The organism is Corynebacterium sp. USCH3 (assembly GCF_037619475.1).
Classification (GTDB): domain Bacteria; phylum Actinomycetota; class Actinomycetes; order Mycobacteriales; family Mycobacteriaceae; genus Corynebacterium.
Genome location: NZ_JAQPZT010000002.1, coordinates 344,324 through 401,360, shown reverse-complemented (window position 1 = coordinate 401,360; position 57,037 = coordinate 344,324). Strand labels below are relative to the sequence as shown.

The following is a 57,037-nucleotide window of genomic DNA, read 5'->3' as shown; positions in this document are numbered from 1 at the left end:
CGCCCTGGACACCACAGGGGCAGACACCACCGGCTCACTGCTGACCGGGCGCACGGTGCTGGACGACGGCACCACCGCCGCGCTCGTCGCCGTCGTTCCGGATCCGGACAGCAGATTCCCACGTGCCCGAAACGGTGAGGTCGGACTGCGGGAGTCTCTGGAGCTCGCAGAATGGGTGAGCGGTCTCGACGACCCCGACATGCCTCTCGTGATCGTGGTGGACGTCCCCAGCCAGGCCTACGGATTCATCGAGGAGAAGTTCGGGCTGAACACCACGATGGCCACCGCGGTCAATGCGCTGGCGCGTATCCGGCTCGCCGGGCGCCCGATCGTCAGCCTGGTCGTCGGCAAGGCCATTTCCGGAGCCTTCCTGTCCACCGGGATGCAGGCGAACCGGATCATCATGCTTGAGCACGACGACGTCCAGGTCCAGGTGATGGGAAAACAGGCGGCTGCACGGATCACCCGACGATCGGTGGAGGAGATGGAGGCGGCAGCCGAATCCGTTCCGGCCATGGCCTTCGACGGAGCGTCCTTCACCTCGCTCGGAGGAGTGTTCGCGTCACTTGCCCCGGGGAACCCCGCAGCACCGGACGCCGCCGACGTCGCCAGTGCCCGGGAGGTCCTCGGTCGGGCGCTGGCCGACATCCGGGACAGCGGGACGACGGACCTGAGGTGTCGTCTCACCTCCGACCAGGCGCTCCAGTCCCGGGCATTGTCGAGGAAAGTCCGCCAGGTGGTGAATGACCAGTGGTGACCGCGGTCGTCCACGACATCGTGGAACTCTCCTCCGACGCCGTCAACGAACTCTGCCGGCGTGCCTCGGGTCAGGGGCAACCGTGGGTCGTGGACAGTCTCGCCGCATCACCGTGGGCAGTGGTCCGTCGTACCAGGGCGGCGGAGGACGCACACCTGGCGGTCGGTGTGCGGGGAAGGTACCGCCATCGGCGGTGGGGTACCGAGGTTCCGGCCTCGGCCTGCCTCAGGGTGCTACGTCCGTCTGACCTTGTCGACCGGATCCCCTCCCGGGACCTGCCCGTCTTCCGGGCACTGGCGTTGGTGCGCTCGGCACCGATACCCGGAGACTGGGGGCCCGGGGGGAGCGTCGGCGCCGAACTCGCGTCCGGACACCCGGAAGCTACCCCGACGAGTGACCTCGACCTGGTGATCCGGGTCGACAGCATCCCTGACCCGTCCACGGCGCGGACGATGCAGGGCACGCTGGACCGGGTGAGGGAGCAGACCGGGGTCGAGATCGATGTGCTGGTCGAGACACCTGGAGGCGGAGTGAACCTGCAGGAACTGGCCACGGGATCCGACACGGCAGTTGCGCGGACCGCGGACGGCCCGGTCCCACTCGCTGATCTGCGGAGCCGGCGATGACGACGGTGATGCTGTTCGGTGGGCAGGGGAGCCAGCGCGCCGGGATGCTGCATCGATGGGCAGGTCTGTCCGAGGTCGTGGATCACGTGGCGGAGGCGTCGGACACACTCGGCGAGGACGTGTGGGAACTTGATTCGGAGGTGTCCCTCCGTGGGACCCGCGCCGTGCAGTTGTCCTTGCTGGTCCTGCACAGTGGGATCAGCGGCGCATTGCGGAACAGGGGGTTTCGGCCGGACATCGGAGCAGGGCATTCTCTGGGGGCCTGGAGCGCCGCAGTTGCCGCAGGCGTCCTGAGTTTCGGTGACGCGCTGCGGCTCGTCGATGTCCGAGCTTCGCGGATGGCGGCTGCGGCTTCTACCGGGTACGGCATGTCGGCGGTTGTCGGTCTGTCTGAGATGGCAGTCCGACGGCTGGTGGCGGAGATCGGTGAGGAGGCCTGGGTGTCGAATCTGAATACGCCGCTGCAGTGCACGGTGTCCGGGTCTGACACTGCATTGGACCAGTTGCAGCGGAGGGCAGCTGACGCAGGTGCGCAGCGGGTCATACGGCTCGACGTGGCGGTACCTGCGCACAGTCCGTTGATGACACCTGCAAGGAGAGCACTGGACGATGCGACGGGAGAGACTCCCGTTGACCGAGCGGATTTTCCACTGGTGGCGAACTGTTCGGGGCGTCTGTTGCGCCGCGGTCCAGCGATTCTGTCCGACCTTGTCGCGTCGACGGATCAACCGGTGCAGTGGTCCAGCGGGATGGCGGCTGTCGCAGAGCGAGGAGTGACCAGCTGGGTGCAGTGTGCTCCCGGGGAGTCTCTGCTGGGAATGCTCCGCGACATCGACGGTCAGTTCCGGTGTTGGTCAGTCGATAGTGTCGGGATCGACGAGGCCGTCGCCCGTTGGAGGGTGACGGAGGGTCATTGAGGGTGGCCGGTACTTTCTTACTCGCGATTCATGTCCACCCACACCAGTGGGGGACATGTCTCGTGGTGGTCAATTCAGTTTCACGCAGCGCCGGCTCACCTCGGTCAACAGTGCTGGCCCCGATGTCGAATCATCGCCCTCCCAGGTAGGAAATTCGGCTGAACCCCTACCTGGGAGGGCGATGATTCGACATCGGGACGGTCCACACTCGATCAGTGATCTCGCCCGCCCGTGAACCTGCGACCAACGTCCCAACAATTGGCACGTCCACCACCCACCATCTGTCACGTCCGGTCTCCATCATTTGCGTCGCGCGCCCGCCCGTCCACTCGTAGTTTCGAGGGCAGAAGGGGTGCGCACCGCGCCCCGGGAAGGACGGAGAACCACGATGACAGACACCGTCGATCCACCGCTGGCAGGCGTCCGGGTCCTCGACCTCGCTGACGGCGAGTTCCAGATGGTCGGCCGGTACCTCGCCGACCTCGGGGCAGACGTCCTGCGGGTCGAACCGCCCGGAGGCTCCGTGGACCGCAACGAGGGCGTGCTGTCCGGCGACACCAGCCTGAGCTTCGAGATCGCCAACGCGACCAAACGCTTCATCACCGTCGATCCTGCCAGCACCCGGGCGCAGGCCGACCTCGACGCCCTCATCGCCGGCGCAGATATCGTCCTGGTCAACCGGCTGTCGGAGTACGTCACCGGCCACCTCGTCGACCCTGCAGCCCTCGCCGACAACCATCCGGAGAAGGTCGTCACCGTCCTCAGTGACTTCGGTGAACAGAGCTCCAAGAAGAACTGGACGTCCACCCCGGACGTGCAGTTCGCGCTGTCGACGATCCTGTCCCGCTCCGGGCTGCCGGACCGGGAGGAGCCGTTGCTGCCGCCGTCCTTCCTCGTCGCCGGGGCCGTCGCGCCGCAGGCGGCGTGGATGACCATCACCGCCTACTACACCGCGCGGCGCACCGGCGCCGGTGACCTCATCGACTTCTCCACCCTGGACGCACTGGCCCACATCTTCGACCCACCGATGGGAATGCAGGGGTCGGGGCGCACGGGCATCGACCCCTTCGATGTCCCGCACGGGCGCCCCGACGCCCGTGCCCTGTACCCGATCTTTCCCACCGCCGACGGGACGGTGCGCATCTGTGTCCTGTCCCCACGCCAGTGGCAGGCGATGCTGACCTGGCTCGGCCACCCGGACGAGTTCAACGCACCCGAGTACAACAGCCCGGCCTACCGTGTGAAGGAGAAGGACAGGATCTTCGCCCACTACCGCGCCCTCTTCGCCGGCATGACCACCGAGGAGGCCGTCCGGCAGGGCGAGGAGCTCCGCGTGCCGGTGACATCCATCGACGAGCTCTCGGACGTCGTCGATGAACCCGCCTTCCGCGCCAACGGCAGTTTCAGTGACCTCGCCCTCGCCGACGGCCGTGTCGCCACCGTGCCGACCGGGGTGTACACCATCGACGGGGTACGGACGGGGATCACCGACACCGCAGGAGACCGCATCGGCACCGATCCGCAGGACGACCCCTGGCTCGCCGCCCCGGTCACCGGCCCGATCCAGGACGGGCACGCTCCTGCAGTGGACAAGCAGGACCGGCACCTCCCGTTCGCCGGCCTGCGCGTCCTGGACTTCGGGGTGATTGTCATGGGTGCGGAAACCGGACGCCTGCTCGCCGACTACGGCGCCGACGTCATCAAGATTGAATCCACCAGCTTCCCCGACGGATGCCGACAGATGTCGCCCGGCGTGGAGATGACCAAGAGTTTCGCCTGGGGCCACCGCAACAAGCGCAGCCTCGGGCTCGACCTCACCACCGAGGACGGTAAGAACCTCCTCCGTAGCCTCGTCGCGGAGGCGGACGTGGTGCTCACCAACTTCAAACCCGGCACACTCGAGCGCCTCGGGTTCGGCCACGACACCCTGCAGGAGATCAACCCGGGGATCGTCCTGTCGGAGTCCTCCGCCTACGGCGACACCGGCCCCTGGTCGACGAAGATGGGTTACGGGCCGCTGGTCCGCGCAGCGTCCGGGCTGTCGGCGCTGTGGTGTTACCCGGGCGACGCCGACGGCTACAGCGACACCATCACGATATACCCGGACCATGTGGTCGGACGGCTCAACGCCATCGCCGTGGTCGCGTTGCTGCTGCGTCGTGCGCGCACCGGGCGGGGTGGGGTGGTCACCACCGCGCAGGTCGACGCGATCTTCGCCGCGATGGGCGGCCACCTCGCCGCGGAGTCCCTGGAACCGGGGTCCGGTCTCGCCGCGCTGAGTGCCCCGCAGGACGCCCCGCGCGGGCTCTTCCCCGCGGCAGGGGACGACGAGTGGATCGTCGTCGACGGCCACGGTGACCAGCGCTTTGCCGCGCTGGCCGGCGCCATCGGCCACCCGGAATGGATCAGTGATGATCGTTTCGCCACGCTAACTGGACGACTCGCCCATAATGAGGAACTGGAGGGCGCACTCCGAGAATGGACGTCCTCGCGCACAGCGATCACCGCGGAACGCCAACTGCAGGACGCCGGCGTCCCTGCCGGGCACATGATGCGCTTCGCCGACATCGGGCACGACCACGACTTCTCGGAGAGGGGGCTGCTGACCACCATGACCCAGCCCCAGTTCACCGAGCCGTTCCCCACACTCGCCTCCGAAGGACGCAGCCTCCGACTCGGGGACGCCCGGCTGCAGCCGGCACCCCTGCAGGGCGAGCACACCCGCGAGGTCATCCGGGACGTCCTGGGCCTCGACGAGGGCACGATCGACGCCCTCGTCACCCGCGGTGTCCTCGAACTGCACCCGTCAGACACACCCACCACCACAGGAGCACCACAGTGACTGAATCCTCTGACCCTGTCCTCGTCGAACAACGCGGACACACCCTGCTCGTCACCCTCAACCGTCCCAAAGCACGCAATGCGGTGAACCGGGATCTCGCCCTCGCCCTCGGCGCAGCACTGGAACAGGCCGAACACAGCGACAGCGTGCGCACCGTCGTGGTCACCGGTGCCGGTGGCAAGGCGTTCTGCGCCGGCGCCGACCTCAAGGCCGCAGCCGCCGGAGAACTCGGCATGACTGAGGAACCGTTGAAGAGCTGGGGTTTCGCCGGCTTCGTGAAGCACTGGATCTCCAAGCCCGTCATCGCCGCGGTCAACGGCTTCGCGCTCGGCGGCGGCACCGAGATCACCCTGGCCAGCGACCTTGCCGTCGCCGCCGACACCGCCACCTTCGGTCTGCCGGAAGTCACCCGCGGCATCATGGCCGCCGCAGGCGGGGCCTTCCGCCTGCCCCGTCAGATCCCGCTGAAGGTGGCGATGGAGACCATGCTCACCGCTGAGCCGATTCCCGCCGCGCGTGCCTATGAACTGGGCATGGTCAACCGTGTCGTCCCGCAGGACCAGGTCGTCGACGCCGCCCTGGAGCTGGCGGAGAAGATCAACCGCAATGCACCGCTGTCGGTCCAGGCCACCAAACGCGTCGCCCACGGCATCACCGACGGCGCCGTCGACGCGGAAGCCGACGACTGGTCACGCAACAACACCGAAAGTGCTGCCCTGATCAGCAGCGACGACGCACGGGAAGGCATGACCGCCTTCGCGCAGAAGCGCGCCCCGGAATGGAAGGCGAAGTAAATGACAGACGCACGTGACCCCCGTACCCCCGTCCTCGTGGGTGTCGGACAGTCCGCTGACCCGGTCACCGCCGACGACTATCACCGTTGGTCGGCCGCCGACCTCGCCGGGGAAGCGTCCCGCAGGGCGGTGCAGGACGCCGGCCTCGACCCTGCCGTCGCCGCCGTCATCGACACCATCGCCGTCATCCGGCAGTTCGAGATCTCCACGCCCGGGGCGGTCGCGCCGCTGGGGAAGTCGGACAACATCGCCCGGTCCATCGCCGCACGGATCGGCGCGGACCCACGTCGTGCCGTCCTCGAGGCCGTCGGTGGTCAGGGGCCGCAGCACCTGGTCACCGAGTTCAGCCGGTCCATCGCTGAGGGAGACGCCGATGTGGTGCTCCTGGCCGGTTCCGAGGCGATCTCCACCGCGCGTGCGTTGGCAGGACGCGACGATGCCCTGGATTTCACCGAGACCGTCGGCGGGCAGCTGGAGGACCGGGGCATGCAGGTCGATGACCTCCACGTGCCCTACGAGGTCCGGCACGGTCTGCTCGGCGCTCCGCCGGAGTACGCGGTCTTCGAGAATGCCCGACGCCGGCGTCTCGGGATGAACCGCGAGGACTACGCGACGGCGATGGGGGAGTTGTTCGCACCCTTCACCCAGGTCGCCGCGTCCAACCCGTACGCCGCCGCCCCGACGGAGCGGACGGCGGAGGAGCTCGCGACCGTCACCGAGCGCAACCGTCTCATCGCCGACCCCTACCCGCGGTTCATGGTGGCCCGTGACCAGGTCAACCAGGGTGCGGCAGTCCTGCTGACCTCGGTCGGAAAAGCACGGGAGCTCGGGATCCCCGAGGACCGGTGGGTCTTCCTGCACGGCTACAGCGACCTGACCGAACGCACCGTGACCGAACGTGCGGACCTGTCGGTGTCCCCGGCGTCGGTGCTCTCGGCGCGGACCGCGATCGAGCGCGCCGGGATCGGTGCCGACGACCTGGCGTTCCTGGACCTGTACAGCTGCTTCCCGATCCCGGTGTTCAACATCTGCGATGCTCTGGGGGTCGCGCCGGACGACCCGCGGGGGCTCACCCTCACCGGCGGGCTGCCGTTCTTCGGCGGAGCCGGCAACAACTACTCGATGCACGCCATCGCCGAGATGGTCGACCGGCTGCGGAAAAATCCGGGCACCTTCGGCTTCGTCGGAGCCAACGGCGGGTGGATGACGAAGTACTCCTCCGGGGTGTACTCCACCACACCGGTCGAGTTCACCGACTGGGACGACCGTCCGTTGCAGCAGGAGTTGGACGCCGTGCCAGCCCCGGACATCGTGGAGCACTACTCCGGCCCGGCGACGGTCGAGTCCTACACCGTCACCACGGACCTCAACCGCGACTGGATCGGCATCGTCGTGGGCCGCACCCCCGACAACGCCCGGGTCCTCGCGGTCAGCGAGCCCCGAAGCCCCGGAGGTCCCGGCGACGCAGCATCCGACGAGGTCATCGAACTGCTGAGTTCGGACGCGGTCTTCGGCGCGACGCTGGAGATCGAGCAGGACGGCGAGCGCAACATTATCCGCGGCATCGCACGCGACACGACCGCCACCACAGAGGAGTCACAGGCATGAGCGGTATCTACGACGAGACAGCGTCCTGGATCAGGGACAACTGGACCGGTACCGACGGCCCCACCTGGCGTAATGCGATCGTCGACGCCGGTTACGGGGTGCCGTCCTGGGCGCCGGAGAACTTCGGACGCGACTACACCCGTGACCAGGCCCGCGAAGTGCTCCGGGCCTTCGACGACGCAGGTGCCCCCGGTGGAGCGAGGGACGTGGCGCCGTTCTCCGAGGTCTCCTGGCTGCTGCTGCCCGGAGCAGCGCTGACCGACTACGGCACGGCTGAACAGAAGGAACGGTTGCTGCGTCCGATGATCACCCGCGAGTGGGACCTGGGCTGTCTGCTCTACTCCGAGCCCGGTGCCGGTTCGGACCTCGCCAGCATCCAGACGAAGGCGGAGCTGTCCGACGACGGCGAGAACTACATCATCAACGGCCAGAAGGTGTGGACCACCAACGGCCACCGCGCCACCTTCGCCATCCTCATCGCCCGGACGGACTGGGACGTGCCGAAACATGCCGGGATCAGCCTGTTCATCTTCCCCATGCAGCAGGACGGGGTCGAGGTCGTGCCCATCCGGCAGATGACCGGCGACTCCGAGTTCAACGAGGTCTTCCTCACCGACGCCGTCGTCCCGGCGGCGAACCTCATCGGTGGTGAGGGAAACGGCTGGAAGGTCTTGCAGTCCGCGCTCGGCGCCGAGCGCAGGGGTATGGGCGAGATGGCCCAGGTCGGGCGGGACACCGCGGAGTCCGGTGCACGTTCCTCGCTGTTCACCCGCAGCGACGACCTCGTTGATGCGGCCCGCACCGCCGACAGGTTGGACGATCCGGTGATCATCGACGAACTGATGAAGATCCACACCTGGCGGCTGACCAACGACTGGACCCAGGCCCGGGCGAAGATGGAGAACCGGTCACGAGGCGGGTCGCCGTTGGCGTCCCTCGGCAAGCTGGCGAACTCCCGGATCCTCCACGGGGCATCCGACCTGGAGTTTCGGCTGCTCGGAACCCGGGGCCTGCAGTACGACAAGGATGCGACGGCCGGTGACCCCGTCGCCTACCGGACGTCCTACGACCTCATGATGGGCTTCTTCAACTCCGTCGGTGGCGGCACCGACCAGATCCAACGCAACATCATCAGCGAGCGGGTCCTCGGCCTGCCTCGAGGCGCACAACCGGACAAGGGGGTGCCGTTCCGCGACGTCCGCAAGGCCGTGAACCGCAGTCTCAGTGGAGACAAGACCGGCGACCAGTCCGGCGAGAAGTAGAACGGGAGATCAACGACATGTTTGCACCACGTACTGAGGAGCAGGACGAGTTCCAGACAGTGGTCCGGGACTTCTTCGTCACCGTCTCGTCGGAATCCCAGGTCCGCCAGGCCATGGAGACCGACACCGGATACGACCCGCAGGTCTGGGACCGGATGGCCAGGGAACTGCAGTTGCAGGGCATCGCCGTTCCCGAGGAGTTCGGCGGGCAGGGCTTCGGGTGGACCGAACTCGGCATCGTGCTGGAGGAGGCCGGCGCGGCGCTGTTGTGCGCACCGTACCTCGCCACGGTCGTCCTTGCCGGTATGAGCGTCCTGGAATGCGGGGACGCTGCGGCACAGCAGGAGTTCCTGCCGGGCATCGCGGACGGCTCGCTGGTCGGGACGCTCGCTTTCCCCGGCGAGAACCGACGGTGGGACGAATCCGGTGTCACGGTTACCGCACAGAAGTCCGGCGACGACTGGACCGTGTCGGGCACCTGCCCGGAGGTCGTCGACGGACAGAACGCCGGAGTCTTCATCGTCCCGGCCCGCACCGGTCAGGAGCCCGGGGACGGCATCTCGCTGTTCACCGTGCGCGTCGGTGACGGTGTCACGACGCAGGGGCTCGCCACCCTCGACCCCACCCGGCGCATCGCCCACGTGAGCTTCGAGCAGGCACAGGCCACTCCCTTGGGAGACGACGAGGGGTGGGACCAGGTGTCCCGGATACTGGACCTCGCGTCGGTGGGACTGGCGGCCGAACAGGTCGGCGTCGCCCGCCGGGCACTGGAGGACGCCGTGGCGTACATGAAGGAAAGGGTGCAGTTCGGGCAGGCGATCGGGGAGTTCCAGGCGCTGAAGCACATGGCGGCGGACGTGTTGGTGGATGTCGAATCCGCGGCGTCGGCGTCCCGCTACGCGCTGTGGGCCGCGCAGGACGCGCCGGAGGAACTGGCGGCGTCCGCTTCCCTCGCCGCCGGTATCTGCACTGATGTAGCGGTGACGGCGACCCACCAGAACATCCAGTTCCACGGCGGGATGGGGTTCACCTGGGAGGCGAGCCCGCACCTGTATCTCAAGCGGGCACGGGCCGACCAGGTGTTGTTCGGCGACGCCCAGTTCCACCGGGCGAACCTCGCCCGGCGCATCGGCGCGGGCTCACCTCCGGAAGCGGTCCGTTAGCGCGGCCACCACGCGGTCGATCTCCTCGCGTCGGGCGGTCGCCCCGGAGCGCCAGACGACACCGATCTCGAAGCACGGTTGCTCGTCCGCGACCGGCAGCATCACCACTTTGCCGTCGGCGCCGCGCACGTGACCCAGTGAGTGTCCCCGCGCTCCGATACTGACTTCGTGGGTCCGGGGGAGGCGGGACGTGAGCACGGCGTAGTCGCTGAAACCGACTTCGGTGATGTCGGTGACTCCGGCCCGGGTGAACCAGTCGCGTACGTTGTCGCCTGAGGTCGGCTGCATCTGGGAGAAGGGGAGTGTCACGATCTTCCGGTCGCGGAGCGCCGTCAGCGGGACCGGACCGGTTTCTGCCACGGCGACGAGGGGGTCGTCGGTGGCGACCATGAGGTCGAAGGCGTAGCGGCCGAGAACCAGTGAGCTGATGTCGGGCAGGTTGACGGGTAGATGGACCAGGGCCATGTCGATCTCCCCGAACTGAAGTTTGTCCAGGAGCTCCAGGGAGACCTCGGACGCAGTGTCCTCCGGTGTGATGCCGGAGAGGCCGACAGCGGTGCGGAAGGCATCGGCGTAGGAGTCAGGGACCCAGGGGGTCGCCCCGTAGCGCAACGTGCGTTCGATGCCGCTGGCCTTGTCCTCGAAAACCTGGGAGAGCTGCAGGATACTCACCGCGGTGCCCAACAGTGTGCGTCCGTGCTCGGTGAGCTGCATGTCATGGTGTGCGCGATGGAACAACGGGCCGGTGCGGTGTTCGAGCGTGCGCAGCGTGCGGCTCACGGGGGAGGAGGTCAACCCCAGGTTGTCCGCCGCTCGGGCGATGTTGCGGGTGCGGGAGACTTCCACGAACACCTCGAGCTGGTGAAGGTCGATGTTCATCCGTGGGGTGTCCTCCTCGCGTCTGGCCGTGGCGGGTCTGCCGCTCCGGCTACTGTCGCAGAGTGTACAACCTACTTAAACGCTTCTCCTGTTTATTTCGACAGGGAGTGGTTACCCTGCGTTGATCCGAATACTCTCCTTTGTATGGCCGAGGACGAAACTGTGAATAGCTCCGGGTGCGGGTATCACGGAGCCCTGCCCGCGACGCTGAAGGACGGCATTGAACCGGTGCTGGACGAGGGCGGTGTGGAGCAGGGGGACCTGCTTGGGTTCTGGCGTTGGGCCTACTCACAGACGCTCGACAACACATTGCGCGGGGTCTTGGCTGAGTACATCGTGGGCCTGGCGCTCGGGATCGTCGACGATGGGGTCCGGACCGAGTGGGATGCGTTCGACCTGGTCTCCCTGGAAGGGGTCAGGGTAGAAGTGAAGTCGTCGGCTCATTTGCAGAGCTGGGCGCAGTCGAGACCCAGTCCGTTGACTTTCAGTGTTCCGCAGACGAACGCATGGAGTCATGATGCCGGTGGTTGGGGCACTGACAGGCTTCGGCAGTCCCAGGTGTATGTGTTCTGTGCGTTCACTGCTCTGGACCCGGCCGTCGCGGATCCTCTGGACACCCGTCAGTGGGAGTTCTACGTGGCGTCCACGGCGAGGATCGATGTGGCGTTGGGGAAGCAGAAGAGTATCTCGTTGTCCGAACTGAAGCGCAGGGTTCAGCCAGTCCACACAGTTTTTACGGAGCTTGCGCAGGTCGTGCGAGAGGAGGCTGCATGGATCCCGGACATATGAGCCCGCACTGAGGTGTCTGCCGGTACTCCGGCGGGCGGGTGTTTGGGGGAGTCCTCGGTCCGAATCACCAGGCTGGCCGTTGCGTGCCCGTCGGCACGGGGTCGAAACCCGTCCCGCATATGGTACTGCAGTGTACTAATTTTACGGGCAGTTTTCGCCGTGTGCCTGGGGTAAATGCACGTCACGACGCATATCTCGCTGAAGAATATAGTATCGTGATTGACTATATCGTGTGATGTGCATTACGTTTAGAGGGTGAAATACCAGCAGTGGAGGTGTCGGACCTCCCACGGACCCGCAGGAGGGCTTCACCTATGACTACGACCAACATGACAACGACTCCCCGGTGCCCTTACCATTCGGGCTCTGCGTCGAAGGACTTCGACCCCTTCGAGATGGACTACCAGCTGAACCCCGGCGAAGCGTGCGCGTGGGCCAGAGAGAACGAACCGATCTTCTACTCGGAGAAGCTCGGGTACTGGGTAGTCACACGGTTCGACGATGTTCAGGAGGTTTTCCGCGACCAATCCACCTACTCAGCGTCCGTCGCACTGGAGAAGCTGACCCCGGCCACTCCCGAGGCGCAGGCGATCCTGGAAGCAAAAGGCTACGGGATGCGTCGGACACTGGTGAACGAGGACGAACCAGCGCACACTGCACGACGTCGGGCCTTGGCTGGGCCCTTCGACGTCGCCCATCTCAAGGGCGAGGAGGCGATGGTCCGCGAACTTGTCAGTGACTACATCGACAGGTTCGCCGACGAGGGACGCGCCGACCTGGTCAACAATCTTCTGTGGGAGGTCCCGCTGACCGTGGCCTTCCACTTCCTCGGGGTGCCGGAACATGACATGGACATGTTGCGTCGGTACTCGGTGGCACACACGGTGAATACCTGGGGACGGCCGAGTCCCGAACAGCAGAAGGACATCGCCGAGAATGTCGGAAACTTCTGGAATCTTGCCGGTGACATCCTGGCTGAACTACGGGAGACCCCCGAAGCACCAGGGTGGATGCCGTACAGTATCCGCGCTCAGAAGGAACAACCCGAGGTCGTGACGGACTCCTATCTTCACTCCATCATGATGGCGGGAATCGTCGCGGCCCACGAGACCACCGCTCACTCGGCGTCCAACGCCATCAAGCTCCTGCTGGAGAACCGTCCGGTGTGGGACGAGCTCGTCCAGAAACCAGAGTTGATTCCCAATGCGATTGAGGAATGCCTCCGACTCAGCGGCGGTGTTGCTGCCTGGAGAAGAATCACCACGAAACCAACAGTGTTGGGCGGGCAGAGTTTGGATGAGGGGGAGCGGTTGCTCATCGTCTCAGCGGCGGCGAATCGTGACCCCCGGCATTTCAGCGATCCGGATACCATCGACCTCTACCGGGACAACTCCACTGATCATCTCACCTTCGGGTTCGGCAGCCATCAGTGTCTCGGGAAGAACCTGGCCCGCCTGGAGCTTCAGGTGATTCTCCAGGAACTTACCAGGAGATTCCCCTCCATGAGATTGGTGGATCAGGAGTTTGAGTTTGTGCCGAATACCTCCTTCCGCGGGCCTGAGCACCTGTGGGTCGAATGGGAAGCGGACACCGGGAAGGAGGACACGACCGGGGCACCTTCGGAGTTTCCGGACATTGTCTTCAACGGGCCCAGCAAGGAGCTGCGGACCCGGACCATGTTCGTCAAGGAGGTACGGCAGCTCACCGCGCACATCGTCGGCCTCAGCCTGGTCCCAGACGGCGGCGTGCTTCCCAGCTGGCAACCCGGGGCCCATGTCGAGATCGACGCCGGGGATGTCAGCCGGCGTTATTCACTGTGTGGGAGTTCCTCCGAAGCCTGGGAGATAGCGGTCGCCCTTGAACCGGACGGGCGCGGTGGTTCGCGGTGGATCCACGAGAATGTCGCTGAAGGGGCGACCGTTCGCATCCGTGGCCCCCGGCAGAACTTTTCGGTCGACGTTGACGTGAACCGCCGGATTCTGATTGCCGGTGGTATCGGTATCACCCCGATTCTTGCGCTTGCCGATGATGCGAAGTCCCGGGGGATCGACTACACCATCCACTATTGTGGACCGACCAGGGAGAAGCTTGCTTACCTCGATCGACTCCGCGCCGACCACGGGGAGCATCTTGTTCTCCACGTTTCCGATGAAGGAACCAGACTGCACCTTCCGGGGATCGTCGAGGAGTTCCGTGAGGGAACGCAGGTGTGCACCTGCGGCCCGGACCGCCTGACGGCCGCGGTGCTGGATGTCTTCTCCTCATGGCCGGAGGGAACTGTCACCCGGGAATCATTCCAGTCAACCTCCTCGGTGGACGTCTCTTTGAACGAACCGTTCGAGGTGACGATCAACTCCTCCGCCAAGGTGCTGACAGTGCCGAAGGAACAAACACTTCTTGAGGTACTCGAGACGACCGGTTTTGATGTCGACGCAGACTGTCGTGAAGGACTCTGTGGGACATGCGTCCTGGGGGTGGTGGGTGCAGATCCGGACGACATCGACCACCGTGATGACGTTCTCTCCGCGCGGGAGAAGCAGTCGGGTGCGGTCATCATGCCGTGTGTGTCACGGTCATGTGCGGGGAAGCCGCTGACTCTCGACCTGTGACGACCGGGGCGTCGCGTCACCGCTGTCCGGACAGGAGTTTCTCCAGGAGCAGGACGAGGATCTGTTGTTCGGTGGTTGTCAGCGGTGCCGCCCACTGCGCCAGTTTGTCCTGCTGTTCCCGGAGCATGTTCTCGATGAGTTCAGCGCCCTCCCCCGTCATAGCAAGTATCACCGAACGTCCGTCAGACTCTGACGGACGTTTTGTGATGAGAGACCTCTCCTCCAACGCATTCGCCAACGACGATACCGTTGCGCGGCGCAGGTAGGTCAGTTCCGCAGTACGGTGTGGTTCGAGCTCCCCGGCTACCCAGAGTACGAAGAGAAGCTTGAACCCCTGCCACGTCAAACCGTACTTCTTGTGGACCTGAGACTCCAGGGTGTTCTTGACGACCTCGGAAGACCTGTTGAGAGCCAGGAGCATTCTGGTCGAGGGCATGTCGCGCTCGTCGAGCTTCTGCCGTGCCCGGTCCATGAAGGACCAGTACTCGGGGCCGGTCGTGAAACTCTCTCGGGGCATAGGGGTGATTCTAGCGGCGGAAACGACGAGAAACCCACGCGGGTGAACCGGGCGGGTCTGACGTCGCAGTGGGAGGATCTCGCTGACGGGAGTCGGGGTCAGATGGTGGGGAACACTGCACCGAGCCCCATCACCACGAGAACGCCGATCAGCGGGGGAACGATAGTGACCATGCCGACATCCTTGTAGGACTGGCGGTGAGTGAGCCCGCAGACCAGGAGTAGCGTCACGATGGCACCGTTGTGGGGGAGAGAGTCGAAACTGACCGAGGCCATGGCGATTACCCGGTGGAGGAGCTCCAGGCTGATGCCTTGGTCGGTTGCCATTTGTGCCAGCTGGTCGCCGAATGTCTCGAGAGTGATGGTGAGTCCGCCGGACGAGGAACCGGTCAGCCCGGAGATCACGGCAGTGGCGACAGCGCCGATCACGACCGGGTTGTTGCTGACGTCGAAGATGCTGTTCTGCAGCGCCGCGAAGACCGCCAGTGAGGCGATGACCGCACCGAAGCCTACCTCCGATGCCGTGGTGAAGGCAGGAACGACGGCATTCTTCGCACCGTCGGAGAGCCCCTTGACGTAGGTCGAGAACATGCCGGGTTTCATCAGGAAGATCACCAGGATGGCAGTAGCCATCGCAATGACGACCGACCACGTGCCCATCACGGCACCGATGTCGGTGTTTCCGAACTTGTCCTCCGCCAGGTAGTCGAAGTCCATCCTCTTCGACAGCACATATACGAACAGAAGATTCATCCCGACGACGATGAGGATCGGGAGGAGTCCGCGGAGACCAAGCAACGTCGTCTTCCGGTCAGGCCACCGGGACGATGACTCGGTGGACGTCCGCACAGGAATCGGGGTCGGTTCCTGATGCTCGGGTTCCTCGTAGACCTCCCCCGCGGCGACGAGCTTCCGGGTGCGGTACCCCAACCACGCCATGCCCAGGGCGAAGGTGACGATGGCGCCGATGATGCCGAAGGCGGGCGCAGCGTACGTCGTGGTCCCGAAGTACCTTGTTGGAATTGCATTGTGAATCTGGGGGCTGCCGGGGAGAGCTGCAGTAGCGAAGGTGAAGATACCGAGTGCGATCGCGGCGGGCATCAGCCGGCGGGGGATATTCGCTTCTCTGAACAAGGAGTTGGCGACTGGGACGATCGTGAATGCGATGACCCAGGCCGAGATTCCGCCATAGGTGAGCAGTGCCGTGGCTATCGCCGTGGCAAGAATCGCCTTCTTTGCACCGACCAACCTCGAGATCCACCGTGCCAGATGGTCGGCGTATCCCGACGCCGACATCAGTGTTCCGAAAATCGCTCCGACGAGGAAAAGTGGGAAGAAGTTGACGATGAAGTTGCCGGCGGCCGGCATGAAGATCTGTGTGTAGGACGCCATCAGCGGAGCGCCGGAGAACAGCACACCGATCAAGGCAGCGATCGGTGCGGCGACGATGACGGAGTGGCCACGGTAGGCCAACACGATAAGGACGAGCAACGCCAGAATGACGCCGATTGATGCAAGAACCATGGGGGTCCCTTCTGCAGGGGAGGAGGCGGGGCCCTCGCCCGAAAGTTGGGCAGGGGAACGTATCGCCGGATGTTATCCACCTCACAGAAACAAGTCAAGATGTGAACTAGTTTACCGGTGTAGGTAGACGCCTCCGTGATGGTTGTTCCGATGGCGGAGGGGGTCAGCGGCGCTGGCGCGCTTCGCCCGCGGCGGTGCCGCTAAGCAGTTTGTCCATGAGGATCAGGAGGATCGACCGTTCTTCCCGGGTCAGTGCATCTGCCCAGCGGGTCTCCTGGACGTTCTGTCGTTCGTAGAGGGTCCTGGCTTCCTCGACGCCACGCTCGGTGAGGTGGAGCAGGTGGCTCCGCCCATCCTCGGGGGCCGGGATCTTTGTGAGAAGACCTTCATCGGTCATCTTCGCCGTCAGGCCGGACACGGCGGCTCTGCTGGTTCCGGTGAGGGTGGCGGCTTCGGACGGGTACATGTCGCCGGCGAGCCACAGTGTGTAAAGGAGCTGGTAACCGGCCCAGCTACGCCCTGCGGGCCGGTGGATCGTTGACTCCATCGTGTTGCTGAACGTCGTCGCCCCTCGGACGAGTGCGAGGATCACGGCTGTCGCAGCATGATCTGAGTCGGGTGATTCGACTGCGAGTCGACTACGGACGTGCTCGACGAAGTTCCAGTAGTCCAGCCCGCCGTCGTACCGCGGTCGAGACGTTGGCGTCGTCGGCGCAGCCTGGTCCGTCGGGTGCGGAGCCTCGGAGGGGTTATCTCGTGACCTGTCGTTGTCGTGGTCGACCATGGTCACCACAGTATCGCGATCGCGGTACGCCCTCTCCGGGGAACTGTCTGCCGTGACGGCGGTAACGGGCGCTTGATTCACGGGCGGTGGCTTCTCCGAAAGAAAGTACTTCACAACTTAATCAATATGGTGTACGTTTGCTGTCACAGTCATTTCCTAAGGAGGACAACATGGCTTACTACCGACAGCTCGGGAGCCTCCCGAAGCACCGCCACACCGCACTGCGGAATGACAAGGGCGACCTGGTCTACGAAGAGCTCATGGGAGAGGAGGGGTTCTCCTCCGATTCATCGTTGCTCTACCACACCGGTATCCCCTCGGCGATGGTTGACGCGCGTAGCTGGGACCTCCCCGATCACACCTTGACCCCCAACGACCCGTTGGTCCCTTTGCACCTGAAGTTGCATGACCTCGACGGTGCAGCCAACGGAACCGGACTGGACGCCGTCCGCGGTCGTCGACTGGTGATGGGCAACTCCGATGTCCGCTTGAGCTATGCGCACGTTAACACCACCTCACCGCTGTACAAGAGCGGCCTGGGGGATGAACTCGTCTACGTCGAGCGTGGCTCCGCCCTGGTGGAGACCCAGTTCGGACCGTTGGAGGTTGCGGAAGGCGACTACATCAACATTCCCCGCGCCACGATCCACCGCTGGGTGCTGCGCGACGGCGAGGACGCGCGCCTGTACTTCATCGAGGCGAACAGCCATATCGGTCCACCCCGGAACTTCCTGTCCCGGCACGGGCAGCTCCTCGAACACGCGCCGTACTGTGAGCGCGATCTGCGCGGTCCTGAGAAACTCCAGCTGGCGGAGGAACCCGAGGGCGACGTGGAGCTCTACATCAAGCACCGCGGTAGTGGTCCGTCCGGGATCAGCGGTTCCATCCACGTTCTGCCGACGCATCCCTTTGACGTCATCGGGTGGGACGGTTGTCTTTACCCGTGGGTGTTCAATGTCAACGACTACATGCCGTTGACCGGTAAGGTCCACCAGCCGCCGCCCTCCCACCAGGTGTTCGAGGGGCACAACTTCGTGGTGTGCAACTTCGTCCCGCGCAAGGTCGACTACGCCGAGAACGCGATTCCCGTGCCCTACTATCACTCCAACGTCGACTCCGATGAGGTCATGTTCTACGTGGACGGCGACTATGAGGCACGGAAAGGGTCCGGCATTGCCAGTGGCTCAATCACCCTGCATCCCGGTGGGCACCCGCACGGGCCCCAGCCCGGTGCCACCGAGACATCCATCGGCAAGGAGTACTTCGACGAACTTGCCGTCATGGTCGACACCTTCCAGCCACTGTCACTGGGCGAAGCTGGCGTCGCAGTCGACGACCACAAGTATGCCTCGTCCTGGACCGGCGGACGTTGGCTCGGGGAGCGATGAGAGTGTTCGAGAACTTCATCGACGACGCCGCCGTCTTCCCGCCGGGGCTGGCGTCCCTGCCGGACGCGGTGTACAAACACCTGGAGAACCAGAGGTTGTCGGCGGCCCGTTTCACGGGACCGCTCGTCCTGCCTCTGAAAGACGTTGCTGAAGCGTCGCGGCTTGCCGAAGGCGTGCCCTTCGACGTGTCGGTCGTTGTGCCCGCGGGACGACTCGGCGACGTCATCGCACTTCTGGACACGATGCCCCGCACGACCCGCGTCGCCGCCGTGGAACTCAAGGTGGACTCCGATGGCGACGCCACGTTGGACGGGCAGCTCGCCGCCGCATCCGCTTTCGCCGCCGACCGCGACGGTCTCGCGGTCTGGATCGAGTTGCCGTTCACCCTGGTCGACAGTGACCGTCTGGGGTGGATACGGGACAACGGACTCGGCCTGAAGTTCCGGACCGGCGGAGTCACCCGGTCGCTATACCCGACCCCGGCCGAACTGCTTGCCGTCCTGCACGCCGCAGTTGATGCCGGACTTGAGTTCAAACTCACCGCTGGACTTCACCGCGCGCTGCGGTACTCCGAGCAAGGGGACGGCGAGACGCTCGATCATTTCGGTTTCCTGAACATCGCCGCCGCCGTGGTCGCCCTGCGTGCGGGGGAGTCGGACCGTGCCGAGGTCCTGCTCGGCAGCGACGACGGACCGGATCTTCTCAGCGTGGTGCAGGCCGACGGGGACTGGCGGTCGAGCTTTGTCAGCTTCGGTGCCTGCAGCGTCCTCGAACCTCTGACCACGCTCAATGAACTCGGCGGTGTCGATGACGATGCCCTCGCCGGCCTCGCCGAGCCGGCATCCTCCCACAGCTGAACGGCCGAGAAACCTCCTCTGAAAGGACCACAACCCATGACAACTGCAGCAGAGAAGTTCGCCACCGACGGTTTCGGTACCGCGAATCTCCCGTACGCCTCGGTCACCGTTGACGGACGCACGTACCTCGCGACACGCCTGGGCGACCGGGTCATCGACATCGCAGCGCTCGCCGAGGCCGTCGGTGGACTGGACCCCGAGGTCGTGCAGGCGGTGACCGCCCCGAATCTCGACGGTGTTCTCTCCGGCGGCCCTGACGTGTGGCGTCCCCTCCGGGCGTGGCTCGTCGAGACGATGTCCGCCGAGGGCAGCGACACCGCCGTGGGGGCGTCGAGTGTCGATGTTTCCCACGTGAGCTACAACCTGGCCTTCACCCCGGCCGACTACGTGGACTACTACGCCAGTGAGGACCATGCCACCAACATCGGCAAGATGTTCCGTCCCGATGAGGCGGCGCTGAAGCCGAACTGGAAGCACCTCCCGGTCGGCTACCACGGCCGCTCCGGCACCGTGGTGATCTCCGGGACGGACGTGGTGCGTCCCAAGGGACTACGCCCCGTGCCCGACAGCGCACCCGACTTCGGCCCGTCGAAGCGCCTCGACATCGAGGCGGAGATGGGCTTCGTGTGCACCGGAGCCCCTGCCCGTACCGAAGTCTCGGTCGCGGACGCGGCCGACTATATCTTCGGTGCCTTCCTCTTCAACGACTGGTCGGCCCGCGACATCCAGAATTTCGAGTATGTTCCGCTGGGACCGAACCTCGGCAAGTCTTTTGCCTCCTCGGTGGGCACCTGGGTCGTGCCCTTTGACGCCCTGCGACACGCCCGCGTCGACACTCCGGAACGCGAGTTCGAGCTTGCCGACTACCTGAAGGACGGTGTCGAGGCCGGCGGGCCCTGGGGCCTGGACATTCACCTCGAGGTTGAGGTCGACGGCGAGGTCGTGTCGCGCCCGGAGTACCGACGAATGTACTGGACCGCGCCGCAGATGCTCGCCCACATGACGATCAACGGAGGTTCGCTGCGGCCTGGTGACATGTTCGGCTCCGGTACGGTCTCCGGTCCGGAGAAGAACAGCCGTGGATCGTTCATGGAGCTGTCCTGGGGAGGCAAGGAACCGCTGACACTTCAGGACGGCACGGAAATGGTCTTCCTCCAGGATGGCCAGACCGTGACGATGCGCGCCACCGCCCCCGGTGTCGACGGTCAGACCGTCGACTTCGGGGAGTGCGTCGGAACGATCCGTCCTGCGACAGGGGTGTGACAGCACCGATGGCATGGAAGACAACTGAGGCGACGGCAGCAGAGCTCGTCGCTGAGTACGCCCGCGACGGGATGACTGTCGCGGTGGGAGGCTTCGGCCTGTCCGGGAACCCTTTCGACCTGATCGACGGCCTGCGTGAATCCGGGGCGAAGAACCTCACCATCGTCTCCAACAACATGGGAGTCGACGGTCAGGGCCTCGGCATTCTCCTGGAGAACAACCAGGTAGACAAGGTCATCGCGTCCTACGTCGGGGAGAACAGGCGTTTCGCCGAGCTCTACCTGTCCGGTGAACTCGAGGTCGAGTTCACCCCACAGGGGACGTTGGCCGAACGGCTCCGGGCCGGAGGGGCCGGTATTCCTGCGTTCTACACCGCCACCGGCGTGGGAACACTCGTGGCGGAGGGGAAACCGTCCGCGGAGTTTGACGGACGGACCTACGTCCAGGAACGCGGCATCGTCGCCGACCTCGCGCTGGTCCATGCCGCCCACGGGGACGTGGACGGCAACCTCGTCTACCGCTTGACCGCACAGAACTTCAACCCGTTGTGTGCAGCGTCTGGCACCGTCACCCTTGCCGAGGTCGAGCACCTTGAGCAACGGGGTGCGATCCAGCCGGATACGGTGATGACACCGGGTGTGTTCGTTCAGCGGGTCATCGAGGCAACGCCCAGGGAGAAACCGATCGAGAAGCGCACCGTGCGCTCCCGTGAAGAAAGTGAGGCTACGGCATGAGCTGGACACGGGATGAGATGGCGGCGATAGCCGCCCGTGAACTCAGTGACGGCGACTATGTCAACCTCGGGATCGGGATGCCCACTCTGGTCGCTAACCACGTGCCCGAGGGAGTTCACGTCACCTTGCAGAGCGAGAACGGCATCCTCGGTATGGGGCCCTTCCCGGTGGAGGGCGAGGAGGACGCTGACCTGATCAACGCCGGCAAACAGACCGTGACCCTGGTCCCCGGCGCATCGGTGTTCGATTCGGCGACGAGTTTCGCCATGATCCGTGGCGGTCATGTGAAGGTCGCCGTCCTCGGGGCGATGGAGGTCACCGACACCGGTGACCTCGCCAACTGGATGGTGCCCGGACACATGGTCAAGGGGATGGGCGGGGCGATGGACCTGGTGGCCGGTACACCACGGGTCGTCGTGATGACCACCCACGTCACCCGGGACGGGGTGCCGAAGATCCGCCGGGAATGTTCGTTGCCGCTGACCGGCCTGGGGGTGGTGGACAGGATCATCACCGATCTCGCCTGCTTCGACATCACCCCGGACGGGCTCGCGCTCACCGAGCTTGCACCCGGGGTGAGCGTGGACGACGTCCGGGCGAAGACCGAGGCTGATTTCCGCGTGGAGGCAGGAGTGGAGTACCGGTGAACTCGACAAGAACACGTGGAACAGGTGACCACGCCGTCGTGTGTCTGAACGGATGGTTCGGTCATGCAGGATACTGGGGGCCATGGGAGAACTACCTGGACGGTGACGAGTTCACCTGGGTATTCCCCGACTACAGAGGCTACGGGCGCCAGCAGGGTACGTCCGGCGAATTCACCGTGGACGAGGTCTCGTCGGACATCTGCGAACTGCTCGAGGCTCTTCCGCACTCGAGAATCTCACTGCTTGGACACTCGATGGGTGGTGTGTTCATGCAGCGGGTGCTCGCTGATACTTCTCGCTAGATCGAATCGATGGTGGGGATTTCACCGGTCGGCGCGGCAGGGACTCCGATGCCTCCAGAGCAGCGGGCCCTTTTTGAGTCCGCCGAGTTCGATGTCGGTGCGCGGCAGACGATTATCGACATCACGACAGGCAACAGCCTGTCTCCACGCTTTACCGGAGGACTGGCGGAGGAGACCAGGCACACCTCGGCCGATGCCGCTGTCGGTGGGTACTTCCGAGCGTGGGCCGACGCTGATTTTCTTGATGAACTCGGGAGCCGGGACCTCCCCGTGAAGGCTTTCGTCGGGGCTACGGACCCAGCGGTCACCGTTGACGCGGTCCGATCGAGTTTCGGGAAGACCTACTCGAACCTGGAGTTGGAGGTCCTTCCGAACGTCGGACACTACTCCATGTACGAGTTGCCGCTCAGGCTCGGTGCAAGTGTCGAGAGATTTTTGGTGAGACCTACCGAGTAACTCTCGCCAGCGCTGTGTAGGTCGTGGAGGGCCTGTTTCTGCGGTAGACCACTGCGCAACAGGTGGATGGTTCGGTGACGATCCACCTGACCCGACACGGGGAGACCTGGTTCAATGAACTCGACCGGGTGCAGGGGTGGGCGGACTCGCCGCTCACTTCTGACGGCCAGGATGTGGCCACTCGTCTGGGTGAGGGGATCGAGAGCTCGGGTATGCAGATCGACGCTGCATACTCTGGAGATATGCTCCGGCACCGTCAGACCGCCGAACTGATCCTCGCCGGCATGGGGTCGGACTTGCCGGTGGACTCGAAGTCCGAGCTTCGTGAGATGTCTTTCGGTGGGTGCGAGGGTGACTTCAACAGCGAGTTGACAGACGCGGTCCTCGACCATGCGGGCGTCGACTCGGTGGAGGAACTGGTCGAGAAGGGCTCGGGTAAGTTCGCCAAGCTCGAGATGTCGGAGCATTTCGGTGCGGTGAACCCGAATCCGGACATGCCGACCGAGACCTCGGAGCAGGTGGCGGACAGGGCGCTCGGGGCGCTCGAGGAGATTGCCGTCGAGGAAGCGGGTGAGGGGCACGGTGATGTCCTCGTCGTCTCCAGCGGGCTCACGATCATGTGCGTGCTGGATGGGCTCGGGTATGACGTCACTGACGACACTGGTCTATGTCGACGGGCAGTGGAGTATCGAGGGGGTGAATGACACCTCGCTGACCGACGGGTGACGGCGGTAGGACCGGCCGGGTTGGGCGGGACCCGTCGTGAGGGCCGGTGCCGGGTGGACGGTATCGGCGTCGCCGCCGTGTCCTGCCTACTCAACCTTCCGGAAAGCTGGGCAGTTACTAAGGTGATGATGTCTCTGCGATATGTTGAGCTCACTGATCTGTCGGTGACGGATCGCCGATTTATGCTCCCTCGTCACTACTCAAGGACCGCTCCATGCCTATTGCGAAAGACCCCGGCCCTCCTCCGGCCCACACCCCCGATACTGCGCCTGAACAGGAGACCTGGGGACGGGCGGCTCCCGTGCCGTCGTCGCCGCAGCGTCGACGTTTCAGTGGAGTGCACGTGGCGGCGACCGGCGCAGCTTCTCTGCTCGTCGGTGTACTTGCCACAACCCTCGTGTTCACGCTGACCAGTATCGGTACCGATAATGAGAATGGTTCTGCCGCATCATCATCGGACGACAATGAGGTCCCCGCCTCCGGCTATGAGGCTCCGGTCGCTGAGGGCGATGAGACCGTCAGCGAGGACGACGTCATCAGCGTCGGCGACGGGTTCACGGTGACCACCTGGGACGGCATCGAGATCGAAACGTACCTTCACGGTTTCTCGGTCGACGAGTCCTGCAAGTACGGCGGCGTGGACTCCCGGTTCGCTGAGAAGGCGCCGGGCAGTCGCATCGTGCAGCTCACCATCGACGTGTCCAACCACGGGAACGACTCCTATCTCCTGGACTCGTTGACGGCGTTGACCGGTGAGGGCTACACCCAACCTATCGAGCACGGGTACCGGTACTGCGAAGAGCCGAATGACGGAGCGAACAGATGGATTGGGAGCGAGCGTATCGAGAAAGGTGAGAAGAAACTGCTCTACGGAGCTTTCGAGGTCCAACCCGATGCAGCGCAGCTCGTCCTGGTCACCACCGGTAACGGCAAGGTGCTGATCGACATTCCGGAACACTCGACCGGGTCAGACGCGGACGGAGGCTCACCGGAGCCGACCACCAGCACCGGGTAGGCAGCCGCCCCCAGAACTCGAGCCCAGAGCCCCGACTCACTCCAGCAGGTCAGTGCTGGCCACCTTCACCGCGTCGGCGAAGGTGCCGTTCACCGTCACCGCCGGCACGGCCATCATCAGGTTCACCGCGTAGCCGAAGTTCTCGACGAACGTACCTTCCGGATCCGTCGGACGCTTACCGGCGACCTCGTCGACCGGACCGTAGAACTCCCGCACCCGGTCGACGGCGGTCGCCCCGTCGTCGGAGTAGACGTACAGCTTCTTGCCCAGCGCGTGGGCGTAGCCGAGTTCGAAGCAGGTCCCCGAGTCCGGCTCCGACCCACGGAAGTGGTTCACGTTCGCGATGACCGCGTCCGAGGCACGGATACGCGAGACGTTCTTCTCGAAGATCCACGCCGGGTCCGGCGCGCCACCGGCGGCAGCGGACATTCCGCCGGCACCGCCGGCACCGCCGTCCACCTCGTCATCGACCCCGGCGTCCAGCGGTGCGATCGGCGTCAGGCCGTGCTCCCGGCACAGTCGGCGCATCTCCTCGACCACCGGCGCAGCGTCCGGGAGGAACACCTCCGGACCCGCCAGGTACACCGTGATCTCTGCGCTTTCCTTGGTCCTCGTCGCCATCTCTCGGCTCATCTCCATTCGTCGTTCCGTCATCGTTTACGTCCCCCACCGCTTCCGGGCGGTGTTCTCCAGCAGCGCCGCAATCCCGTAGAGGATCAGCGCGGTCACCGTCACCACCGTCACCGAGGCCCACACCACGTCGGTGTCGGCGCTGCCCACCGCGGTGATTACCACGGAGCCGATGCCCTGACCGGTCGCCAGCCACTCGGCCAGCAACGCCCCGGACAGGGCACCCGGAATGGCGATCCGGACCGCGGCGAAGATCGCCGGCAGACAGGCGGGGATCCGTATCTTCACCAGCTCCCCGGCCCGTCCTGCGCCGTAGGTGCGCACCAGGTCGATCAGCGCCGGAGGCACGTTCTTCAGCGCCGAACCGATGTTCACCAGCGCGGGGAAGAACACGATGATCGCGCCCATCATCGCCACGGTGAACTGACCGCGTCCGAAGATGATGATCAGCACGGGGGCGATCGCGACCAGCGGAACCGACTGGAAGAACAGCGCCAGCGGCATCAGTGCCCGTTCGAGGGTCGGGAAGACCAGGAACAACGATGCCGCGACGACGGCGGCCGCCAGGCCGAGGACGAAGCCCATGCCCGTGTCCAGCAGCGTGCGCCACAACTCGGGCAGCAGGGCCACGAAGTGGTTCTGTCCGTCGGCACTGTCACTGTTGTCGGCGAGATAGCTCACGACCTCGGCCGGGGTACGTCCCACGAACGGGGAGATGCCGAACAGGCGCAGACCGAAGGTCCACACCGCGCCGATGACCACCAGGGACCCGACAACGTCGCCGGTGACGGCCCAGGGGGAGCGCGGGGTGCGTTTCGGCGCGGTGGTCGACACCTCCGTGACACCCCAGCCGAGGCGGCTGACCACCCTCGACAGCAGCGCCATCAGCGCGAACCATGCGCCGGCGAGCAGCGCGGCCGCCAACGCCAGCGCCCAGGTGCGCGAGACGTCCGACGCCTGCTGGGCGTTCAGCAACGCCGGCCCGAGCCCACGGTCGACGCCACCGACGTACTCGCCGAGGATCGCGCCGAGCACCGAGATCGGTGCCGCGACCTTCAGCGCGGTGAGGATCGACGGCACCGCGGCGATGAGCTGCACCTTCATCAGCCGGGTCAGGCGGGACCCGCCGTAGACGTCCACGAGGTCGAGGGAGCGCTGGTCGGCGGCGTCCAGTCCCAGCAGCGTGCCGACGACGGTGGTGAAGAAGATCGCCAGGGCCGAGAGCAGGACCGCGGTGGCCGACGGGTCGCCGCTGGACGGTGCGCCGATCATCAGGTAGATCACCGGGCCCACGGCGATGATCGGCAGGGAGTAGGTGATCACCGCGACCTGCATGACGATCCCGCGCAGCCGGGGGAACAGCAGTGCCAGCACCGACGCGGCGATCGCCAGGCCGACGCCGAGCAGGTAGCCCTGGCCCGCCTCCATGGCGGTGACCTTGAGGTTGACCCAGTAGAAGGTCAGCCCGTCGTCGGCGATACGCGAGACGATCTCGCCGGGGGTGGGGATGGTCTCCAGCGGCCGCAGGACGGTGGCCGCCAGGACCCACCACGCCGCGAGGACGCCGACCAGGACGAGCAGGACGTTGACGGTGCCGCGAGCTCCACGGACTCCGGTGGTTACGCGCGGCCGCGTCACGGTGCCTCCCGGGTTTCGGGCGTGTCCGGAGTGTTCTCGAACGAGAACAGCAGGTCGGAGACGTGGTCGACGATGGCGTGGAACTCCGGGGTCCGCATCATCTCCGGGGTGCGTGGCCGGGGCAGGTCGACCTCGACGATCTCACGGACGGTGCCGGGGCGGGCGCTCATGACCGCGATGGAGTCGGCGAGGAACACCGCCTCGGCGATCCCGTGGGTGACCAGCAGCGTGGTCGACGGGCTCTCGGTCCAGATGCGCTGCAGTTCCAGGTTCATCCGCTGACGCGTCATGTCGTCCAGCGCGCCGAAGGGTTCGTCGAGCAGCAGGACGGACGGGTCGGCGGCCAGGGCGCGGGCGATCGAGACGCGCTGGCGCATGCCGCCGGAGAGCTGACCGGGTTTGGCGTCCTCGAAGCCCTCGAGACGGACCAGGCGGACGAGGTCGGCGAGGACGTCGTCCGGCAGCGGGTCCTTGGCGATCTCGCGCGGGAGCCGGATGTTCGAGGCGACCGAACGCCAGGGGAGCAGGGCGGCGTCCTGGAAGGCGATGCCGAGTTCGTGGCGGCTGCGCAGCTCCTTCGGGGTGAGGTCGTGCACGGTGGCGGTGCCGTCCGTGGGATCCTCCAGCCCGGCGAGGATACGCAGGACGGTGGACTTGCCGCAGCCGGACGGGCCGACGAGGGCCAGGAAGCTGCCGTGGGGGATGTCCAGGCTCACCGCGTCCAGGGCGGTGACCCCTCCGGGGAAGGTCTTGGTGAGGTTGTCGAGGCGGATGCCGCTGGGCGCGGCGGCGCCGGTGGTGTCGGGAGTGGTCACGCTGCGTCCTTCGGGTTGTCGGTGACGGGGCCCCGGAGCTCGGGGTGCTCCTGGTAGACCTCGTCGAGCAGGCTCATGTCGAACAGTTCGTCGGTGGTGACGTCGATGCCGCTGAGACGCAGGGACTCGACGTTCTCGACCATGGCGTCGTCGGTGAGCCGGAACAGTTCACCGGGCAGGGTCTGGTCGTTGTCGATGAACTCGACCTGGGCCTCGGCCTGCAGGAGTTCCTTCTCGGGGTCCAGGCCCAGGTCGGCACCGTAGATGTCGGTGGCCAGTTCCGCCCCGCGCCGGGGGTCGGCGACGGCGTCCCGCCAGCCGCGGATGGAGGCCACGAGGAACTTCTTCAGGTTCTCGCGGTTGTCGTCGATGCTCTCCTGCGACACCGCGTACGCCGCCCCGGCGAAGGGCATGCCGTGGTCTGCGAGGTCCAGGGACACGACGTCGTGGCCGGCGCGCCGCAGGTCGATGAGTTGGTTGGCGGTCAGGCCGTGGAAGCCGTCGACCTCGCCACTGGTCAGGACCGCGGTCTCGCCGGCGGGCACGAAGGTGATGGTGGACGGGTCGATGCCGTTGGCACGGGCGAGGCCCTCCACCATCGACTGGGCGGTTCCCGGGGTCACGGCGATGCGGGCGCCCTCGAGGTCGGCGGGTGTGCGGATCGCGTGGGGGCCGTTCATCGAGATGACGGTGAACGCGTTCCTCGCGTAGATCGCCCCGATGATCTTGATCGGCATGCCCTCGGAGTCGATGGCGTTGGCGGTGCCCAGGGCGGTGGACCCGGCGACGGTGGCGTGGCCGGTCGCCGCGGACTGCTCCACCGCGGTCGGTCCGGCGATCAGGTCGACCTTGGAGAACCCGGCGTCCTCGTAGTAGCCGTCATGGTCGGCGATGTACTCACCGGCGTTCTGCGAGTTCTTCACGAACGCCAGCTGGATGCGCAGGGCGTCGTCGTCGAGCCCGCGCAGCGCGCAGCCGCCCAGCATGAGCGCGGTGACGGTGAGCACGGCAGTGAGGACGGTACGGGGGCGGCGGGTGGCGCCGCGTCGGTGCGTATCGGAGCGGACTGCCACGGTGGAGGCGTCGTCGGCTCCCGGGGGTCTCCGGGGGAACGTCATGGGGTCACTGTACGGGGCGACGTCGACCACGGCATGTCCCGATGCCTCCGTGGGCGATGCCGGGGTCTATCATCAGGCCGTGAATCTCGAACGGACACGAACGGAGAGACGCACTGTGACCGGACCGGCAGGATCCCCGACCCCCGTCTTCCTCGACTGCGACACCGGCATCGACGACGCCCTCGCCCTCGGCTACCTGCTGGCGTCCCCGGCGGCGGAGCTCGTCGGCGTCGGGTCGGTCCACGGCAACGTCAGCGCGTCCGGCGGGGCGGAGAACACCCTGCGACTGCTCGGGATGACCGGCCACGCCGACATCCCGGTCGCCGTCGGCGCGTCCGACCCGTTGACCGGATCCTTCGACGGTGGGGCGGTGCACGTGCACGGCCAGGACGGTGTCGGCGGCACACGGGAGACGCTCCTGCCTGCGACGTCCACCACCGTCGATGCCGTTGATGCCGCTGACCTGCTGCTGCGCCTGTCCCACGAGTACGCGGGGCAGTTGCGGGTTGTCGCGATCGGGCCGTTGACGAACCTGGCGCTGGCGCTGCGGCGTGACCCCGGCATCGTCGACCGGGTCGCCGAGGTGACCGTGATGGGTGGGGCGGCGATGGTGCCCGGCAACATCACACCGCTGGCGGAGGCGAACATCGCGCATGACCCGGAGGCCGCGCAGGAGGTGGTCGCGGCGTCGTGGCCGGTCACCCTCGTGCCGCTGGACACCACGATGGTCAACACCTTCGAGACCGGGGACATCGACTGCCTGCAGGCGTCGACGGCGCCGGTGGTCGCCGCGATCGGGCAGATGCTGGACTTCTACGCCGACTTCTACCAGGGCGTGTTCGGACGACGCTCCTGCGCGCTGCACGACCCGTTGGCCGCCGCCATCGCGGTGGGGGAGGTGGACCTGGTCCGTGCTCCCCGGGTGCCTGTCGAGGTCGACACGACGGACGGTCCGGGCCGGGGACAGACCGTGTGCGATCTGCGTCATCAGCGCGCGGCCGGACCTGAGGGCGTGGACGTCGACGGTGCGACCGTGCGGGTCGTGCTGCAGTCTGCCGAGGGGTTCCCGCGGTTACTCCGGCAGCGTCTGCTCAGCCTGTAGCCCGCCCACGCCCCGCATGTCGGATTGTCGCCCGCCCAGGTAGGGATTCAGGCTGATAGCCTGCCTGGGCGGGCGATGATTCGACACGTCGGGGATGCGACAGGGGCCCGACAGATAGGGGCCCGACAGACAGGGGGGGTCGGTAGCAGCTTCTGCAGGGGGCCGGTAGCCCGTCACGTAGGCGGGCGTCCGCGGCGGGGTTGAGGAGTTCGCCCCGTGTTCCGCGTGGAGGTTGACGTCCTCGAAGAGTCTCCGGGTAGCGGTGTCAGAGGCGTAGATGAGTGAGTAGGCGGTCGTGGACCACCGGCGTCACCACAGTCCTCGACGGAGAGTCCTGCAGCGCCAGAACTCGTTGAATGTATGCGTATGTATCACCTCCTGGCGAGTGAATATTAGATAGGCTGTGCTAAATAGTAGGGGTCGTGGGTCGGTCGGGCGATGTGGGCACGGGATGCGATAGGGCATCGTACGTGCACTTGACCAGGATAAATTCGCGATTCGCGCTGTCTCGGCGTCGCATTCAGTGTGGCATATGTCACAATCAGGGAAATAAGTGAACTAGGTGGTGTTGTTCCCGAAAGGAATCGGTATGCTTCACGTATGCATTTGAACAGCAGCGACAAGAAGCGCATCCCCGGGGTGCTGACCATCCTCAAGGAGCCGGCGGGGGACGATGTCGCCGAGCAGAACAACCCCAAGGTCGTGGAGACGGTGTCATCGATGCTGCTCGACATCGAGCGCAACGGCATGGACGCCGTCCGGCGGTACGCCAGGGACCTCGACGGTTTCGACGGCGACATCGAGGTGTCCACGCAGGAGATGCGCAGAGCCACCGATGAGCTCCCCGACGACCTGCGCGCAGCGCTCGACACCGGTGCCGAGCGCACCGGGACATTCGCCAGAATGCAACGCGAGCGTCTCGTGGACTTCGAGGACGAGGTCATCCCCGGTGTCGTGTGCGGTCAGCGCTACGTCCCGGTCAACAACGTCGGGGCCTACCTTCCCGCCGGGCGGTTCCCGCTGCTGGCCAGTGCATTCATGACGGTGGGGGTCGCGGGTGCCGCAGGAGTGCCGAATGTCGTCGCCTGCACCCCGCCGAGCAGGAACGGGCGGCCCCACCCGGCCGTCCTCTACGCGGCCCACGTCTCAGGAGGCGACCAGGTCTTCGCACTCGGCGGCGTGCAGGCGCTGGCCTCGATGGCCTTCGGGCTGTTGGACGGCAACCCGTCCGACATGGTGGTCGGGGCAGGGAACGCCTTCGTCGCCGAAGCGAAGCGGCAGCTCTACGGCACGGTCGGCATCGACGTGCTCGCAGGACCGTCTGAGGTGGCGGTTCTCGCCGACGCCACCGCAGACGCGGAGATGGTCGCCGCTGACCTCCTCGCCCAGGCGGAGCACGGTCCGCAGTCCCCGGCCTGCCTGATCACCACCGACAAGGCACTCGGCGAGGCGGTCCTGACCGAAGTCAACCGCCAGCTCGACGGACTCGCCACCCGGGAGATCGCCGGTGCCGCCTGGCGGGACTTCGGTTCCGTCTACGTCGTCGAGGACCGTGAGGCGGCGGCGACGGCGATGGACCTGCTGGCACCCGAACACCTCGAGGTGCTGGCGGACGACCTTGACTGGTGGCTCGACCGGCTGACCTGTTACGGATCGCTCTTCCTCGGCCCCTGGTCGACGGTCGCCTACGCAGACAAGGGCATGTCCGGCACCAACCACGTGCTCCCGACGGCCCGCGGCGCCCGGTACACCGAGGGGCTGTCCGTCCTCGGTTTCCTCAAACAACTCACCTACCAGCGCGCGACCAAGGCATCGACCCACGCACAGGCCTCGCCCGTGGTCACCATCGCCGACTTCGAGCAGATGCCCGGCCACCGCGACAGCGCACAGCTGCGACTCGACCGACTGTGACTCCGGCGCCCCGGGCCGGCATGACGGCCGTGCAGGACGCCTCCCTTTCCCTTCCAGAAAGCAGAGAACCATGAAAACGATGAAGTACCTCCAGAGCGGTGCGGCACTGACGATCGCCTCCCTGGCGCTCGCCGCCTGTGGCGCCGGCAGCGACAGCCCCTCGAACAGTGCGGCGACGTCCGCCTGCGACTTCGAGAACCCGTCCTCGCCGACCACCGTCAACGTCCTGGCCTACAACTCCTCGGCCATCGACCCGTACACCAACTCGATGGTCAACAGTTGTTCGAAGGACAACGTCACCGTCAAGCATGAACCCATCGACTTCGCCGGTCAGGTCCAACGCACCCAGGCGACGCTGGGTACCGACAACGGAACCTACGACCTGATCGAGAGCTACGGCTTCGTCATCCCCGGATACGCCGACCAGGACAAGCTCGTCCCGCTGGACGACCTGTTCACCGAGTTCACCGACCAGTACCAGCTCGACGGCATCAGCCAGGACCTCAAGGACCGTCTGAGCTACGACGGCCAGCTGTGGGCCGTCCCGATGCAGGCACAGGCGTTCACCTTCGTCTACCGCAAGGACGTCTTCGACGAACTGGGACTCGAGGTCCCCACCACCTTCGAGGAGATGGAGGAGACGGCCAAGGAGATCCAGGATTCCGGGAAGATGGAGAATCCGCTCGCACTGCCGTGGCTCTCCTCCAGTGACCTGGGCACCGCCTATGTCGCGGCGCTCGGCTCGTTGGGCAAGCAGTACGTCGACGAGGACACCCGCCGCCCGAACTTCGACTCGGACGAATCCCGCCAGGCCCTCGAGGCGATGAAGGCCCTGACCCCGTACATGGATCCGCAGGCGCTGACCTTCGACCAGCCCAAGGTCCAGCAGCAGCTCTTCAACGACCAGGCGGCCATGGCGATCATGTTCTCCGGACGCATGGCCGACCTGCAGGACGAGAACCAGACGTCCTTCAGCGACCAGTTCGCTTTCGCGGCACCGCCCTCGGTGGAGGACGGCGGCAAGCTCTACTCCCAGGTGTCCATCGACGGCTGGTCGATCCCGAAGAACACGAAGGTGGACAACAAACTGCTGTTCAACCTCATCGGGGCATCCGTGTCCGAGGAAGCCTCCGAGGCGTCGATCCCTGACGCCTATCCGGCCAGGGAAGGCATCGCCAACCAGGACAACATGGACTACGCCGACGCCGTGGAGACCGCGATCTCCGAGGCACCGGAACCGCAGCTCGTGCCCTGGGCGGCGGACATGAACAACGAGACCATCAACGTCCTGGCCCAGATCATCTCCGGGCAGAAGGACATCGACGCCGGCATGCGCGAGATGCAGCAGATCGCCGAACGCGTCATGCAGAAGTACTGATCCAGGTCAGAGAGCGACTGCGTACCGAGAAGAAAGGAGTGAACCACAGTGAAGAGACGTGAATTCTGGGTCTTCGTGGCCCCGAGCATCATCGTCATGTTCGGTCTGCTGGTCATCCCGCTGTACAAGACTCTCCGGTGGAGCTTCGAGGAAGTCACCTACGGATCACCGGGATCCTGGGTCGGACTCCAGAACTACACCCACGCACTCACCGACAGCCGGTTCCTCAAGGCCCTCGTGTTCACCACGGGGCTGACCATCACCACCACCGCGGTCGTCGTCGTCCTCGCCTATGTGCTGGCCGTGATGGTCAACCGGCTGACGTGGCCGAGACCGATCGTCCTGGGCATCATGCTCATCCCGTACGTCATCCCGTCCGTCGTCGGCTCCGCCGCCTACTCGTGGCTGTTCGACTCCAACTTCGGCGGCATCGTCAACCTCATCATCTCGAAAGTCACCGGTCTGGACATCCTGTGGTTCACGGACGTGTGGCCCAACCGGCTCCTGCTGGTGTCCAACATCGTCTGGTCCATGCTGCCGTTCGCCATGCTGATGATCCTCGCCGGTCTCCAGGGAGTGTCGAAGGAGGTCGTCGAGGCAGGACGGATGGACGGTGCCAACCTCTTCCAGCGGCACTGGCACATCATCATCCCGAGCATCCGCGGAATCATGGGCTTCGTCCTGCTGATTCTCACGATGGACATCTTCCGGGTCTTCGACCAGTTGATCCCGCTCTCCCCGTCCGCCGCGCAGATCGGCAACGAGTCGGTCATGCTCTACGTCTTCAACATCGCCTTCCGTGAGGGATCACCCCAACTCGGCCTCGGAAGTGCGGTCAACGTGCTGTCGATCATCGTGATCATGATCCTGCTGTACCCCTCGATCAGAGGCATCCTCAAGGAGGCGAGAGGTCGTGACTGACATCGTGACCCCAGACCCGAGACAGAACCCGACAATCACCGACGCGGGCTCCGCCGGCCCGGTCCCGAAGAAACGCCGGAAGTTCCTGGACAAGGGCGAGACCAGCGGATGGCGCGTCGTCGTCATCGGCCTGGTGATGCTGGCGGTCTGCCTGGTCTGCCTGGCACCGTTCCTGTGGACGCTCCTGTCCGTCACCAAGCCGCTGAACATCGCGTTCGCCAATCTGCCGAAGTTCATCTACGAACCGACGATGCAGGCGTTCCAGTCCCTGTGGCAGGGCACGGACTTCTACAAGTACCTCATCAACACCACCATCGTTGCGGTGATATCGACCGTGGTAGCCCTGGTCATCGGCATCCCGGCGGCGTACGCGCTGTCCCGGTTCCCCGGCTGGGTCTCGGTCGTCCTGCTGATCACCGCCCTGGTCTTCCGCGCGCTGCCCCGGCCCGCCGTCGTCCTCCCGCTGTACGAGCTCACCAAGAGCATCGGCATCTACGATTCGATCTGGGCGATCTCGGCCGCGCTGATCGCGATCAACCAGCCTTTCAGCATCTGGTTGCTGCGGAACTTCTTCGCCGAGATCCCCAAGGAACTCGACGAGGCCGCGCTGATGGACGGGTGCAACAGGTTCCAGACCCTCCGGCGGGTGCTCATCCCCATCATGGGGCCGGGCATCCTCACCGCCGGCATCTTCATGTTCCTCTTCGCCTTCCAGGAGTACTTCGCCGCGATCATCCTCACCGACGTCGACTCCAAGACCGTGCCGGTGTTCATCGCCACCCAGTTGGGGCAGACCCTGCCGATGCTGCAGCAGGCGGGCGCGGCGACGATCCTGTTGACCCTGCCCGTGGTCGCGATCGCTTTCCTGGCGCAGAAGTACCTGGTCGCTGGACTGTCGGCCGGATCGGTCAAGGGGTGACGGGACCATGACCACCAGCGCCACTCCGGTCGTGCTCATCGCCGGAATGAACCTCTCGGACAGACTGTGGTCCCGCTGCGAGCTGCCCCCGGGCACGGTCCTGGTGACCCTGCAGGACGACTCCGTGGACGCGGCCGTCGGGCGTCTGCTCGACGAGCTCCCTCCCAGGTTCATCCTCGGCGGGCTCAGCCTCGGCGGCATCGTGGCGATGCACCTGGTGGCACGGGCACCTGACCGGGTGGCGGGCCTGATGCTCATGGCCACCAACGCGAGGTCGCCGACCGCAGAACAACTCGAGGGGTGGGCGGCCACGATCGAGGAACTCGCCGGCGCCCGCCACCGTTCCGCCGGCACCGGCCCGCGCGAGTACCAGGAGTCGATCCTGCCCCTGCTCCTGTCGGACCCGGGTGTCGACGACTGGGCGGCGGTCGTGACCGACAGCGCCGCCGACCTCACCACCGACACCCTGATCAACCAGCTGACGCTCCAGCAGAGCAGGACCGACGCCCGCCCCGGGCTCCGCAGGTGCCACGCACCGACGGTGATCCTCGCCGGGGACAGGGACGCACTGTGCCCCGTCTCGAACCACGAGGAGATCCGGGACGCACTGCCGGAGGTCACCTCCGTCAGCCTCACCGTCCTTCACGGTGTCGGTCACCTGATACCCGTCGAAGCGCCCGGCGCCGTCGCCTCGGCGCTGGACACCCTGCTCCACCACACCCAGACAACCTTGGACCAGCCAACCATGAACCAGACAACCTTGGAAAGGCCATGCACCACACCATGACACTCAAGAAGATCGCCTACGAGCCCTACTCCGACCCCGACGAGTTCATCCGGGAAGTCACCGACCGGATCTGGGTTCAGCGCGACATCGAGCACATCTACGACAACTACGAGGACGACTCGATCGTCCACGGTCCCGGTGGCACCGCCGTCGGCGTGGAACAGGTCGTCCAGGGCACGACGATGCGCATCGCCGCGGTTCCCGACCACATCGGTCTGGCGGAGGACGTGATCTGGGAGGAACGGGACGACAATGCGTTCCTGAGTTCCCACCTGGTCCTCGGGATCGACCACGTCGCGTCCCCCGAGGGGCAGAACATCGTCCGGAGCCGCACGATCGCCAACTGCCTCTACCGCGAAGGACGCATGGTGGAGGAGTGGGTCGTCCGCGATTCGCTGGCCCAGTGCCTCCAGCTGGGCACCGACCCGGCAGAGGCGGCCGCCCGTCTGCCCTATGTCGGCTACTCCGGATCCTTCACCGGGCCGGCTCCCGAGAACCCGCTGGTGGAAGGCGACTCAGGCCCCCGGGAGAACAACTTCCCGGAGGAGTGCCAGATGGTCGTCGACATGATCCACCACGTGTGGTCGCGGAGGAACCTGGCGAAGATGGACGAGTACTTCGACCGCGACGTCATCCTCAACACCGTCGGTGACACGACGGTCGTCCGTCCCAAGGCCTACCAGGAGAACCTCCTGGAGCTGGTCAGCGCCTTCCCCGACTGCACCGTCGAGGTACGGGACATCCAGACCAACGAGGAGACCCGCTACGGCGGCCTCCGCGTCGCGGTGTCGTGGAAGCTCACCGGGCACTACACCGGCGCCCAGCTCTTCGGCCCGTTGACCGGAGAGAAGGTCGACATCCTCGGCGCGTCCCAGTTCCAGATCCACGAGGGTCGGATCGTCCGTGAGGTCCGGATCTTCGACTGGGTGGGCGTGCTCGCACAGATCAACGCAGGACGGGGAGAGGAGGAGTTCCGCTTCGACAACCTCTACTGACGTCCCCCTGACGAACCCCTCCCGACGACAGCAGCCCCCACGACTGCGTTCCGACGACCGACTGACCACAGGAACCCCTGACCCGAAAAGGATCGCACATGTCACGCCCGACCAGCCCGACCCCCTCCGCCGACTCCACCGTCATGACGCCGGAGGACCTCGACGCCCGCCTCATCCGGTTCACCCACTGGGTGCCCTGCAAGGCAGCGTTCATCGACTGCAAGACCCCCGGCTCCGACCGCAAGGACAACTACTCCTTCGTCGGCCCCGGTGTCTCGCAGAGCTCCAACCAGTTCGTCAACCTCGCGACACCGCACGGCTACCAGCTCGGGGCTGCCGGCATGCCCGCGGACGTCTCGAACAACCTCCACCTGCACTTCACGGCCGAGGTCTTCCTCAACCTCGGCGGACGCTTCCGCCTCCGGTGGGGCCCGAACGGTGAGCAGGGCAACTACGTCTCCGAGGACGGTGACGTGATCTCCGTGCCGACCTGGATCTTCCGCGGATTCACCAACATCGGTCCCGACGACGGCATCCTCTACACCGTCCTCGGACGGGACGACACCGGCGGCATCATCTGGGGGCCCAAGGTCCTCGAGGAGGCCGAGGGCTACGGCCTGTACCTCACCCGTGACAATCAGCTGGTGGACACCACCATCGGCGAGGAAGCACCTGCCCCGGACGAGCGCATCACGCCGCTCGACCAGGCGTACCTGGACGACCTGGACGTCTTCTCCCCGGAGGATTTCCGCACCCGCGTGGTGACGAAGGGTGACCGCCGGTACTCGGACCGTCCGTTCCTGTGCTCCGTGCTGCCGGGCGGGCGCGGACGGCTGGCGACGGTCATCGGGTACGGCCTCAGCGAGGACCGCCGGCAGGTGCCCTCCCTGACGGAACCGCACTCGTTCTGCGCTGCGTGGTTGAGCGCCGTGCCGGGAGAGGGGATGTCGACCCACCGCGTCGGCGTGGCGGAGACCGTGACCGTGAAGTCCGGGGCCTGGGACGTCATCCTCAACGACGGTGACGACGAGACCGTGGTCAGTCTCGGTGAACGTGACACGTTGTCGATTCCGGCAGGCGTCTGGCGGGCGTTCCGTTGCACGGCACGCCCGGACGGTAGCGGCGACTCCGCAGCGGCCGATGACGCTGATCTCTTCCTCGTCACCGCCGGTGACCAGCGTGTCGAGATCGACTGGCACCCCCGGGTGGAACAGGCGGCGGCCGACGCCGGGGCTGCACTCGACCCCAACCACTACGTGGCACCCGCGGCCGTCCTGGCCAGTATCGGGCTGCGGTGACGGACTGAGACGGACTGAGACGGACAGGGTGAACGTGATGAGCGCGGTGAGCGTGGCAACGGCGGTGGATCCGGTGTGCCGGGTCGCCTGTGTCCAGGTTGCGCCGGATATCGGGCACCCCGGGAACACGGCGCGGGCCGTCGCCGACGCTGTCGGGTCTGCGTCACGAGAGGGTGCGACACTTGTCGTGCTTCCGGAGCTCGTCAACTCCGGCTACCACTTCACCGGCGTCACCGAGGCCCGTCGTCTGGCGGACAGCATCCCGGGGGAGTGGACGGAGATGCTGTCGAGGCTGGCCGCGCGCCACCGTCTCGTCATCGTCGCCGGGCTCGCCGAGCGTGACGACGACGGTGCCCTCCGTTCATCCTCGGTGGTCATCGACCGGGGGACACGTGCCGGGGTGTTCCACAAGGCCCATCTCTGGGACGCCGAGCACGAGGTATTCACCCCCGGCGACCAACCGACGCTGGTCGTCGACACCTCCGTGGGACGCGTGGCGACCGCGGTCTGCTACGACATCGAGTTCCCCGAGATGGTCAGGGTGGCGGCAGAGCAGAATGCCGACGTCCTGGCCGTCCCGGTGAACTGGCCCCTGCGCACCGGGCCGGACGGCGCGCTCCCCGGCGGGTGGCCGATCGAGGTACACAAGGTCGTGGCACACGCGGCCGACTACCGCATCCCGATCGCAGTCGCGGACCGCTGTGGAGCGGAGCGGGGCGGGGAGTTCACCGGAGGGAGCGTCATTGTCGGCCATGACGGTGTCCCGCTGGCAGGACCGCGCATCTCCCGGCCGGCCCGGCCCGAACTTCTCGTCGCCGATCTCCGGACCACTGTCGCAGGCCGCCGGCTGAGCGACCACAACCATGCACTCAACGACCGACGGCCGGACCTCTATCCGGCACGTCCCGACCACCAAACCTGAGCCACACGTAAGCGAGGAAACATCATGGCATCGATCACCTACGAAAACGCCACCCTGGTCTACCCGGGGGCGAAGCAGCCGAGCGTGAACAACATCAACCTGGAGATCGCGGACGGGGAATTCCTCGTCCTCGTCGGCCCGTCCGGCTGCGGAAAGTCGACGACCCTCCGCATGCTCGCCGGTCTGGAAGAGGTGACCTCCGGCCGTATCCTCATCGGCGGCAAGGACGTGACCACCATCGCCCCGAAGGACCGTGACGCCGCGATGGTCTTCCAGAACTACGCCCTCTACCCGCACATGACGGTCGCCGAGAACATGGGTTTCGCCCTGAAGATCGCGAAGGTGAACAAGGCTGAGATCCGTGAACGGGTGGAGGAGGCGGCACGGATGCTGGACCTGACCAAGTTCCTCGACCGCAAACCCAAGGCGCTCTCCGGCGGACAGCGTCAGCGGGTGGCCATGGGCCGGGCGATCGTCCGCGCTCCGCAGGTCTTTCTCATGGACGAGCCGCTGTCGAACCTCGACGCCAAGCTACGCGTGCAGACCCGCACGGAAATCGCGCGCCTGCAGCGCAGGTTGGCGACCACCACGGTGTACGTCACCCACGACCAGGTGGAGGCCATGACGATGGGAGACAGGGTCGCGGTCCTCCGGGACGGCGTCCTGCAGCAGTGCGCACCACCGTCCGAACTGTACGAGAACCCCGTGAACTCCTTCGTGGCCGGGTTCATCGGTTCCCCCTCGATGAACCTCTTCACCCGGGAGGTGGACGGAAACGGCAACGTCCTGCTGGGTGGGGAGCCGATCGCCGTCCCGCCGAGTGCGGGCAAGAGCGTGACGGTGGGAGTCCGTCCCGAGCACCTGTCAATTGCAGACCACGGCATCGAGGCGACCGTGGACATGGTGGAGGAGCTCGGGGCCGACGACTACCTCTACTGCACGACCGCGCTCGGGTATCCACTGGTCGCCCGTGGCCAGAAGGGGAGAATTCCCCGACGCGGCGAGAAAGTACATTTTTCATTCGAGCCGGAAAAGATGCTGTTCTTCGATGGTGAAAATGAACAGCGTCTTGCCTGAGCCTGTGCCGCACCGATAAGTGCGGTGCGGGTACGATGGCACAGTAATCATCAGGTAACTGACGGTAACCAGCGGCCACCGGAGGTTGGTACGACCCGGAGACATTCAGAGCCTGTGTGGCGACGAGATTGAGGAACAGTAATGGTGACGAGTTTCGACGTGGCACGGCTGGCGGGAGTGTCACAGCCTACAGTCTCCAGGGCGATGCGGGGAGACCCGCGGGTCTCCGGTGCCACCCGTGAGAAAGTCGAGTACGCGGCACGGACGTTGGGGTACGTCCCGAGCGCGGCGGGACGCGCACTGTCCTCGGGGAAGACGAGCAGGATCGGCCTGCTGATCACCGACCTGACGAATGAGTTCTACCACCGGATGATCGGACCTGTGGTGGCCAGAGTGAGTGAGCGGCAGCACGAGGTGGTGCTCATCGCCGACGACGGGGACGTGGACACGGTCATCGCCCGGATATCCTCGCTGGGGCTGGACGGGCTGATTCTCGCGACGACGACCACCGACTCCATTGTCCCGTACAAGCTTCGGGAGCGGTCGGTTCCCTTCGTCTATTTCAACCGGGTGGCCCCGGCGGTGCCGGCGGATGCCGCCGTCGTCGACGTCACGGTCGGAATGGCGGACATGGTCGACACCATTGTCGATGCGGGGTATTCCCGGGTCGGGGTCATCCTGGGTCCCGGTAACGCGACAACGGGAACACAACGTGCGGAGCAATTGTTTGTTCTCCTGGGCGAGCAGGGAATTGTCGTTCCTGCGTCGTACCGGATGCAGGGGGAATTCGACGTCGTCAGCGGGGGACGGGGATTTCGTACGCTGATGTCATTGGAAACGCCGCCGGAAGTGATCGTCTGTGGCAATGATGTCGTCGCCATAGGCGCGGTCAATGAGGCAGTGCGCTCCGGAGTGTCCATTCCCGGTGATGTGGCGGTCGTGGGTTTCGACGACCTGCCTGAGGCGGCGTGGCCGGTGTTCTCGCTGTCGACGGTGGGATTCGATCTCAATGAACTGGTCCGGACTGCCGTGGACCTGCTTTTCGACCGGATAGCCGCTCCCGACTCGGAGTACAGCACCCGGCATGTCGCCAGCTATTTCGTGACCCGTTCGTCGCTGCCGGGTCGGTGAACCGCTGACGGCCCCGGAGCGAGGGGCGTCCGGGGGTTACGGCAGCGCGCGGAACATGTCCACGAGGAGGGACGTGGTGTTGTAGACGATGACCTGTGCACCGTCAGCCTGTGCCGCTTCCGCCTGCGTGGCGGAGTTGACGATATCCATCCGGACCGCAGCGCGGTGCCGTCCCGCATCGGTGACCTGCCGGACGGACTCCGCGACCGTCGGGTCCCCGGGACCCGTCGACGCAGCAAGGTCGGAACTTCCGATCATGTAGCCGTCGACGCCGGGGACCGCGAGGATCTCGGCACTCCGGGAGGCTGCGGTCGGGGATTCGATCATCGCGAAGAGCAGCATCGACTCCTCGGCGCGCTGTATGTGCTCGGCTGCCGAGACCGTGCCGTAGCTCGCAGCCCTGCTGTACAGGGCGAAGCCCCGGTCTCCGAGCGGACGGTACCGGGCCCACTGAACGGCGTCCGCCGCCTGGTCCGTGTCGTCGACGTGGGGGACGACGATGCCGGAGGCGCCGGCATCGGTGGCCCGCAGAACGAGGGAGCGGTCGCCCGATCCGATACGCACGAGCGTCTCCACCCCGAAAATCGCGGCTGCGGCGATGTGCTGGCGCACGGCAACGGCATCGTCGGCCCCGTGTTCGCAGTCGAGGAGTATGAAATCGACTCCGCTGCATGCGGCAACTTCGACGAGCTCTTCATTGGGTATGCGCAGCAGTACTCCGGAGACCGGTTCTCCCGCAGCGATACGGCTTCTGAGGGTTCTGTCGAGTTTCATGCGATCATTCCTCCTGAAACGTCGATGTCGGACCCGGTCAGGCCGGGGATGGAGAGCGTCGCGACTGCTGCCTGTGCAACCTCATCCATGGTGACCATCCTGTTCAGTGCGGAGCGGGAGACGAAGTCGCGGGTGACGTCCTCCAGCGGTCTTCCACTCAGGACGGCCTCCCGTTCGAAGTTCCGGTCCATGCGTTCGGAGTCCACGGGTCCGGGGGAGAGGCTGTTGACCATGACCCCGTGTTTCCCGAGTTCGAACGAGAGTGTCGTCGTCAGCCCGATCACCGCCATTTTGCTGGCGGCGTAGGGGGTGCGGTTCTCCAGTGGACGCTTGCCGGTCACGGAGGCGATGTTGAGGATGGCGCCGTTTCCGCGTTCCGTCATCGCAGGGGCGAAGGCACGACACATGAGGAACACGCCGCGGACGTTGGTGGACATGACGTCGTCCCATTCGGCAGGGTCGATGTCCACCAGGGGCTTGACGGGACCGCCGACGCCGGCGTTGTTGACGAGGACAGACACCGGGGAGTCGGCGAGCGTCCGCGCCAGTGACGTCACCGCGTCCGGGTCGGAGGCGTCACAGACGATGCCACGGACGTCGGGACCGGCGTCCTCTGAGAGGGATTCGACGGCCGCGGCCAGTTTGTCGGCGTGACGTCCGGTGATCACCACGGGGCAGCCGGCGGCCCGCAGGGCGCCGGCGATGTGGAATCCGAGTCCGCTCCCTCCTCCCGTCACCAGCGCTGTTCCCGGATACAGGAGCGGAGGAGTGGTGCCCCCGCTGTTGACGTCATGCCCTGACATTGATGCCCTCCAGCCAGTCGAAGGTGTCGCCGAGCGTTGTGGCGGCACGGAGGTCCCCGGAGCGGCCGTGGCCGTCGAAGTTCTCCACCCGTGCCGCCCGGCCGCACAGCCGGCCCAGTTCACCGGAGGCCTCGGCGTCGCGGACCTCCTGGTAAGTGCAGGTCTTGAGGAACTTTCCGACCCAGAGTCCGCCGGTGTAGCGTGCGGCACCGAGGGTGGGCAGAACGTGGTTGGTGCCGATGACCTTGTCTCCGTAGGCCACGCAGGTGCCTTCGCCGAGGAACAGGGCACCGTAGTCGTGCATGCGGTCAAGAGCGTCGCGGGGGCTGGCGGTGAAAATCTGGACGTGCTCGGAGGCGAATCCGTTGGACACCTCCCACATCTCGTCCTCTCCGTCGCAGACGACGATCTGGCCGTAGTCGCGCCAGGCCTGCCCAGCGGTGTCTCCGGTGGGCATTCCGGGAAGGAGTGTCTCGATGTGGTCCAGCGTCTCCTGCGCCACCCGGTCGCTCGTGGTGACCAGTACGGCCGGAGACTCGGGTCCGTGTTCGGCCTGGGAGAGCAGGTCGACGGCGACGGTGAGGGGGTCGGCGGTGTCGTCGGCGACGATCAGTACCTCGGTCGGCCCGGCGAACAGGTCGATACCGATCTCACCGAACATCTGTCGCTTGGCCTCCGCCACGAACGCGTTGCCCGGGCCGGCGATCATGTTCACCGGTGCGATCGAGGGCGTTCCGATCGCCATGGCGGCGATGGCCTGGACCCCGCCGAGCACGTAGATCTCGTCGGCTCCGGCGAAATGTGCGGCGGCCACGGTCGCGGCCGGAACCTCACCGTGGATCGGTGGAGTGCACGCCACGACACGTTGCACACCGGCGACCTTGGCGGTGATGATGGTCATGTGTGCGGAGGCCATCATCGGGTACCTGCCGCCGGGGATGTAGGCGCCGGTGGCTGCGATGGGGACATGGCGGTGTCCCAGAAAGACCCCGGGTTGAGTCTCCACCTCGAGGTCCTGCAGGGTGCCCAACTGTGCCTCCGCGAACCTCCGTACGTTGTTCTGGACGGTGTGCAGGTCCTCGAGGGTCTGTTCGTCGAGTTCGGCGATGTAGCCGGCGATCTGCTCGTCGGTGAGCCGGAACGAGTCCGGCGTCCACCCGTCGAACTTCCCGGAGAGTTCGCGGACCGCTGAGTCTCCGTGGTCGCGGACACTCTGCAGGGCGTCTGCGACGGCCTTCTCCACTGTCGCCTGGTTGGTGTCGGCGAACGTCTTCTGCTGCCCCTGCTTGATGATCCTCATCGCAACCTCTCGGTGTAGTGCATACGCATGTACAAGTGATTGCTGCAGTGTAACAAACTATCTACGCCGATGTCACGGTGACGGGGGAGTCCCCGGTGTCCCTGGGTGGATTTGAGTGGAAAACAGCAGGAAGATACGCAATATCTGCGGCCCGGTGTGGGCGGTGTGTCGATCCTGGAGGGCGGGTTCCTGACCGTCCCGTCGCGGTCGGCGAGGGTGCCGGTCTCCGTCGATGAGCATGGAGATGACTACGGTAATCACCGCCGAGGGGCGGAACCGGTCGGCGCTGGAACCCATGTTTTTCACCCCTGGCCAACTGGGTAGCGCTCTCGGACAACTCGCTGCAGCGGCAGCTGGCTACCGTTTTCACCACATACGTTGTCGCGTGGGGCGTCGGATCGAAGGTATCCACCGCTCCCCGTCGAAAAGGCGGAGGTCACAGGAGAACATGGACGGAACAGGGTACATCGTCGTCGGTGCGGGGTCTGCCGGGTGTGTCGTCGCCCGTCGGCTCATCGATGCAGGGGAGAAGGTCACAGTCGTTGAAGCGGGCGGGTACGACGAGAACCCGCTCATCGAGACCGTCTGGTCGTCGGTGATGCTGTGGCATGGACCGGAGGACTGGGACTTTCAGACGGTGCCCCAGGAGCACTGCGGCGGGAGGCGACTGCACCTGCCCCGCGGCAAGGTCACCGGTGGATCGCACGCCCTCAACGGGACCATCTGGTGTCGTGGGTCGAGGGAAGACTACGACACGTGGGCCTATCTGGGGTGTCCGGGCTGGAGCTGGGACGATGTCCTGCCGACCTTCCGGCGCATCGAGAACTTCGACGGGGGCGGATCCGCTCTCCGGGGAGAGGACGGGCTGCTGGACGTGTCGCAGGGGTACACCGTCAACCCGATCCAGGAGAGCATCCTCAGCGCGGGCACGGAGATCGGTCTCCCCCTGGACGAGGACTACAACGACGGCGCGCCCGACGGGATCTCGAGGATGCAGCTCAATGTCCGCGACGGGAAACGGTTCACCACCTGGCGCGCCTACCTGAAACCCGTCCTCGGGCACGAGAACCTCACCGTCGTCACCGGTGCGGAGGTCGACCGTCTGGTCATCGAGGCTGGCGCGGTGACCGGTATCGAGTACATCCGCGACGGCCGACGGCACACCCTCCACGCCGGAGAGACCATCCTCGCCACAGGGGCACTGGGGTCCCCGGCGATCCTCCTACGGTCAGGTATCGGTCCGGCCGACGAGCTGTTGTCGGCGGGCGTGCAACCGGTGGTCGATCTACCGGGAGTGGGGAAGAACCTGCAGGACCACCTGCTCGTCCCCGTGGTCTTCACGACCTCGACACCGGTCCCTCCGCCGAGCACCGGTGTGGCCGAGACCCATCATTTCTGGCGGAGCCGACCCGACCTCGCCGTACCGGACACCCAACCCATCCACTTCTCCATCCCGATGTACCTCGACGACATGACGGGGCCGGAGAACGGGTTCTCACTCGTGGCAGGGCTGGTCCGACCGCAAGCCAGGGGTTCGGTGACACTCTCCGGGCCGGACGTGTCCGATGAACTGCTGATCGACCTCGCGGCGCTCGACAACGATGTCGACGTCAGCGCTCTCGTCGCCTCCGTACGTCAGTGCCGCCGTATGGGCCGTGCGCCATCACTCGCGGAGTGGGGCGCGCAGGAGATGTACCCGGGGAACGACGTCGGGGACGACGATGACGCCCTCGAGAAGTACGTGCGTGCGCATGTCGGTACCTACCACCACCAGGTGGGGACGTGCCGGATGGGGGTTGACGCGGGGTCCGTCGTCGATCCCCGGACGCTCGCTGTCCGTGGTGTCACCGGTCTCCGGGTGGCGGATGCCTCGGTCATGCCCCTGGTGACGACGGGAAACACCAACGCCGCCGCCGTTCTCGTCGGAGAACGTGCCGCGGGGTTCATCGTCGGTGGCCCGACACCCGACGCGGACACCGCGTCCGACACGATAGGAGAAATGGTGTGACTACCTCGAGATCCCGAGCCTCAACCACCTCGGCAACCAGACAACCTCTGTCCAGCAGGGCGGTGATCGCACTCTGCATGGTCGTCGTGGTGATGGAGGGCTACAACCTGATCACCTTCGGTGTGACCGTCCCTCTTCTTCTGGACGACCCCGGGCTGGCCATCGACCCGGCGACCACCGGACTCATCGGTGGCGTCGTCTACGCCGGCGGATTGACGGGCATCCTGATCAGCGGTCCTCTGGCGGACAGGTGGGGGCGTCACCGACTGATGTCGGCCGCGGTAGGCGTCTTCGCCCTCGGCTCCGTGCTTGTCGCGGTGGCACCGAACGCCACCGTGATCGGGGTTGCCAGGATGATAACCGGCATCGGCATCGGGGCGGCGTTCACCTCGGCGATGACGCTGGCACGGAACCACGCCGCGATGAACCGGGCGAGCCTGGTCATCACATTGACCACGGCGGGCGTGCCGGTCGGCGGTGTGCTGGCGTCACTGTTCGGCATCTTCCTCATGCCGCACTGGGGGTGGCGGTCGAACTACTGGGCGGGTGCCGTCCTGACGCTGGTCATCCTGGTGGTGTCACTCCTGGGGCGGATCCGGGAGCCCGACGAGGTACAGAACTCGACGCTGGCACCCTACCGTCGCCTGACGGCGCTCTTCCACCCGTCGACACGCGTTCTCGTCCTGTTCGTGGCACTGGCCAGCGTCATGAACCTCGTGACCTGGCTGGGACTCAACGCCTGGCTGGCGGAGGCGATGCGCAGCAGCGGGTTCACCCTGACCCAGGCTCTCACCCTGACGTTCGTCCTCACCGGCGCAGCGGTCATCGGGTCATGGTTCACCGCGACCGCCGGCGACCGTGTCGGTCCGGCCCGTATCGCGGTCCTCTGCGCTGCCCTGACCCTGGTCGGACTGATCGGTCTGATGTCCGGCCCCACCGCGATGGCCGGAGCGGTGGTGTTCGTCGCCCTGCTGGGGATCGGGGGGCATTCGACCCAGAACCTCATCAGCGCGGCGGCCACCAACCACGTGGCTCCTCCGCTCCGTGGGACGGTCATCGCGATCACCAACGCCATGGCGTACGTCGGCTCATTTCTCGGCCCGGTCGTCGGTGGCGCCGTCTTCGGTGCCGGGGGAGCCTCGAGGCTGTTCAGCGTCTACGCCGTCTTCGCCGCTGTCTGCCTTGTCACCTGTGTGGGTATCGTGGTCGGTGGACGGCGGGGCCGTACCGTCGTGGAGTAGCAGAGGAGGAGCGCGGTCGTGGACGGAGAACACGGCACGGTCGACCTGGACAAGCTCCGGCGTGACCTCGCCACATCCCTGCAGCTCCTGCAGCGGCTTGTTCCGTACGACGCAGTGCTGGTCCTGCGGACCGGTCACGGGAGGAGACCCTCGGAGATCTGCAGGACGGGCTACTCGTCCACGACCGCATGGGCACTGGCGCACATGTTCCCGGCCGTGGACACCCGGCGTTTCACCTCCGAGATGAGTGACTGTGCGCCCCTGCCGCCCACGATCTCCACGTCGGGGGTGGGCGCCGGTTTCACCACGTCCCGGCTTTTCCGGGAACACCTCGCCGCGGAAGGGTACGCCGAGGGGATGTCCCTGGTCCTGCACCACGATGACGGGCCGGTGGGAATGGCCCATTTCTCGAGCAGGACGGCGGGGGCGTTCGACGGGAACCCGCGCGACGCCGCACTGGCGGTGTCCGGTTTGCTGGGAAGTATCGTGGCGATGTTTCCCGGTGTCGAGGAACCCCCGCGCGACGATGTCCATGCGGACGTCGAGCAGCGGCTGTTGGCGGATCCGGACTTCGTGAGGCATCTCCGTGAGTTCTGCCGGAGCCACCTCACGTCTGTCGACCACCTGTGGGATCTCGACGGGACGCTCGTCAGCGTCGACGTGGTCCAGCCTGGACGGGTTGTCGCGCGTCCGGCGGGTGCCGCAGCCACACGGGGGCTCACGAGACGGGAGCTGCAGGTGCTCAGCGCACTGTGTTGCGGGGCAGGCGACGGGGAGATAGCGTCGCGGCTCCATCTCGGACGTCGGACCGTGGAGTCGTATCTCGGTTCACTCCGGCAGAAGCTGGGGGCGGCGAGCAGACTCGAGGCCGTCGTCATCGCGCTCGGGGCCGGACTGTACGTACCGCACCCGGACCGGGCGCCCCTCGGACAGATCGTCCGCGGATCGTCCGGGTGAGCGCCGGTCAGGGGGGCGGACAGGGGGACGGTCACGGGGTCGGGACGTTCGTCACGAGCTCCTGTGCTTTCGCGACCTCGAGGCGTTGGTGGTCGTACAGGTCATCGACGCCCTGAGGATCCAGGACCGGCGAATACGGGTCACCGAACCCTGTCTCGACGCCGGTGAGGACCTCCAGGACCCCGAGGCCGCACACGGGGACGTAGTACGGACTGTAGCCTCCCTCCTGGATGACGACGACCTTGCCTCCGCACAGGGAGTCCGCGGCGTCCAGGAGCAGACGGGTCAGTGTCTTGAACCCACGCTGGGTGACCATCTGACGCGCGAGCGGATCCATCGCGGAGGCGTCGAATCCGCTGGCGACGAGGATCAACTCCGGCTGGAACGCCTCAAGCGCGGGAAGGACGACATCACGCATGGCCAGCTCGTAGACCGCGTTGCCACTGCCGGGAGGAAGCGGCACATTGAGCGCCGCCCCCGTCCCCGCCCCGGCTCCGTTGTCCTCCCGGAATCCTGAGTCCGGCGGGAAGCACCGGTCCTGGTGCAGCGAGATCGTGAGGACGCTGGGGTCGTCCCACCAGATGTCCTGGGTGCCGTTTCCGTGGTGGACGTCCCAGTCGACGACAGCGATGCGCGACACACCGAGGACGTCCCGCGCGTAGGCCGCGGCGACGGAGACGTTGTTGAACAGGCAGAACCCCATTCCGCGTGCCCGTTCGGCGTGATGTCCGGGCGGGTTGATCAGCGCGTACGCGGTGTCGACCTCCCCTTCCACCACGGCCCGCACGGCCTCGATCGCGCCGCCGGAGGACCGTCGGGCGATCTCGTACCCGCCCCGTCCGAAGGGACTGGCCCCGTCGCCGGCGTCGCCACCCTTCGCGTTCTCCGACTGGGACCGGATGTGTTCCACGTGCTCGGCGGTGTGGACCCTGAGCAGGTCCTCGGCCTGGGCCGGGGTGGCCCTCAGTGGGACCAGGACGTCGGCGAGCGCTGAGACCTGGACAGCCTCGTGGAACCGCCGCTTGGTGTCGGCATGGGCGATGTGGTGGCTGATGGGCTGGAGGCCGACGGACGGGTCGGCAGGTGTGAACCCGCCGCTTCCACTGTCCACCCACCCGTAGAGGGTGTCCCAGAGATATCCGACCTGTCGTTGTGGTGCCATGATGGTGCTCCTGGTCTGAGGATGTGCGTCGGTGGAGAGTGGCGTTCACGTTATTTCCGTTGGGAACGTACCGGGTACCGGGAAAGTACGGTATCCGGGTCACCCGGCCATGAGCTGCGGCAGGAACGTCACCAGCCACGGCAGCAGGCAGAGGATGAGGACGACGACCAGGTCCGAGATGATCCAGGGGACCGCTGCCCGGTAGATCGTGAACAGCGGCAGCCAGGGCGCCGTGGACTTCATGACGAAGAGGCCCATGCCGAAGGGCGGGGAGATGTTCCCGATCTGCAGGGTGACGAGCACGATGATGGAGAACCACACGGGATCCCAGCCGAACTGCGTCACGATCGGCATGAGCAGTGGTGCGGTGATCAGCATGATCGACGCCTGGTCGATGAAACACGAGAGGACGACCAGGAGCAGGATGATGAGGAACATCATCAGGGCCCCGTTGGCGATACTGCCGGACACCCACTGGACCAGGCCCGCGGTTGCACCCATGTAGGCCATGATCTGTGAGTACAGGGTGGAGGCCATGACGAGGATGAAGATCGTCCCCGTGATGCGAATGCTGCCGACCCCGGCGCCCAGGAGTTCCTTCAGGGAGAACCGACCGGTGGCGAAGGCGAGGATGATCGAGGCGAGTGCCCCGAATGCGGCAGCCTCGGTGGGTGTCGCGATGCCGGTGAAGATCACCACGAGCACCGTGACCGCGATGATCCCCGGCAGCAGGAGGTTGCTGAGGAAGCCCCGGGCGATCTCTGCCCCGGAACGGCGGGGCGGAAGGTTCTGTGCGGAGTCGGGGGAGGACTCGCCGACTGCCGCCTGCCTGCTCTTCCACAGGACGATGGTCACGTAGCCGAGGGCCATGAGGATGCCGGGCACGATTCCTGCGATGAGGAGGGGGCCGATGGAGACGTTGGCGACACCGCCCCAGAGGATCGCCAGTGCGCTCGGAGGGAACACCATCGCCAGTCCGCCCGCCGCGAGGATGGAGCCTGCGGAGAGTCGGGTGTCGTACCCTGCAGCCTTCATCTGCGGCAGCAGGGTACGGCTGAGTAGCGCCGTGTTCGCCAGCGACGAGCCGGAGAGGATGCCGAAGGCACTGCCGCCGGCGACCGCCACCATGGGCAGACGCCCGGGGACGCGGCGGAGCAGTTTGGCGATTTCGACGATGGCGTCCTGGGCGATGCGTGCCCGGAACAGTACGTCGCCCATGAGGATGAACAGCGGGATCGCCGTGAACGTGAAGCTGTTGACGGAACTGATCACACTGAGACTGAGCAGACGGGAGGTGACCTCGATGTCGCCGAAGATCAGGAGTGAGGAGACGATTCCCACGGCGAAGATGCCGAAGGCGACGGGGATCCGCAGGAACAGCACGAGGATGAGGGCCAGTATGTAGACCGGCAGAAAGATGTACCACTCCATGACCTAGGCTTCCTCTCGCTGGGTGCTGGTGGATGCACGAACTGTTCTTATCGAGCGGATGAGGTAGAAGACGGTGGCGTGGAGCATCACGGCGAACCCCACGAACACCGCCAGTGACAGCCAGTACCGGTGGAGGGCGAGTTCCCCGGCCATGGTCGTCTTCGTGTTCCAGTCGTTGACGAGCAGCTCCAGCGCGCTGAATGTCAGGAACAGGGCGACGACAAGCTGCACGACGGCCCCGATCAGCTGGCCGACGACGACCAGGCGCGGGCGGTTGAACATGTCGAGGATCTCGACCTTGAAGTTGTCGTCCGCCGCGGTGGCGGCAGGGATGACCAGGACGGTGATCAGCACCATCGCCAGAGCTGAGAGCTCGACCGCGCCGAGCACCCCGTGCCCGGTGAAGCGCATCACCACGGTGACGGCGATGAATACGGTCAGGACCAGTATGATGACGGCCCCGAGGTATTCGAGGGCGCGCTCCGGCAACCAGGTGCGGGCCGATATGTCCGTGGTGTCGTTGACGGAGTCGGGGAGTGCCTCCAGGACCTCTTCCGCGCTGTCTGTCGGTACGGTCGACCCGTCGGTACGGGGAGTCTGCGAACTCATGGGGTGTCCTCCTGGAGTTCCTCGGTGTCGGAGATGAAGGCGCCGCCGGGGACCCGGTCGTAGCCGCGCCCTTCGAGGGGAACGTCGTAGGCGTCGCGGAGGTCGGCGGCTGCCGGGGAGGTGGTCAGGATCCGGTCCCAGTCCAGGTCTTCCCAGCCGTCGACGTACGCGAGTTCAAGCAGGGCCTCGGAGTCCTCGTCGTCGAGCCGGGTCTCGCGGACACCGGCGTCATGCCATTGCTGCGTCTCCTCCACCGTGCGTTCGAGGTAGTGGTTGAAGATCTCGGGCTCCGTCTCCGCGAGCGTGTCGGTCAGTGCCGCCTGTGTGCGTGCATCGAGCCGGTCCCATGCCCGTTCGTTCATCAGGAGGTTGGCGACGGACTCGTAGAACCGCGGTGCGAGGTCGTAGTTCACCACCCCTTCCAGTCCGAGGCTTGACGGGCCGACGGAGGCCCAGGTCGCGCCGGAGACGACGTTGCGCTCCAGGGCCGTGTACACCTCGCCGCCCGGAAGGTCGACGGGCACACCGTGCATGCGACTGACCATGCCGGAGGTCGCCGACGACGTACGGTACGAGGCCCCGTGGAGGTCGAGTCCGTCGATGTCGTCCCGGCTCAGGATGACCTGTGGCATCCCGGCGACCGCGCGCCCGAGGTAGGTGACCCCGAGCTGCTCCCGGTGAATCTCGTCGTAGATCTCCACGACGCCGTTGTCACGTTCCTCCATCGGGGTGAACGGCGTGAAACGTGCGAGTTCCATGGCCGGAACCTGGTCGACGTAGTAGTCGCCGGGCATGATGCCCATGTCGAATACTCCGGCCGACACCCCCTCAATGAGCAGGTTCGGCGCCATCACCTCCGGTCCTCCCTTGAAGTCGACGGTGATCCACGGCGCCGTTTCCTTCAGTTTGTCGATGAACATGAAGACGCCCTCGTTATTGGAGTGGTTCTTCGCGAATCCGCTCGCGAGGGTGATGGTGACGTCGCCGTTTCCCTCGTCGGCGGCAGAGGAACAACCGGCGACGAGAAAAGGTACGAGAAGTACTGCCAACAGCCTTTTCCTGAGTGTGACGAGCATGCTGCCTCCTGCAGTCGTGTCATCGTGGTCTGCGGTGTGTGCCGGGGCGGTGAGCCGTCCCCGGTAAGGCCCGGCTATGCGAAGAGCACGGACTGCGTGGGGTAACTTCCGGCGAAGTTGTCGGGAAGGTCCGAGATGAAGACGTTCTCCGTTCGCGTCCGGGTCACCCGCCACACTCCGTCGTCCTTCCGGAACGCGTTGTTGAGACGGCTTGAGCGCAGAAGGGAACGGCCGTCCGAGAAGAGCCACGGCTGCATGTGTATCCACGCACCCTCGGCGACGTCTCCGTCGACGGAGATCTGCTCCGACGTCAGGTAGTGCGCGTTGAGGATGAGTTGGGGGTCCTGGTCCTCGGGCCAGAAACGGTTGAAGTGGGCGCGGATCGCGTCTTTCCCCTCGGCCCGGCCGAACTGACCGGTGTAGTACTCGCCGACCCCCTCCCACACCGCATCGTCGGTGTAGAGGTCCAGGATGAGTTCGATCCGCTCCTTGTCGCTCACCGGGGGGTGGACGGGGCACGGGGTGTCGCACAGCATCATGTAGCGCGCCTGAACGCGACGGATGTCTGCTTCTGCCTCCAGGACCTCGACCCGTGCGGCGAGTGTCTCGATGGTGTGACTGGTGTCTTCCTGCATTGCGGTGCTCCTCGGGGTGAGTGAAAGGGGAATGTCTGGCTGTCAGTGGTTTTCGATGCGCCGGACGACGGCCTGCGCCTGGGTGATCCAGCCGCGGACGGTCCGGCCGTCGACGTCCTGGGGGAGTTGGGCCAGACGGAGGGTCATCGTGTGTTCCCCGGTGGGGTCCCGGACCGGGAAGACGATCGACCCGACGTTGTAGCGTTCGTCGTCGGTGATCTCCCGTTGGGAGTAGTCGACGGTGGTGCTCCCGATCAGCTCACGGATGGTCCTCTCGGCGAACGGGGTCAGGGGGCCTTTGAGGTACTCTTTCGTCGCTTCGATCATCTGTTCGTAGGCGACGCTGCCTTCCTCGGGGAGATGGGAGATGACGTAGCCCTTGTCGTTGAGCATCTCGAGTCGGCGGCAGTGGTTTCTCCGGACGTCGTCCGACGGCGTGCCGAGTTTGCCGAGCCAACGCTCGCGGACCTCCTCGGGCTTGTCGAACAGGTACGTGTCCCCGATAGGGGGCACGATCGGGACCCGGCTTGCGAACCTGTGCTCGGGGGACACCCCCGGACCGAGCGCAGAATAGACTGTCGCGAACTCGTCCTCGCTGAGCGCGGCGTAGACGATGACTTCGCAGCCGATGGACTCGGCGAGGGACTCGAGGTCGTCGTCCGCGCTGTGTGCGGCGTGGATGGCGGGAAGTGAGTCGTGCCGGAGGCGGCCCATCATCGTGGATCCGACGAAGCTCCCGTATCCGCCCTGGAAGAACAGGAGTGGGGCCACGGAGTTCGTCACCTCCAGGTCATGGACGCGGCACAGGACGATCCAGTGGTCGCCGGCCTCGATTGTTTCCGAGATCGTGGTGTCGATCCAGGCGATGGAGTTCTTGAGAATGGGGTCGCCGGCGGGGGAGGGGTACCATTCGATCCCGTCCAATTTGTTCTGCCACCGTTGGGCGATGGACAACATCTCGGATTCCTGTTCTCCGCCGAAGATGTTGATGCACAGTGACGAGCACTCCTGCATTTTCCCGAATGTCTTGGATGCCTTCATCGGCATGAAAGAAACCAGTGGCGGGTCGAGGGACACCGACGAGAACGTTCCGACCACCATGGCCAGTAGTTCCCCGTCCGCCGCACGTCCGGTGACGACGGCCACCCCGGTGGGATAATGCCCCATGGCGTGTCTGAATGTACGTGGGTCGAATTGTGTGGAAACGGAGTGGTCATTCACGTCGGGTGCTCCTCCATTGCAGGGCGCGCTTGTGTCGGTGGCGGATCTGTGAAAGATGGCTGTCCGGTTAAGGAACAAAACTAGGGCAGGGGTGACTTACGGCACTACGCGGGAAACCTTTAGAATCTCCACGGCGACCGCGGTCGTGGCGGTGAATGAGGGGAGAGGTGGAGATAATCTGATAAATAAGGAAAGGGTAGCCTTAAGTTTTGCCTGCGGGTTACCTTTAGTCCCGAAAAGTAGTCAGCCCGTGGCGGGTGTAATAATCTTGGGACTCAAAAGACCGCGGGGTGACCGGCATCACGTGATGTCCACGAGGATGCTCCCCGTCACTGGACCAGGTCGTCGAAGGAAGGAATCAGCATGACGCTCGCGCACCGCACACAGTCGGTGGAGCACCGGGTGAGAGATGTCCACGACGGTCGCATTTCCGCCCGGGAGAGTGCCGACCAGCACCGCCGGGAAATCACCCGGTACGAACCGCGTCTGAAGGCGTGGGTTGAACTCACCGACCTCGACGAGGGCGACAACGTCCCCTCACATGGTCCGTTGGCCGGACTGTCTGTGGGGGTCAAAGACATCATTGACGTCCGGGGGCATCCCACGCGATGCGGTTCGCCGACGGCCGACCAGGAGCCGAAGGACGACGACGCGGCGTGTGTCGCCCGTCTGAGGGAACTCGGTGCCACCGTGCAGGGGAAGACGGTCACCACGGAGTACGGGTATTTTTCGCCCGGCCCCACGACCAACCCCTTCAGTGAGTCCGCGACCCCGGGAGGGTCCTCGAGCGGATCCGCTGCCGCGGTCGGTGCCGGTACGATTCCCTTCGCGTTGGGGACCCAGACTGCCGGATCCCTCACCCGGCCGGCGTCGTTCTGCGGCGCGGCGGGTCTGGTCCTGACCCACGGCGCGACGTCCCTCGCAGGTGTCACCGGGTTGAGCGAGTCACTGGACTCCCTCGGTTTCCTCGCCCGGTCGGTGGAGGACCTGGACTTCGTCCACCGCGCCTTCTTCGACGTGGCAGGGCAGGGGGCGGCCGTCCGTCGAGAGTCCTTCCCCGACGTCACCGCGCTCCTCTGGGACGGCTCCGGGATGTTGAACCTCGACAGCACCATGATGCAGCTTCTCCGCACGCTGCCACACCTGTTGGGGGAACTGGGTGTCGCGTCGTCGCCCCTGGACTGGGACGACCACATCCGGTCGTTGGTCGACGACCACCGGACGGTCATGGCCTTCGAAGCTGCAGCCGGCCTGGGGCAACAGCTGGGGTCCCGGAGGGGAGAGGTGAGCGCCCAGTTGCGCCAGTTGTTCAGCGACGGAGAGGTCGTCGAGGAACAGCATGTCACCGATGCGCTGTTCCGGCGGGACGTGTCCCTGACGGCACTGACACGCTGCCTGGGCACGTCCGGGCTGGTGATCGGTCCGGCGGCGAAGGGGCCGGCCCCGATGATGAGCACCGGCACCGGGTCGCCGGAGCTCAGCCGACCGTGGCAGCTGCTGGGACTTCCCGTGCTCACCGTGCCCGGTGCACGCACGAGCGCGGGAATGCCTCTGGGTATCCAGGTCGTCGGCCCCAAGGACAGCGAGTCGATGCTCCTGGCGCTCGGAGCGTCACTGGAACCGTTGCTCCGTGACCTTCCCTCATTCAGCGACGTCGACGGAGTCCCCACACTCAAGGAGATGAAATGGTAAACAGCTCGGACACCCTTATTCGCCCTCGCCCGGTAAACCACTACCGCATGTTCCTGACCTGTTACGGAGACAAATTCACCTACGGTTGGCACCACGTCGACCTGTTCGTCCACGACGAGCTCGGCCGGGAAGTCAACTGGGTGCACTGGACCGTCGAAGCGGACGGTCCTGAGGCGGCTGACGTCTCCGTGCGGAAGGAGGAGCCGGACCTGGTGCGCACCACTCCCTGGGAGCACCACGTCAGTGAATTCGGCATGCACTACTGGACTGCAGAAGCCGCGTGGGACTGATGGAGAACGCTCCTGTCGTCTACATCGTCGACGACGACCCTGGTCTGTGCGATTCCGTCGCCTGGCTCCTGGACAGCGCCTGTATCGACAGCGTCGTCTGCCACAGTGCCGCCGAGTTCCTCGGTCGTTTCGACCGGACCCGTCCGGCCTGTATCGTGCTCGATGTCCGGATGCCGGAGATGAGCGGTCCCCGTCTCCAGGAGAAGTTGGCGGACATCGCCCCGTACGTGTCGATCATCTTCGTGTCCGCCCACGGGGACATCCGGATGTCTGTCGACACGATAAAGGCCGGTGCCCAGGATTTCCTGGAGAAGCCGTACGATCCCCAGAAGCTCCTCGACGCCGTGCAACTCGGTGTGGAGAATGCCCGGGGGAACTTCGAGCGTTACAGGAGCAGGACGGACGTCGCCCGCAAAGTCGAGACGCTCACGCCACGGGAGCGTGAGGTACTGGCGATGGTGGTGGAGGGGCTGCCGAGCAAGTCGATCGGTCGGCGTCTGGGGATGAGCGTCAAGACCGTCGACGTCCACCGGACACGGATCAAGACGAAGACCGGCGCGGACAGTATCGGCACATTCGTCCGGGACATCCTGCGCTACGGCACCCCACTCTGATCCGGCGACGTCGGGGGCCGACGTCAGAAGTAGTCGAGCACGAGCCTCGGCGTCTTCGATCGCGAGATGCACACCGCCATCGTTTCATTCGCTTCCCGTTCCGACGCCGTCAGGACGTTGTCCC

The 57,037-nt window shown here is 65.7% G+C and carries 54 protein-coding genes (2 of these 54 cut by a window edge); 36 read left to right on the top strand and 18 right to left on the bottom strand.

From position 1 onward, the window contains the following. The 8 genes from PQI66_RS05175 to PQI66_RS05140 all read left to right on the top strand — a co-directional run. A protein-coding gene (locus tag PQI66_RS05175) for a biotin-independent malonate decarboxylase subunit gamma (RefSeq protein WP_339996541.1) crosses the window boundary here: on the top strand, window positions 1-757 show its 3' portion. Its footprint begins 38 nt before the window's first position; 757 of the gene's 795 nt are visible here — the last part of the coding sequence; its start codon lies beyond the left edge, outside the window; it ends in the stop codon at window positions 755-757. After that, window positions 751-1,383: a malonate decarboxylase holo-ACP synthase gene (locus tag PQI66_RS05170; protein WP_339996539.1), complete on the top strand. Its 633-nt coding sequence runs from the start codon at window positions 751-753 to the stop codon at window positions 1,381-1,383. Before PQI66_RS05175 ends, PQI66_RS05170 begins: the two co-directional genes overlap by 7 nt. Next, window positions 1,380-2,300, top strand: coding sequence for an ACP S-malonyltransferase (locus PQI66_RS05165; RefSeq protein WP_339996537.1), 921 nt, complete (start codon window positions 1,380-1,382; stop codon window positions 2,298-2,300). Before PQI66_RS05170 ends, PQI66_RS05165 begins: the two co-directional genes overlap by 4 nt. A gap of 388 nt (window positions 2,301-2,688) precedes the next feature. Further along, the gene (locus tag PQI66_RS05160; RefSeq protein ID WP_339996536.1) at window positions 2,689-5,142 is read left to right on the top strand and encodes a CaiB/BaiF CoA-transferase family protein; all 2,454 of its coding nucleotides are present in this window, start codon (window positions 2,689-2,691) and stop codon (window positions 5,140-5,142) included. Beyond that, complete coding sequence (locus tag PQI66_RS05155) at window positions 5,139-5,936, top strand: crotonase/enoyl-CoA hydratase family protein (protein WP_339996535.1); 798 nt, start codon at window positions 5,139-5,141, stop codon at window positions 5,934-5,936. Before PQI66_RS05160 ends, PQI66_RS05155 begins: the two co-directional genes overlap by 4 nt. Further along, complete coding sequence (locus PQI66_RS05150; RefSeq protein WP_339996534.1) at window positions 5,937-7,544, top strand: acetyl-CoA acetyltransferase; 1,608 nt, start codon at window positions 5,937-5,939, stop codon at window positions 7,542-7,544. Further along, the gene (locus PQI66_RS05145; protein WP_339996533.1) at window positions 7,541-8,806 is read left to right on the top strand and encodes an acyl-CoA dehydrogenase family protein; all 1,266 of its coding nucleotides are present in this window, start codon (window positions 7,541-7,543) and stop codon (window positions 8,804-8,806) included. The genes PQI66_RS05150 and PQI66_RS05145 overlap by 4 nt, the downstream gene beginning before the upstream one ends. Before the next feature lie 17 nt (window positions 8,807-8,823). Then, window positions 8,824-9,969 carry an acyl-CoA dehydrogenase family protein gene (locus tag PQI66_RS05140; protein WP_339996531.1) on the top strand — a complete coding sequence of 382 codons (1,146 nt, stop codon included), beginning with the start codon at window positions 8,824-8,826 and terminating at the stop codon, window positions 9,967-9,969. Here PQI66_RS05140 and PQI66_RS05135 read toward each other — a convergent pair. Then, complete coding sequence (locus tag PQI66_RS05135; RefSeq protein ID WP_339996530.1) at window positions 9,946-10,848, bottom strand: LysR family transcriptional regulator; 903 nt, start codon at window positions 10,846-10,848, stop codon at window positions 9,946-9,948. The genes PQI66_RS05140 and PQI66_RS05135 overlap by 24 nt on opposite strands. Window positions 10,849-10,992: 144 nt before the next feature. Here PQI66_RS05135 and PQI66_RS05130 point away from each other — a divergent pair, with 144 nt between their 5' ends. After that, complete coding sequence (locus tag PQI66_RS05130; protein WP_339996529.1) at window positions 10,993-11,637, top strand: hypothetical protein; 645 nt, start codon at window positions 10,993-10,995, stop codon at window positions 11,635-11,637. Between the two features lie 314 nt (window positions 11,638-11,951). Next, the gene (locus PQI66_RS05125) at window positions 11,952-14,246 is read left to right on the top strand and encodes a cytochrome P450/oxidoreductase (protein WP_339996528.1); all 2,295 of its coding nucleotides are present in this window, start codon (window positions 11,952-11,954) and stop codon (window positions 14,244-14,246) included. Window positions 14,247-14,262: 16 nt separating this feature from the next. Here the strand turns inward: PQI66_RS05125 and PQI66_RS05120 are convergent, their stop codons facing one another. The 3 genes from PQI66_RS05120 to PQI66_RS05110 form a co-directional block, all read right to left on the bottom strand. Then, window positions 14,263-14,763 (bottom strand): MarR family winged helix-turn-helix transcriptional regulator, encoded by a 501-nt coding sequence (locus PQI66_RS05120; protein ID WP_339996526.1) that lies wholly within the window; start codon window positions 14,761-14,763, stop codon window positions 14,263-14,265. Between the two features lie 98 nt (window positions 14,764-14,861). Then, window positions 14,862-16,286, bottom strand: coding sequence for a GntP family permease (locus PQI66_RS05115; RefSeq protein WP_339996525.1), 1,425 nt, complete (start codon window positions 16,284-16,286; stop codon window positions 14,862-14,864). Window positions 16,287-16,449: 163 nt separating this feature from the next. Then, window positions 16,450-17,070 (bottom strand): MarR family winged helix-turn-helix transcriptional regulator, encoded by a 621-nt coding sequence (locus PQI66_RS05110; protein ID WP_339996524.1) that lies wholly within the window; start codon window positions 17,068-17,070, stop codon window positions 16,450-16,452. A 170-nt stretch (window positions 17,071-17,240) separates the two neighbouring features. On the opposite strand from PQI66_RS05110, the gene PQI66_RS05105 reads away from it, so the two are divergent. From PQI66_RS05105 to PQI66_RS05065, 9 genes are all read left to right on the top strand, one after another. Beyond that, on the top strand, window positions 17,241-18,458 hold the full coding sequence (locus tag PQI66_RS05105) for a homogentisate 1,2-dioxygenase (protein ID WP_339996522.1): 1,218 nt from the start codon (window positions 17,241-17,243) through the stop codon (window positions 18,456-18,458). Then, window positions 18,455-19,315, top strand: a complete 861-nt coding sequence (locus PQI66_RS05100) for a hypothetical protein (RefSeq protein WP_339996520.1) — start codon at window positions 18,455-18,457, stop codon at window positions 19,313-19,315. Before PQI66_RS05105 ends, PQI66_RS05100 begins: the two co-directional genes overlap by 4 nt. Before the next feature lie 36 nt (window positions 19,316-19,351). Continuing rightward, a complete protein-coding gene (locus tag PQI66_RS05095; RefSeq protein ID WP_339996518.1) occupies window positions 19,352-20,578 on the top strand; it encodes a fumarylacetoacetate hydrolase family protein in 1,227 nt (408 codons plus the stop codon). Between the two features lie 8 nt (window positions 20,579-20,586). Next, window positions 20,587-21,312, top strand: coding sequence for a CoA transferase subunit A (locus PQI66_RS05090; protein ID WP_339996517.1), 726 nt, complete (start codon window positions 20,587-20,589; stop codon window positions 21,310-21,312). Then, window positions 21,309-21,959, top strand: a complete 651-nt coding sequence (locus PQI66_RS05085) for a CoA transferase subunit B (RefSeq protein WP_339996515.1) — start codon at window positions 21,309-21,311, stop codon at window positions 21,957-21,959. Before PQI66_RS05090 ends, PQI66_RS05085 begins: the two co-directional genes overlap by 4 nt. A 38-nt stretch (window positions 21,960-21,997) precedes the next feature. Then, window positions 21,998-22,261, top strand: a complete 264-nt coding sequence (locus tag PQI66_RS05080; protein ID WP_339996513.1) for an alpha/beta fold hydrolase — start codon at window positions 21,998-22,000, stop codon at window positions 22,259-22,261. A 48-nt stretch (window positions 22,262-22,309) separates the two neighbouring features. Continuing rightward, window positions 22,310-22,717 carry an alpha/beta fold hydrolase gene (locus PQI66_RS05075; RefSeq protein WP_339996511.1) on the top strand — a complete coding sequence of 136 codons (408 nt, stop codon included), beginning with the start codon at window positions 22,310-22,312 and terminating at the stop codon, window positions 22,715-22,717. Window positions 22,718-22,791: 74 nt separating this feature from the next. Then, the gene (locus tag PQI66_RS05070; RefSeq protein ID WP_339996510.1) at window positions 22,792-23,421 is read left to right on the top strand and encodes a histidine phosphatase family protein; all 630 of its coding nucleotides are present in this window, start codon (window positions 22,792-22,794) and stop codon (window positions 23,419-23,421) included. Between the two features lie 236 nt (window positions 23,422-23,657). After that, window positions 23,658-24,458 carry a hypothetical protein gene (locus PQI66_RS05065; RefSeq protein ID WP_339996508.1) on the top strand — a complete coding sequence of 267 codons (801 nt, stop codon included), beginning with the start codon at window positions 23,658-23,660 and terminating at the stop codon, window positions 24,456-24,458. Window positions 24,459-24,494: 36 nt separating this feature from the next. Here PQI66_RS05065 and PQI66_RS05060 read toward each other — a convergent pair whose 3' ends face one another. The 4 genes from PQI66_RS05060 to PQI66_RS05045 are packed head-to-tail and all read right to left on the bottom strand — an operon-like array spanning window position 24,495 to window position 28,659. Next, on the bottom strand, window positions 24,495-25,112 hold the full coding sequence (locus PQI66_RS05060) for a nucleoside 2-deoxyribosyltransferase (RefSeq protein WP_339996507.1): 618 nt from the start codon (window positions 25,110-25,112) through the stop codon (window positions 24,495-24,497). Window positions 25,113-25,115: 3 nt separating this feature from the next. Further along, entirely contained in the window at window positions 25,116-26,726 is a 1,611-nt protein-coding gene (locus PQI66_RS05055; protein WP_339996505.1) for an ABC transporter permease, read from the bottom strand. After that, window positions 26,723-27,541 carry an ABC transporter ATP-binding protein gene (locus PQI66_RS05050; RefSeq protein ID WP_445227996.1) on the bottom strand — a complete coding sequence of 273 codons (819 nt, stop codon included), beginning with the start codon at window positions 27,539-27,541 and terminating at the stop codon, window positions 26,723-26,725. Before PQI66_RS05050 ends, PQI66_RS05055 begins: the two co-directional genes overlap by 4 nt. Next, on the bottom strand, window positions 27,538-28,659 hold the full coding sequence (locus tag PQI66_RS05045; protein WP_339996504.1) for an ABC transporter substrate-binding protein: 1,122 nt from the start codon (window positions 28,657-28,659) through the stop codon (window positions 27,538-27,540). Before PQI66_RS05045 ends, PQI66_RS05050 begins: the two co-directional genes overlap by 4 nt. 115 nt (window positions 28,660-28,774) lie before the next feature. Between PQI66_RS05045 and PQI66_RS05040 the strand changes: the two genes are divergently transcribed. The 11 genes from PQI66_RS05040 to PQI66_RS04990 all read left to right on the top strand — a co-directional run bounded on the left by PQI66_RS05040 (window position 28,775) and on the right by PQI66_RS04990 (window position 41,100). Next, window positions 28,775-29,761 carry a nucleoside hydrolase gene (locus PQI66_RS05040; RefSeq protein ID WP_339996503.1) on the top strand — a complete coding sequence of 329 codons (987 nt, stop codon included), beginning with the start codon at window positions 28,775-28,777 and terminating at the stop codon, window positions 29,759-29,761. A gap of 600 nt (window positions 29,762-30,361) precedes the next feature. Next, window positions 30,362-31,672 (top strand): histidinol dehydrogenase, encoded by a 1,311-nt coding sequence (gene hisD, locus PQI66_RS05035; protein WP_339996502.1) that lies wholly within the window; start codon window positions 30,362-30,364, stop codon window positions 31,670-31,672. A gap of 79 nt (window positions 31,673-31,751) precedes the next feature. Further along, window positions 31,752-33,050 (top strand): ABC transporter substrate-binding protein, encoded by a 1,299-nt coding sequence (locus PQI66_RS05030; RefSeq protein WP_339996501.1) that lies wholly within the window; start codon window positions 31,752-31,754, stop codon window positions 33,048-33,050. Between the two features lie 48 nt (window positions 33,051-33,098). After that, window positions 33,099-33,971: a carbohydrate ABC transporter permease gene (locus PQI66_RS05025; protein ID WP_339996499.1), complete on the top strand. Its 873-nt coding sequence runs from the start codon at window positions 33,099-33,101 to the stop codon at window positions 33,969-33,971. After that, on the top strand, window positions 33,964-34,890 hold the full coding sequence (locus PQI66_RS05020; RefSeq protein WP_339996498.1) for a carbohydrate ABC transporter permease: 927 nt from the start codon (window positions 33,964-33,966) through the stop codon (window positions 34,888-34,890). Before PQI66_RS05025 ends, PQI66_RS05020 begins: the two co-directional genes overlap by 8 nt. A 7-nt stretch (window positions 34,891-34,897) precedes the next feature. After that, complete coding sequence (locus PQI66_RS05015; protein ID WP_339996497.1) at window positions 34,898-35,677, top strand: alpha/beta fold hydrolase; 780 nt, start codon at window positions 34,898-34,900, stop codon at window positions 35,675-35,677. Beyond that, window positions 35,662-36,672, top strand: coding sequence for a nuclear transport factor 2 family protein (locus PQI66_RS05010; RefSeq protein ID WP_339996495.1), 1,011 nt, complete (start codon window positions 35,662-35,664; stop codon window positions 36,670-36,672). The genes PQI66_RS05015 and PQI66_RS05010 overlap by 16 nt, the downstream gene beginning before the upstream one ends. Before the next feature lie 98 nt (window positions 36,673-36,770). Further along, complete coding sequence (locus tag PQI66_RS05005) at window positions 36,771-37,970, top strand: hypothetical protein (protein ID WP_339996493.1); 1,200 nt, start codon at window positions 36,771-36,773, stop codon at window positions 37,968-37,970. A 37-nt stretch (window positions 37,971-38,007) separates the two neighbouring features. Continuing rightward, entirely contained in the window at window positions 38,008-38,892 is an 885-nt protein-coding gene (locus tag PQI66_RS05000; RefSeq protein WP_339996492.1) for a nitrilase-related carbon-nitrogen hydrolase, read from the top strand. Window positions 38,893-38,916: 24 nt separating this feature from the next. Next, window positions 38,917-39,969: an ABC transporter ATP-binding protein gene (locus PQI66_RS04995; protein WP_339996491.1), complete on the top strand. Its 1,053-nt coding sequence runs from the start codon at window positions 38,917-38,919 to the stop codon at window positions 39,967-39,969. Between the two features lie 141 nt (window positions 39,970-40,110). Then, window positions 40,111-41,100, top strand: a complete 990-nt coding sequence (locus PQI66_RS04990; RefSeq protein WP_339996490.1) for a LacI family DNA-binding transcriptional regulator — start codon at window positions 40,111-40,113, stop codon at window positions 41,098-41,100. Between the two features lie 36 nt (window positions 41,101-41,136). Here the strand turns inward: PQI66_RS04990 and PQI66_RS04985 are convergent, their stop codons facing one another. The 3 genes from PQI66_RS04985 to hisD (PQI66_RS04975) are packed head-to-tail and all read right to left on the bottom strand — an operon-like array spanning window position 41,137 to window position 43,977. Then, entirely contained in the window at window positions 41,137-41,874 is a 738-nt protein-coding gene (locus PQI66_RS04985; RefSeq protein ID WP_339996488.1) for an HpcH/HpaI aldolase family protein, read from the bottom strand. Beyond that, on the bottom strand, window positions 41,871-42,677 hold the full coding sequence (locus PQI66_RS04980; RefSeq protein ID WP_339996486.1) for an SDR family NAD(P)-dependent oxidoreductase: 807 nt from the start codon (window positions 42,675-42,677) through the stop codon (window positions 41,871-41,873). The genes PQI66_RS04985 and PQI66_RS04980 overlap by 4 nt, the downstream gene beginning before the upstream one ends. Next, window positions 42,664-43,977, bottom strand: coding sequence for a histidinol dehydrogenase (hisD, locus tag PQI66_RS04975; RefSeq protein ID WP_339996484.1), 1,314 nt, complete (start codon window positions 43,975-43,977; stop codon window positions 42,664-42,666). Before hisD (PQI66_RS04975) ends, PQI66_RS04980 begins: the two co-directional genes overlap by 14 nt. A gap of 448 nt (window positions 43,978-44,425) precedes the next feature. Here hisD (PQI66_RS04975) and PQI66_RS04970 point away from each other — a divergent pair, with 448 nt between their 5' ends. Genes PQI66_RS04970 through PQI66_RS04960 form a run of 3 tightly spaced genes read left to right on the top strand, consistent with a single transcriptional unit; the run spans window position 44,426 to window position 48,183 of the window. Further along, window positions 44,426-45,985 carry a GMC family oxidoreductase gene (locus PQI66_RS04970; RefSeq protein ID WP_339996482.1) on the top strand — a complete coding sequence of 520 codons (1,560 nt, stop codon included), beginning with the start codon at window positions 44,426-44,428 and terminating at the stop codon, window positions 45,983-45,985. Further along, window positions 45,982-47,226, top strand: coding sequence for an MFS transporter (locus PQI66_RS04965; protein ID WP_339996480.1), 1,245 nt, complete (start codon window positions 45,982-45,984; stop codon window positions 47,224-47,226). The genes PQI66_RS04970 and PQI66_RS04965 overlap by 4 nt, the downstream gene beginning before the upstream one ends. 18 nt (window positions 47,227-47,244) lie before the next feature. Beyond that, the gene (locus tag PQI66_RS04960) at window positions 47,245-48,183 is read left to right on the top strand and encodes a helix-turn-helix transcriptional regulator (protein ID WP_339996478.1); all 939 of its coding nucleotides are present in this window, start codon (window positions 47,245-47,247) and stop codon (window positions 48,181-48,183) included. A gap of 31 nt (window positions 48,184-48,214) precedes the next feature. On the opposite strand, the gene PQI66_RS04955 is transcribed toward PQI66_RS04960, so the two are convergent. The 6 genes from PQI66_RS04955 to PQI66_RS04930 all read right to left on the bottom strand — a co-directional run bounded on the left by PQI66_RS04955 (window position 48,215) and on the right by PQI66_RS04930 (window position 54,263). Next, on the bottom strand, window positions 48,215-49,345 hold the full coding sequence (locus PQI66_RS04955; RefSeq protein ID WP_339996476.1) for a class II histone deacetylase: 1,131 nt from the start codon (window positions 49,343-49,345) through the stop codon (window positions 48,215-48,217). Between the two features lie 99 nt (window positions 49,346-49,444). Further along, window positions 49,445-50,776 (bottom strand): TRAP transporter large permease, encoded by a 1,332-nt coding sequence (locus PQI66_RS04950; protein ID WP_339996475.1) that lies wholly within the window; start codon window positions 50,774-50,776, stop codon window positions 49,445-49,447. A 3-nt stretch (window positions 50,777-50,779) separates the two neighbouring features. Beyond that, window positions 50,780-51,385 (bottom strand): TRAP transporter small permease subunit, encoded by a 606-nt coding sequence (locus PQI66_RS04945; RefSeq protein ID WP_339996473.1) that lies wholly within the window; start codon window positions 51,383-51,385, stop codon window positions 50,780-50,782. Then, a complete protein-coding gene (gene dctP, locus PQI66_RS04940) occupies window positions 51,382-52,461 on the bottom strand; it encodes a TRAP transporter substrate-binding protein DctP (protein WP_339996472.1) in 1,080 nt (359 codons plus the stop codon). Before dctP ends, PQI66_RS04945 begins: the two co-directional genes overlap by 4 nt. Before the next feature lie 74 nt (window positions 52,462-52,535). Further along, entirely contained in the window at window positions 52,536-53,096 is a 561-nt protein-coding gene (locus tag PQI66_RS04935; protein ID WP_339996471.1) for a nuclear transport factor 2 family protein, read from the bottom strand. 42 nt (window positions 53,097-53,138) lie between these two features. After that, on the bottom strand, window positions 53,139-54,263 hold the full coding sequence (locus tag PQI66_RS04930) for a flavin reductase family protein (RefSeq protein WP_339996470.1): 1,125 nt from the start codon (window positions 54,261-54,263) through the stop codon (window positions 53,139-53,141). A gap of 417 nt (window positions 54,264-54,680) precedes the next feature. On the opposite strand from PQI66_RS04930, the gene PQI66_RS04925 reads away from it, so the two are divergent. The 3 genes from PQI66_RS04925 to PQI66_RS04915 are packed head-to-tail and all read left to right on the top strand — an operon-like array spanning window position 54,681 to window position 56,913. Next, entirely contained in the window at window positions 54,681-56,009 is a 1,329-nt protein-coding gene (locus PQI66_RS04925; protein ID WP_339996468.1) for an amidase, read from the top strand. A 47-nt stretch (window positions 56,010-56,056) separates the two neighbouring features. After that, on the top strand, window positions 56,057-56,299 hold the full coding sequence (locus PQI66_RS04920; protein ID WP_339996466.1) for a hypothetical protein: 243 nt from the start codon (window positions 56,057-56,059) through the stop codon (window positions 56,297-56,299). Continuing rightward, a complete protein-coding gene (locus tag PQI66_RS04915) occupies window positions 56,299-56,913 on the top strand; it encodes a response regulator transcription factor (protein WP_339996465.1) in 615 nt (204 codons plus the stop codon). Before PQI66_RS04920 ends, PQI66_RS04915 begins: the two co-directional genes overlap by 1 nt. Window positions 56,914-56,936: 23 nt before the next feature. Here PQI66_RS04915 and PQI66_RS04910 read toward each other — a convergent pair whose 3' ends face one another. Continuing rightward, window positions 56,937-57,037, bottom strand: the end of a protein-coding gene (locus tag PQI66_RS04910; RefSeq protein WP_339996463.1) for a PDR/VanB family oxidoreductase. The gene runs 850 nt beyond the window's last position; only the last 101 of its 951 coding nucleotides appear in the window; the start codon falls outside the window, past its right edge; the stop codon is at window positions 56,937-56,939.

What these genes read in the sequence shown, in the direction of transcription:
- PQI66_RS05165 (WP_339996537.1), top strand. Translation starts at nt 1,380, where the DNA reads ATGACGACGGTGATGCTGTTCGGTGGGCAGGGGAGCCAGCGCGCCGGG.
- PQI66_RS05160 (WP_339996536.1), top strand. Translation starts at nt 2,689, where the DNA reads ATGACAGACACCGTCGATCCACCGCTGGCAGGCGTCCGGGTCCTCGAC.
- PQI66_RS05150 (WP_339996534.1), top strand. Translation starts at nt 5,937, where the DNA reads ATGACAGACGCACGTGACCCCCGTACCCCCGTCCTCGTGGGTGTCGGA.
- PQI66_RS05145 (WP_339996533.1), top strand. Translation starts at nt 7,541, where the DNA reads ATGAGCGGTATCTACGACGAGACAGCGTCCTGGATCAGGGACAACTGG.
- PQI66_RS05140 (WP_339996531.1), top strand. Translation starts at nt 8,824, where the DNA reads ATGTTTGCACCACGTACTGAGGAGCAGGACGAGTTCCAGACAGTGGTC.
- PQI66_RS05135 (WP_339996530.1), bottom strand. Translation starts at nt 10,848, where the DNA reads ATGAACATCGACCTTCACCAGCTCGAGGTGTTCGTGGAAGTCTCCCGC.
- PQI66_RS05130 (WP_339996529.1), top strand. Translation starts at nt 10,993, where the DNA reads ATGGCCGAGGACGAAACTGTGAATAGCTCCGGGTGCGGGTATCACGGA.
- PQI66_RS05125 (WP_339996528.1), top strand. Translation starts at nt 11,952, where the DNA reads ATGACTACGACCAACATGACAACGACTCCCCGGTGCCCTTACCATTCG.
- PQI66_RS05120 (WP_339996526.1), bottom strand. Translation starts at nt 14,763, where the DNA reads ATGCCCCGAGAGAGTTTCACGACCGGCCCCGAGTACTGGTCCTTCATG.
- PQI66_RS05115 (WP_339996525.1), bottom strand. Translation starts at nt 16,286, where the DNA reads ATGGTTCTTGCATCAATCGGCGTCATTCTGGCGTTGCTCGTCCTTATC.
- PQI66_RS05110 (WP_339996524.1), bottom strand. Translation starts at nt 17,070, where the DNA reads ATGGTCGACCACGACAACGACAGGTCACGAGATAACCCCTCCGAGGCT.
- PQI66_RS05105 (WP_339996522.1), top strand. Translation starts at nt 17,241, where the DNA reads ATGGCTTACTACCGACAGCTCGGGAGCCTCCCGAAGCACCGCCACACC.
- PQI66_RS05100 (WP_339996520.1), top strand. Translation starts at nt 18,455, where the DNA reads ATGAGAGTGTTCGAGAACTTCATCGACGACGCCGCCGTCTTCCCGCCG.
- PQI66_RS05095 (WP_339996518.1), top strand. Translation starts at nt 19,352, where the DNA reads ATGACAACTGCAGCAGAGAAGTTCGCCACCGACGGTTTCGGTACCGCG.
- PQI66_RS05090 (WP_339996517.1), top strand. Translation starts at nt 20,587, where the DNA reads ATGGCATGGAAGACAACTGAGGCGACGGCAGCAGAGCTCGTCGCTGAG.
- PQI66_RS05085 (WP_339996515.1), top strand. Translation starts at nt 21,309, where the DNA reads ATGAGCTGGACACGGGATGAGATGGCGGCGATAGCCGCCCGTGAACTC.
- PQI66_RS05075 (WP_339996511.1), top strand. Translation starts at nt 22,310, where the DNA reads ATGCCTCCAGAGCAGCGGGCCCTTTTTGAGTCCGCCGAGTTCGATGTC.
- PQI66_RS05065 (WP_339996508.1), top strand. Translation starts at nt 23,658, where the DNA reads ATGCCTATTGCGAAAGACCCCGGCCCTCCTCCGGCCCACACCCCCGAT.
- PQI66_RS05060 (WP_339996507.1), bottom strand. Translation starts at nt 25,112, where the DNA reads ATGACGGAACGACGAATGGAGATGAGCCGAGAGATGGCGACGAGGACC.
- PQI66_RS05045 (WP_339996504.1), bottom strand. Translation starts at nt 28,659, where the DNA reads ATGACGTTCCCCCGGAGACCCCCGGGAGCCGACGACGCCTCCACCGTG.
- hisD (WP_339996502.1), top strand. Translation starts at nt 30,362, where the DNA reads ATGCATTTGAACAGCAGCGACAAGAAGCGCATCCCCGGGGTGCTGACC.
- PQI66_RS05030 (WP_339996501.1), top strand. Translation starts at nt 31,752, where the DNA reads ATGAAGTACCTCCAGAGCGGTGCGGCACTGACGATCGCCTCCCTGGCG.
- PQI66_RS05015 (WP_339996497.1), top strand. Translation starts at nt 34,898, where the DNA reads ATGACCACCAGCGCCACTCCGGTCGTGCTCATCGCCGGAATGAACCTC.
- PQI66_RS05010 (WP_339996495.1), top strand. Translation starts at nt 35,662, where the DNA reads ATGCACCACACCATGACACTCAAGAAGATCGCCTACGAGCCCTACTCC.
- PQI66_RS05005 (WP_339996493.1), top strand. Translation starts at nt 36,771, where the DNA reads ATGTCACGCCCGACCAGCCCGACCCCCTCCGCCGACTCCACCGTCATG.
- PQI66_RS05000 (WP_339996492.1), top strand. Translation starts at nt 38,008, where the DNA reads ATGAGCGCGGTGAGCGTGGCAACGGCGGTGGATCCGGTGTGCCGGGTC.
- PQI66_RS04995 (WP_339996491.1), top strand. Translation starts at nt 38,917, where the DNA reads ATGGCATCGATCACCTACGAAAACGCCACCCTGGTCTACCCGGGGGCG.
- PQI66_RS04990 (WP_339996490.1), top strand. Translation starts at nt 40,111, where the DNA reads ATGGTGACGAGTTTCGACGTGGCACGGCTGGCGGGAGTGTCACAGCCT.
- PQI66_RS04985 (WP_339996488.1), bottom strand. Translation starts at nt 41,874, where the DNA reads ATGAAACTCGACAGAACCCTCAGAAGCCGTATCGCTGCGGGAGAACCG.
- PQI66_RS04980 (WP_339996486.1), bottom strand. Translation starts at nt 42,677, where the DNA reads ATGTCAGGGCATGACGTCAACAGCGGGGGCACCACTCCTCCGCTCCTG.
- hisD (WP_339996484.1), bottom strand. Translation starts at nt 43,977, where the DNA reads ATGAGGATCATCAAGCAGGGGCAGCAGAAGACGTTCGCCGACACCAAC.
- PQI66_RS04970 (WP_339996482.1), top strand. Translation starts at nt 44,426, where the DNA reads ATGGACGGAACAGGGTACATCGTCGTCGGTGCGGGGTCTGCCGGGTGT.
- PQI66_RS04955 (WP_339996476.1), bottom strand. Translation starts at nt 49,345, where the DNA reads ATGGCACCACAACGACAGGTCGGATATCTCTGGGACACCCTCTACGGG.
- PQI66_RS04950 (WP_339996475.1), bottom strand. Translation starts at nt 50,776, where the DNA reads ATGGAGTGGTACATCTTTCTGCCGGTCTACATACTGGCCCTCATCCTC.
- PQI66_RS04945 (WP_339996473.1), bottom strand. Translation starts at nt 51,385, where the DNA reads ATGAGTTCGCAGACTCCCCGTACCGACGGGTCGACCGTACCGACAGAC.
- dctP (WP_339996472.1), bottom strand. Translation starts at nt 52,461, where the DNA reads ATGCTCGTCACACTCAGGAAAAGGCTGTTGGCAGTACTTCTCGTACCT.
- PQI66_RS04935 (WP_339996471.1), bottom strand. Translation starts at nt 53,096, where the DNA reads ATGCAGGAAGACACCAGTCACACCATCGAGACACTCGCCGCACGGGTC.
- PQI66_RS04930 (WP_339996470.1), bottom strand. Translation starts at nt 54,263, where the DNA reads ATGGGGCATTATCCCACCGGGGTGGCCGTCGTCACCGGACGTGCGGCG.
- PQI66_RS04925 (WP_339996468.1), top strand. Translation starts at nt 54,681, where the DNA reads ATGACGCTCGCGCACCGCACACAGTCGGTGGAGCACCGGGTGAGAGAT.
- PQI66_RS04920 (WP_339996466.1), top strand. Translation starts at nt 56,057, where the DNA reads ATGTTCCTGACCTGTTACGGAGACAAATTCACCTACGGTTGGCACCAC.
- PQI66_RS04915 (WP_339996465.1), top strand. Translation starts at nt 56,299, where the DNA reads ATGGAGAACGCTCCTGTCGTCTACATCGTCGACGACGACCCTGGTCTG.